The 56,515-nt window shown below is 72.8% G+C and carries 51 protein-coding genes and 1 pseudogene; 19 read left to right on the top strand and 33 right to left on the bottom strand.

Translation table 11 applies throughout. The features are described from left to right. Positions 1-93: 93 nt before the first annotated feature. On the top strand, positions 94-2,196 hold the full coding sequence (locus ACZ597_RS34130) for a serine/threonine-protein kinase (RefSeq protein WP_471339005.1): 2,103 nt from the start codon (positions 94-96) through the stop codon (positions 2,194-2,196). A gap of 34 nt (positions 2,197-2,230) precedes the next feature. Here ACZ597_RS34130 and ilvD read toward each other — a convergent pair whose 3' ends face one another. The 4 genes from ilvD to ACZ597_RS34110 all read right to left on the bottom strand — a co-directional run bounded on the left by ilvD (position 2,231) and on the right by ACZ597_RS34110 (position 6,849). Continuing rightward, positions 2,231-4,081 (bottom strand): dihydroxy-acid dehydratase, encoded by a 1,851-nt coding sequence (gene ilvD, locus ACZ597_RS34125; protein ID WP_471339003.1) that lies wholly within the window; start codon positions 4,079-4,081, stop codon positions 2,231-2,233. 153 nt (positions 4,082-4,234) lie between these two features. Then, positions 4,235-4,852 carry a TetR/AcrR family transcriptional regulator gene (locus ACZ597_RS34120; RefSeq protein ID WP_471339000.1) on the bottom strand — a complete coding sequence of 206 codons (618 nt, stop codon included), beginning with the start codon at positions 4,850-4,852 and terminating at the stop codon, positions 4,235-4,237. Continuing rightward, positions 4,849-5,673 (bottom strand): sugar phosphate isomerase/epimerase family protein, encoded by an 825-nt coding sequence (locus ACZ597_RS34115; RefSeq protein ID WP_471338998.1) that lies wholly within the window; start codon positions 5,671-5,673, stop codon positions 4,849-4,851. Before ACZ597_RS34115 ends, ACZ597_RS34120 begins: the two co-directional genes overlap by 4 nt. Before the next feature lie 249 nt (positions 5,674-5,922). Next, on the bottom strand, positions 5,923-6,849 hold the full coding sequence (locus ACZ597_RS34110) for a Ppx/GppA family phosphatase (RefSeq protein ID WP_471338995.1): 927 nt from the start codon (positions 6,847-6,849) through the stop codon (positions 5,923-5,925). A 157-nt stretch (positions 6,850-7,006) separates the two neighbouring features. Here ACZ597_RS34110 and ACZ597_RS34105 point away from each other — a divergent pair, with 157 nt between their 5' ends. Further along, the gene (locus ACZ597_RS34105) at positions 7,007-7,753 is read left to right on the top strand and encodes a DUF3109 family protein (RefSeq protein ID WP_471339025.1); all 747 of its coding nucleotides are present in this window, start codon (positions 7,007-7,009) and stop codon (positions 7,751-7,753) included. Positions 7,754-7,758: 5 nt separating this feature from the next. Here the strand turns inward: ACZ597_RS34105 and ACZ597_RS34100 are convergent, their stop codons facing one another. After that, positions 7,759-9,474, bottom strand: a complete 1,716-nt coding sequence (locus ACZ597_RS34100) for a BACON domain-containing protein (RefSeq protein ID WP_471338992.1) — start codon at positions 9,472-9,474, stop codon at positions 7,759-7,761. 400 nt (positions 9,475-9,874) lie between these two features. Here ACZ597_RS34100 and radA point away from each other — a divergent pair, with 400 nt between their 5' ends. Both radA and disA read left to right on the top strand, forming a co-directional pair. Further along, the gene (gene radA, locus ACZ597_RS34095) at positions 9,875-11,290 is read left to right on the top strand and encodes a DNA repair protein RadA (protein ID WP_471338989.1); all 1,416 of its coding nucleotides are present in this window, start codon (positions 9,875-9,877) and stop codon (positions 11,288-11,290) included. Positions 11,291-11,562: 272 nt separating this feature from the next. Then, on the top strand, positions 11,563-12,687 hold the full coding sequence (gene disA, locus ACZ597_RS34090) for a DNA integrity scanning diadenylate cyclase DisA (protein ID WP_471338987.1): 1,125 nt from the start codon (positions 11,563-11,565) through the stop codon (positions 12,685-12,687). Between the two features lie 269 nt (positions 12,688-12,956). Here disA and ACZ597_RS34085 read toward each other — a convergent pair whose 3' ends face one another. Next, positions 12,957-13,754 (bottom strand): hypothetical protein, encoded by a 798-nt coding sequence (locus ACZ597_RS34085; RefSeq protein WP_471338983.1) that lies wholly within the window; start codon positions 13,752-13,754, stop codon positions 12,957-12,959. A gap of 160 nt (positions 13,755-13,914) precedes the next feature. On the opposite strand from ACZ597_RS34085, the gene ACZ597_RS34080 reads away from it, so the two are divergent. From ACZ597_RS34080 to ACZ597_RS34050, 7 genes are all read left to right on the top strand, one after another. Beyond that, positions 13,915-14,535 (top strand): phosphatase PAP2 family protein, encoded by a 621-nt coding sequence (locus tag ACZ597_RS34080; protein WP_471338978.1) that lies wholly within the window; start codon positions 13,915-13,917, stop codon positions 14,533-14,535. Positions 14,536-14,558: 23 nt separating this feature from the next. Beyond that, entirely contained in the window at positions 14,559-15,476 is a 918-nt protein-coding gene (locus ACZ597_RS34075) for an HhH-GPD family protein (protein WP_471338976.1), read from the top strand. 223 nt (positions 15,477-15,699) lie between these two features. Then, positions 15,700-16,260, top strand: a complete 561-nt coding sequence (locus ACZ597_RS34070) for a SigE family RNA polymerase sigma factor (protein WP_471338974.1) — start codon at positions 15,700-15,702, stop codon at positions 16,258-16,260. After that, positions 16,248-16,952: a hypothetical protein gene (locus ACZ597_RS34065; RefSeq protein WP_471338972.1), complete on the top strand. Its 705-nt coding sequence runs from the start codon at positions 16,248-16,250 to the stop codon at positions 16,950-16,952. The genes ACZ597_RS34070 and ACZ597_RS34065 overlap by 13 nt, the downstream gene beginning before the upstream one ends. Before the next feature lie 33 nt (positions 16,953-16,985). After that, a complete protein-coding gene (gene cseB, locus ACZ597_RS34060) occupies positions 16,986-17,699 on the top strand; it encodes a two-component system response regulator CseB (RefSeq protein ID WP_405980126.1) in 714 nt (237 codons plus the stop codon). 10 nt (positions 17,700-17,709) lie between these two features. After that, the gene (gene cseC / locus ACZ597_RS34055; protein WP_471338969.1) at positions 17,710-19,023 is read left to right on the top strand and encodes a two-component system sensor histidine kinase CseC; all 1,314 of its coding nucleotides are present in this window, start codon (positions 17,710-17,712) and stop codon (positions 19,021-19,023) included. Positions 19,024-19,057: 34 nt separating this feature from the next. After that, positions 19,058-20,164 carry a LamG domain-containing protein gene (locus tag ACZ597_RS34050; RefSeq protein ID WP_471338967.1) on the top strand — a complete coding sequence of 369 codons (1,107 nt, stop codon included), beginning with the start codon at positions 19,058-19,060 and terminating at the stop codon, positions 20,162-20,164. A gap of 33 nt (positions 20,165-20,197) precedes the next feature. On the opposite strand, the gene ACZ597_RS34045 is transcribed toward ACZ597_RS34050, so the two are convergent. Both ACZ597_RS34045 and ACZ597_RS34040 read right to left on the bottom strand, forming a co-directional pair. Next, positions 20,198-20,815, bottom strand: coding sequence for a M23 family metallopeptidase (locus tag ACZ597_RS34045; RefSeq protein WP_471338965.1), 618 nt, complete (start codon positions 20,813-20,815; stop codon positions 20,198-20,200). A gap of 1,256 nt (positions 20,816-22,071) precedes the next feature. Further along, complete coding sequence (locus ACZ597_RS34040) at positions 22,072-24,597, bottom strand: ATP-dependent Clp protease ATP-binding subunit (RefSeq protein WP_471338963.1); 2,526 nt, start codon at positions 24,595-24,597, stop codon at positions 22,072-22,074. 451 nt (positions 24,598-25,048) lie between these two features. On the opposite strand from ACZ597_RS34040, the gene ACZ597_RS34035 reads away from it, so the two are divergent. After that, positions 25,049-25,645 carry an SCO3374 family protein gene (locus ACZ597_RS34035; RefSeq protein WP_471338961.1) on the top strand — a complete coding sequence of 199 codons (597 nt, stop codon included), beginning with the start codon at positions 25,049-25,051 and terminating at the stop codon, positions 25,643-25,645. On the opposite strand, the gene ACZ597_RS34030 is transcribed toward ACZ597_RS34035, so the two are convergent. The 12 genes from ACZ597_RS34030 to ACZ597_RS33975 form a co-directional block, all read right to left on the bottom strand. Next, a complete protein-coding gene (locus ACZ597_RS34030) occupies positions 25,624-25,962 on the bottom strand; it encodes a histone-like nucleoid-structuring protein Lsr2 (protein WP_007264817.1) in 339 nt (112 codons plus the stop codon). The genes ACZ597_RS34035 and ACZ597_RS34030 overlap by 22 nt on opposite strands. 165 nt (positions 25,963-26,127) lie before the next feature. Then, on the bottom strand, positions 26,128-26,661 hold the full coding sequence (locus tag ACZ597_RS34025) for an amino-acid N-acetyltransferase (RefSeq protein WP_471338958.1): 534 nt from the start codon (positions 26,659-26,661) through the stop codon (positions 26,128-26,130). Between the two features lie 9 nt (positions 26,662-26,670). Beyond that, on the bottom strand, positions 26,671-27,144 hold the full coding sequence (locus ACZ597_RS34020) for a BlaI/MecI/CopY family transcriptional regulator (RefSeq protein WP_471338956.1): 474 nt from the start codon (positions 27,142-27,144) through the stop codon (positions 26,671-26,673). 80 nt (positions 27,145-27,224) lie between these two features. Next, a complete protein-coding gene (locus ACZ597_RS34015; protein ID WP_471338955.1) occupies positions 27,225-27,392 on the bottom strand; it encodes a hypothetical protein in 168 nt (55 codons plus the stop codon). Between the two features lie 14 nt (positions 27,393-27,406). Continuing rightward, on the bottom strand, positions 27,407-28,009 hold the full coding sequence (locus ACZ597_RS34010; RefSeq protein WP_471338953.1) for a hypothetical protein: 603 nt from the start codon (positions 28,007-28,009) through the stop codon (positions 27,407-27,409). 89 nt (positions 28,010-28,098) lie between these two features. Beyond that, the gene (locus ACZ597_RS34005; RefSeq protein WP_471338951.1) at positions 28,099-28,290 is read right to left on the bottom strand and encodes a DUF397 domain-containing protein; all 192 of its coding nucleotides are present in this window, start codon (positions 28,288-28,290) and stop codon (positions 28,099-28,101) included. Between the two features lie 136 nt (positions 28,291-28,426). Next, positions 28,427-29,179, bottom strand: a complete 753-nt coding sequence (locus ACZ597_RS34000) for a GntR family transcriptional regulator (protein ID WP_471338949.1) — start codon at positions 29,177-29,179, stop codon at positions 28,427-28,429. A 145-nt stretch (positions 29,180-29,324) separates the two neighbouring features. After that, positions 29,325-30,134, bottom strand: a complete 810-nt coding sequence (locus ACZ597_RS33995; RefSeq protein WP_471338947.1) for a type III pantothenate kinase — start codon at positions 30,132-30,134, stop codon at positions 29,325-29,327. Between the two features lie 4 nt (positions 30,135-30,138). Continuing rightward, the gene (nadC, locus tag ACZ597_RS33990; RefSeq protein WP_471339023.1) at positions 30,139-31,107 is read right to left on the bottom strand and encodes a carboxylating nicotinate-nucleotide diphosphorylase; all 969 of its coding nucleotides are present in this window, start codon (positions 31,105-31,107) and stop codon (positions 30,139-30,141) included. Positions 31,108-31,109: 2 nt separating this feature from the next. Continuing rightward, positions 31,110-32,840: an L-aspartate oxidase gene (locus ACZ597_RS33985; RefSeq protein WP_471338945.1), complete on the bottom strand. Its 1,731-nt coding sequence runs from the start codon at positions 32,838-32,840 to the stop codon at positions 31,110-31,112. After that, positions 32,837-33,844 (bottom strand): pantoate--beta-alanine ligase, encoded by a 1,008-nt coding sequence (gene panC, locus ACZ597_RS33980; protein ID WP_471338943.1) that lies wholly within the window; start codon positions 33,842-33,844, stop codon positions 32,837-32,839. The genes ACZ597_RS33985 and panC overlap by 4 nt, the downstream gene beginning before the upstream one ends. Continuing rightward, positions 33,841-34,755, bottom strand: a complete 915-nt coding sequence (locus ACZ597_RS33975; protein WP_471338941.1) for a Rossmann-like and DUF2520 domain-containing protein — start codon at positions 34,753-34,755, stop codon at positions 33,841-33,843. Before ACZ597_RS33975 ends, panC begins: the two co-directional genes overlap by 4 nt. A 168-nt stretch (positions 34,756-34,923) precedes the next feature. Between ACZ597_RS33975 and ACZ597_RS33970 the strand changes: the two genes are divergently transcribed. From ACZ597_RS33970 to ACZ597_RS33960, 3 genes are all read left to right on the top strand, one after another. Beyond that, positions 34,924-36,045 carry a threonine aldolase family protein gene (locus ACZ597_RS33970; RefSeq protein WP_471338939.1) on the top strand — a complete coding sequence of 374 codons (1,122 nt, stop codon included), beginning with the start codon at positions 34,924-34,926 and terminating at the stop codon, positions 36,043-36,045. Positions 36,046-36,537: 492 nt separating this feature from the next. Beyond that, the gene (locus tag ACZ597_RS33965) at positions 36,538-36,939 is read left to right on the top strand and encodes a hypothetical protein (RefSeq protein WP_471338937.1); all 402 of its coding nucleotides are present in this window, start codon (positions 36,538-36,540) and stop codon (positions 36,937-36,939) included. A gap of 201 nt (positions 36,940-37,140) precedes the next feature. Beyond that, positions 37,141-37,491 (top strand): hypothetical protein, encoded by a 351-nt coding sequence (locus ACZ597_RS33960; RefSeq protein WP_471338935.1) that lies wholly within the window; start codon positions 37,141-37,143, stop codon positions 37,489-37,491. Positions 37,492-37,781: 290 nt separating this feature from the next. On the opposite strand, the gene ACZ597_RS33955 is transcribed toward ACZ597_RS33960, so the two are convergent. After that, positions 37,782-37,991: a hypothetical protein gene (locus tag ACZ597_RS33955; protein WP_471338933.1), complete on the bottom strand. Its 210-nt coding sequence runs from the start codon at positions 37,989-37,991 to the stop codon at positions 37,782-37,784. A 187-nt stretch (positions 37,992-38,178) separates the two neighbouring features. Between ACZ597_RS33955 and ACZ597_RS33950 the strand changes: the two genes are divergently transcribed. Both ACZ597_RS33950 and ACZ597_RS33945 read left to right on the top strand, forming a co-directional pair. After that, the gene (locus ACZ597_RS33950) at positions 38,179-39,303 is read left to right on the top strand and encodes a DUF5937 family protein (protein WP_471338931.1); all 1,125 of its coding nucleotides are present in this window, start codon (positions 38,179-38,181) and stop codon (positions 39,301-39,303) included. 174 nt (positions 39,304-39,477) lie between these two features. Further along, positions 39,478-41,028 (top strand): M28 family metallopeptidase, encoded by a 1,551-nt coding sequence (locus tag ACZ597_RS33945; protein WP_471338929.1) that lies wholly within the window; start codon positions 39,478-39,480, stop codon positions 41,026-41,028. Between the two features lie 72 nt (positions 41,029-41,100). Here the strand turns inward: ACZ597_RS33945 and ACZ597_RS33940 are convergent, their stop codons facing one another. Then, a complete protein-coding gene (locus tag ACZ597_RS33940; protein ID WP_471338927.1) occupies positions 41,101-42,087 on the bottom strand; it encodes an SAM-dependent methyltransferase in 987 nt (328 codons plus the stop codon). 107 nt (positions 42,088-42,194) lie between these two features. Here ACZ597_RS33940 and ACZ597_RS33935 point away from each other — a divergent pair, with 107 nt between their 5' ends. Next, positions 42,195-43,397: a sensor histidine kinase gene (locus ACZ597_RS33935; RefSeq protein ID WP_471338925.1), complete on the top strand. Its 1,203-nt coding sequence runs from the start codon at positions 42,195-42,197 to the stop codon at positions 43,395-43,397. A gap of 43 nt (positions 43,398-43,440) precedes the next feature. Next, positions 43,441-44,118, top strand: a complete 678-nt coding sequence (locus ACZ597_RS33930) for a response regulator transcription factor (protein ID WP_471338922.1) — start codon at positions 43,441-43,443, stop codon at positions 44,116-44,118. 32 nt (positions 44,119-44,150) lie between these two features. Here ACZ597_RS33930 and ACZ597_RS33925 read toward each other — a convergent pair whose 3' ends face one another. The 11 genes and pseudogenes from ACZ597_RS33925 to ACZ597_RS33875 form a co-directional block, all read right to left on the bottom strand. Beyond that, positions 44,151-44,576, bottom strand: a complete 426-nt coding sequence (locus ACZ597_RS33925; RefSeq protein ID WP_471338920.1) for a hypothetical protein — start codon at positions 44,574-44,576, stop codon at positions 44,151-44,153. A 93-nt stretch (positions 44,577-44,669) separates the two neighbouring features. Continuing rightward, complete coding sequence (locus tag ACZ597_RS33920) at positions 44,670-46,082, bottom strand: DUF6177 family protein (RefSeq protein WP_471338918.1); 1,413 nt, start codon at positions 46,080-46,082, stop codon at positions 44,670-44,672. Positions 46,083-46,086: 4 nt separating this feature from the next. Then, the gene (gene eccCa, locus ACZ597_RS33915; RefSeq protein ID WP_471338916.1) at positions 46,087-50,097 is read right to left on the bottom strand and encodes a type VII secretion protein EccCa; all 4,011 of its coding nucleotides are present in this window, start codon (positions 50,095-50,097) and stop codon (positions 46,087-46,089) included. Beyond that, entirely contained in the window at positions 50,094-51,236 is a 1,143-nt protein-coding gene (locus ACZ597_RS33910; RefSeq protein ID WP_471338914.1) for a MinD/ParA family ATP-binding protein, read from the bottom strand. Before ACZ597_RS33910 ends, eccCa begins: the two co-directional genes overlap by 4 nt. Before the next feature lie 25 nt (positions 51,237-51,261). After that, positions 51,262-52,602, bottom strand: a complete 1,341-nt coding sequence (eccD, locus tag ACZ597_RS33905; RefSeq protein WP_471339021.1) for a type VII secretion integral membrane protein EccD — start codon at positions 52,600-52,602, stop codon at positions 51,262-51,264. 22 nt (positions 52,603-52,624) lie between these two features. Next, positions 52,625-52,807 carry a hypothetical protein gene (locus tag ACZ597_RS33900; protein ID WP_267036736.1) on the bottom strand — a complete coding sequence of 61 codons (183 nt, stop codon included), beginning with the start codon at positions 52,805-52,807 and terminating at the stop codon, positions 52,625-52,627. A 373-nt stretch (positions 52,808-53,180) separates the two neighbouring features. Further along, the gene (locus ACZ597_RS33895; RefSeq protein WP_471338912.1) at positions 53,181-53,927 is read right to left on the bottom strand and encodes a hypothetical protein; all 747 of its coding nucleotides are present in this window, start codon (positions 53,925-53,927) and stop codon (positions 53,181-53,183) included. 16 nt (positions 53,928-53,943) lie between these two features. Beyond that, positions 53,944-54,315, bottom strand: coding sequence for a toxin-antitoxin system YwqK family antitoxin (locus ACZ597_RS33890; protein WP_471338910.1), 372 nt, complete (start codon positions 54,313-54,315; stop codon positions 53,944-53,946). Positions 54,316-54,492: 177 nt separating this feature from the next. Further along, the gene (locus ACZ597_RS33885) at positions 54,493-54,999 is read right to left on the bottom strand and encodes a hypothetical protein (RefSeq protein WP_471338908.1); all 507 of its coding nucleotides are present in this window, start codon (positions 54,997-54,999) and stop codon (positions 54,493-54,495) included. Positions 55,000-55,032: 33 nt separating this feature from the next. Next, positions 55,033-55,590, bottom strand: coding sequence for a hypothetical protein (locus tag ACZ597_RS33880; protein WP_471338906.1), 558 nt, complete (start codon positions 55,588-55,590; stop codon positions 55,033-55,035). Further along, a pseudogene (locus ACZ597_RS33875) lies at positions 55,587-56,515 on the bottom strand (hypothetical protein); the annotation flags it as partial. The pseudogene ACZ597_RS33875 and the gene ACZ597_RS33880, both read right to left, overlap by 4 nt.

Genomic DNA, 56,515 nt, shown 5'->3' with positions numbered 1-56,515 from the left:
CCATGGGTGCTGCACTGCGCAACGCGCGCAGGGTAGCAAGCCCTTGGATGTTCCCACGGGCCATCGACTAGGCTCCGGCGGGGGTGGTGAGCGGTGCAGTCGCAGCGCGCGGACTACGCCGGGTTTCCGGAATACGCCGGCCAGTACCGGCTCGAATCCGTACTCGGCTCCGGCGGCATGGGCGTCGTCCACCTGGCCGCTTCCAGCTCCGGGCTGAAGCTCGCCGTCAAGGTCGTACACGCCCAGCACGCGGTGGATCCCGAGTTCCGCGCGCGGTTCCGGCAGGAGGTCGCGGCAGCGCGGCGGGTGAGCGGCGCCTTCACGGCGCCCGTCGTGGACGCCGACCCTGATGCCGAGCGGCCGTGGATGGCCACCCTCTTCATCGACGCCCCGACACTGTCCGAGCGGGTACGGGAACGCGTGCTGGACCCCGTCGAACTGACGCGGCTCGCCGCCGGACTGGCGGAGGCCCTGCGGGACATCCACCGGGCCGGGGTGGTGCACAGGGACCTGAAGCCGAGCAACGTGCTGATGGCCCCCGACGGGGTGCGCGTCATCGACTTCGGCATCTCGCGCCCCTCCGACAGCGACCTGCGCACCGAGACGGGCAAGCTGATCGGGACCCCGCCCTTCATGGCGCCCGAACAGTTCCAGCGGCCGAGGGACGTGGGGACCGCCGCCGACGTGTTCGCGCTGGGCGCGGTGCTGGTGCACGCGGCGACCGGGCGGGGGCCCTTCGACTCCGACAGCCACTACCTCGTGGCGTACCAGGTCGTCCACGGCGAGCCCGACCTGACGGGGCTCCCGGCCCGGCTCGTGCCGATCGTGCAACGCTGCCTGGCGAAGGACCCGGCGGAGCGGCCGACCGCCGAGGCGCTGATCGCCGAGATGCGCGCCGTCGCGTACCCGACCACCGAGGACACCCAGGCGTTCATACCGCACCCGCGCCGGCCCGTGGCGGAGGAACAGGTCACCCACCAGCGGCAGCAGATCCCGACGGACATGCCGCCTGCCGGGCGCCGACGCCGTCTCCGGCCGGTGCTGCTGGCCGCCGGGCTCGGAGTCCTGCTCATTTCGGGGGCGGTCGGCGGCTACCTGTGGCCCGGGGGAGGCACGGACACGTCGGAGCGCCCCGTCGCGCACGCGTCGACGAAGGGCTTCACACCGTGGTCGGTGTCACCGGGCTCACCACCGGTGTCGTGCTCGGCCGCGTCCGGCGCCCTGTACTGCTCGGGACGGGGCCTGGCAGCCGCCCGGCTCGACCCGGCCGGGGGATCGACGAGCTGGGCCGTACACACGAACACGCCCACGCGGGGCGTCACGACCAGCACGGCCCCGCTGCACTCGGCCGGATCGGTCCTCGTCGTGGCACCCGGCAGCGAACTCCTCCAGGCCCTGGACGCGGGCACGGGCGCGGAACGCTGGCAGCGGAAGCTGCCGGGCGGCACGCGCGTGGTCGTCGCGGGCCCGTACGTGGTCACCGTGGCGGCGGACGGCACGGCAACCGCTGTCGACGGGGCGAGCGGCGCCCAGAAGTGGAGCCGGCGCATCAGTGGCAGCGGGTCGGTGTGGTGGGGTGGAGCGGGGGCGGGGGGAGCGCCCGTGTTCTACACGACAGCGGCGGACGCCAACGGCAGCTCGACCCAGCTGACGGAGGTGGATCCGGCCACCGGTGCCGCACGCTGGCACGTACGGACCGCCGGGAACCTGCGGCCCATCGGCGTGGCACGCGGAGCGGTGCACCTGCTGGACAACGCCTCCGGGGACAAGGCGGCGGGGATCGTCCGGGTGGATACCGCCACTCGCGCCGTGCGCCGGGTCCAGCTGTCGGCTCCGCTGTACGAGGCGGAGGCGACGGTGGGCGCGGACGGCACGGCGTACGCGTTCGGCACTCGCGGCGGTCTCGTGGCGATCGGCGCCGAGAGGGAGCAGTGGCGGCTGGAAACGGGCGCGGCGTTCGCGTCCCGGCCCGTCTCCGCCGACGGCCAGGTCTACCTGACGACAGGGGACGGCCGGCTCCTGGCCGTCGACGCAGCCGCCGGGCGGCTCGTCGGGCAGACCAAGCCGCGCATGGCCTCCCAGGGCACCTTCAGCGCCACCCTCCCCGCCCCCGTCGTGACCGACGGCCACGTCTACGCCTCCGCCCCCGACGGCACGGTCTTCGCCCTGGAAACGCGGAACCCCGCCGGGTGGTAGCCCACACCGGCGGGGTTCACGGGAATCAGCGCGCTCAGCCCAGCTTCGTCACGTCGCGGACCGCGCCCTTGTCGGCGCTGGTGGCCATCGCCGCGTAGGCGCGCAGGGCCGCCGAGACCGTGCGCTCGCGGTCCTTCGGGGCGTACACGCCGCCGAGCTCCGCGTGGCGGGCGGCCAGCTCCTCCTCGGAGACCAGCAGCTCGATCGACCGGTTCGGGATGTCGATGCGGATCCGGTCGCCGTCCCGCACGACCGCGATGTCGCCGCCCGAGGCCGCCTCCGGTGAGGCGTGGCCGATGGACAGGCCCGAGGTGCCGCCGGAGAAGCGGCCGTCCGTCACCAGGGCGCAGACCTTGCCGAGGCCGCGGCCCTTGAGGAAGGACGTCGGGTAGAGCATCTCCTGCATGCCCGGGCCGCCGCGCGGGCCCTCGTAGCGGATGACGACGACGTCGCCCGGCTGGACCTCCTTGCGGAGGATCTTGTCGACGGCCTCGTCCTGCGACTCGCACACGACGGCCGGGCCCTCGAAGGTCCAGATCGACTCGTCGACGCCCGCGGTCTTCACCACGCAGCCGTCGACCGCGAGGTTGCCGCGCAGGACGGCGAGGCCGCCGTCCTTGGAGTACGCGTGCTGCACGGAGCGGATGCAGCCCCCCTCCGCGTCGAGGTCGAGGCTCTCCCAGCGCTCGGACTGGGAGAAGGCGGTCGCGGAACGCTTGCAGCCGGGGGCCGCGTGCCACAGCTCCATGGCCACCTCGGACGCCGTGCCGGAGCGGGCGTCCCACTGCGCCAGCCAGTCCTCCATGCCCTTGGAGTGGACGGTGCTGACGTCCTTGTTGAGGAGCCCGCCGCGGTACAGCTCGCCGAGGATGGCGGGGATGCCGCCGGCGCGGTGGACGTCCTCCATGTAGTACGTGCCGCCGGGGGCGACGTTCGGGGCGACCTTGGCCAGGCAGGGCACGCGGCGCGAGACGGCGTCGATGTCCTTGAGGTCGTAGTCCAGGCCCGCCTCCTGCGCGGCGGCCAGCAGGTGCAGGATCGTGTTGGTCGAGCCGCCCATGGCGATGTCCAGGGCCATGGCGTTCTCGAAGGCCTCGCGGGAGGCGATGTTGCGCGGGAGGACGGACTCGTCGCCGTCCTCGTAGTAGCGCTTGGTGATCTCCACGACCGTGCGGCCGGCGTCCTCGTACAGGGCGCGGCGGGCGGTGTGCGTGGCGAGGACCGAGCCGTTGCCGGGGAGGGCCAGGCCGATGGCCTCGGCGAGGCAGTTCATCGAGTTGGCGGTGAACATGCCGGAACACGAACCGCAGGTCGGACAGGCGTTCTCCTCGATGCGCAGGACGTCCTCGTCCGAGACGTTCTCGTTGGAGGCGTCGACCATGGCGTCGATCAGGTCCAGCTTGCGGACGGTGCCGTCCACCAAGGTCGCCTGGCCGGCCTCCATCGGGCCGCCGGAGACGAAGACGACCGGGATGTTGAGGCGCAGCGCGGCCATCAGCATGCCGGGGGTGATCTTGTCGCAGTTGGAGATGCAGATCAGGGCGTCGGCGCAGTGCGCCTCGACCATGTACTCCACGCTGTCCGCGATCAGGTCGCGGGACGGGAGGGAGTAGAGCATGCCGGCGTGGCCCATGGCGATGCCGTCGTCGACCGCGATCGTGTTGAACTCGCGGGGGATCGCGCCGGCGGCGCGGATGGCGTCCGAGACGATGCGGCCGACCGGCGCCAGGTGGGTGTGGCCGGGGACGAACTCGGTGAAGGAGTTGGCGACCGCGATGATCGGCTTGCCGATGTCCTCGCTCGCTACGCCCGACGCGCGCATCAGCGCACGGGCGCCTGCCATGTTGCGGCCGTGGGTGACGGTGCGGGACCTCAGCTCGGGCATGCGTTCACTCCCCATGAGTGCGGCTGTACGGTCAGCCGCGACTGTGGATATGGCTCGGTTACGAGGCTACGCCCACCGCCCGCGATCCGGACACCTCGTCCGAATGCCGGGACGCGCGGGCCACTCCTCGGTCACGCCTCAGTCACCGCTCGGTCACTCCTCGGTCAGGTAGCGCTGCAGCGTCGGAGCCACCAGGGCGACGATGTCCTCCTGGTCCGCGGACGCGAGCGGCTCGACCTGCACCACGTACCGCAGGATCGCGATGCCGACCATGTGCGAGGCTGCCAGCTCCGCCCGGAACGTCGGATCCGGAACGTCCAGATCGGCGGCGATCCGCTCCAGCAGGCGGCGCAGCACCAGCGTGCGCAGCACCTTCGCGGCGGCTTCGTGCGTCAGCGCCGACCGGATCACGGCGAGCAGCGGCACCCGGGTGGCCGGGTTCTCCCACACCCCCAGGAAGTACCTGACCAGCCGCTCCCCGATGCCCTCCGGGCCCGCCCCGAGAATGGCCGGAACCACCAGGGCCGGTTCCAGGCTCACCTCGACTGCGGCGGCGAACAGGTCGTCCTTGCTGCCGAAGTAGTGGTGCACCAGCGCCGGGTCCACCCCGGCGACCTTCGCGATGCCGCGCACGGACGTCTTGTCGTACCCGCGCTCCGCGAACACCTCACGGGCCGCCAGCCGGATCCGCTCCTGGGTGCCGGGACCGTCGTCGGCCTCGTCCTGGCGCGGCCGGCCGGGACCGCGCCGCCGCTTCGGGGGCTCGGTCACCGGCGCCCGGCCGGCTTGGCGAGGTGCGCCCGCGTGAAGGCCAGCGCCTCGGCGAGGTCGGCCTCACGCTCGGCGGAGGACATGGCGCGCCGCGTGTTGACCTCGATCACCACGTGCCCGTCGAAGGAACTCCGGGCCAGCCCCTCCAGCAGCTCGGCGCAGGGCTGCGTACCGCGTCCGGGGACGAGGTGCTCGTCCTTCGCCGATCCGTTGCCGTCGGCGAGGTGCACGTGCGCCAGCCGGTCGCCCATCCGGTCGATCATCGCGGAGGCGTCGGTCCGGGCGGTGGCGGTGTGGGACAGGTCGACGGTGAAGTGCCGGTAGTCGTCCTTCGTCACGTCCCACTCGGGCGCGTACGCGAGCATCTCGCGGTCCCGGTAGCGCCACGGGTACATGTTCTCGACGGCGAAGCGCACATCCGTCTCGTCGGCCATCCGCCAGATCCCGGAGACGAAGTCCCGCGCGTACTGCCGCTGCCAGCGGAACGGCGGATGCACCACGACGGTCGACGCCCCCAGCCGCTCCGCCGCGGCCTGCGCCCGCTGGAGCTTGGTCCACGGATCGGTGGACCACACGCGCTGGGTGATGAGCAGGCATGGCGCGTGCACGGCCAGGATCGGCACCTGGTGGTGGTCCGACAGGCGGCGCAGCGCCTCCACGTCCTGGCTCACCGGGTCCGTCCAGACCATGACCTCCACCCCGTCGTAGCCGAGACGGGCGGCGATCTCGAAGGCGGTCGCCGTGGACTCCGGGTAGACGGAGGCGGTGGACAGGGCGACCTTCGGGTTTCGGCTGTTCGGGATACGGAGTGGATCTGCCACGGTGACAGATTACGGGGCCCCTCCCCGGCGGACCGTAAGCGGCGGCACTTTCGTCATACTTTTCGAATGGAAACCGTGCCAATGCCCGGAGCCGGGTGCGGGGCGGCGTGCCAGGGGGCGGTTCCTTCTCGGGCGGTCTCAGAGAGGCGTGGGGGTTTCGGGGCAGGAGGAGAGGAGCCCGTACCGCAGGGCGCGTACCGGCCGCGCCGGTAAGCCCGCGCCGCTGGGCGCGTACCGCTCGGCCCGGGCCTACGGCAGGTGGTCCAGCCTGCGCAGGATGACGCCCTCGCGGAGGGCCCAGGGGCAGATCTCCAGTTCGTCCACGCCGAAGAGGTCCATCGCAGCCTCCGCCACCAGCGCGCCTGCCAAGAGCTGGGCGGCGCGGCCCTCCGAGACGCCCGGGAGGGCGGCGCGTTCGGTCGTCGTCATCGCCGTCAGGCGGGGCACCCACTCCTCGATGGACTTGCGGGTCAGGTCGCGCTGCACGTACAGGCCGTCGGCCTCGCGGGCCGCGCCCGCGAGGCGGGCCAGCTGCTTGAAGGTCTTCGACGTCGCCACCACGTGGTCCGGCGCCCCGAAGCGGCTGAACTCGCCGACCGTCCGCGCGATCTGCGCCCGGACGTGCCGCCGCAACGCCTTCACGTCCGCCGGGTCGGCCGGGTCGCCCGGGAGCCAGGCCGAGGTGAGGCGGCCCGCGCCCAGGGGCAGGGACACGGCCGCGTCGGGGTCCTCGTCGATGCCGTACGCGATCTCCAGCGAGCCCCCGCCGATGTCGAGGACCATCAGCTTCCCCGCCGACCAGCCGAACCACCGCCGGACCGCCAGGAAGGTCAGCCGGGCCTCGTCCTCACCGCTGAGCACCGGCAGCTCGATGCCGGTCTCCTCCTTGACCCGGGCGAGGACCTCGTCGGCGTTCGGGGCTTCGCGCACCGCGCTGGTCGCGAAGGGCAGCACGTCCTCGCAGCCCTTGTCCTCGGCCGCCTGCACCGCGCCGGCGATCGCCGAGACGAGGCGTTCGACGCCCTCCGGGCTGACCGCGCCGCGCTCGTCGAGCAGCTCGGCGAGGCGCAGCTGCACCTTGTGCGAGTGCGCGGGCTGCGGGCGCGCGCCGGGGTGCGCGTCCACCACCAGCAGATGGATCGTGTTCGAACCCACGTCAAGGACACCGAGTCTCATGCGGGAAACGCTACTGGGCCGAACGCGGAGCGGTGGAGGAAGGGGCGCTTAGGCTGGGCTTGTGCCAAATACGAAGAAGGCCGGCAAGAGCAACAAGACCAGCAACAAGACCGGCGGCAAGACCAACAGCGGCAAGGCCAAGGGCGACAAGGCCACGGTGTCGGACGAGAAGGGCCTCGACTTCCCCCGGGCCTGGGTGGAGTTCCCCGACCCCGCCGACGACGAGCAGGTCTTCCGCTGCGACCTGACCTGGCTGACCTCCCGCTGGACGTGCATCTTCGGCAGCGGCTGCCAGGGGATCCAGGCGGGCCGGGCGTCCGACGGCTGCTGCACCCTCGGCGCGCACTTCTCCGACGAGGACGACGAGAAGCGGGTCGCCGAGCACGTCGCCCGCCTCACGCCCGAGCTGTGGCAGTTCCACGACGTCGGCAGCGAGTCGGGCTGGACCCAGCTGGACGACGACGGGGACAAGCAGACCCGCCGCTGGGACGGCGCCTGCATCTTCCTGAACCGGCCCGGTTTCCCGGCCGGGGCGGGCTGCTCCCTGCACATCCTGGCCCTGCGGAGCGGCCAGGAGCCGTTGGAGACCAAGCCGGACGTGTGCTGGCAGCTGCCCATCCGGCGGACGTACGACTGGATCGAGCGGCCCGACGACACCCGCGTCCTTCAGGTGTCGATCGGCGAGTACGACCGGCGCGGCTGGGGTCCGGGCGGCCACGACCTGCACTGGTGGTGCACGTCGGCGACGTCCGCGCACGGTGCCGGCCAGCCGGTGTACGTGTCGTACCGGGCGGAGCTGACGGAGCTGATGGGCAAGGAGGGCTACGGGGAGCTGGTGAAGCTGTGCGAGGCGCGGCTGGCCTCGCTGCTGCCGATGGCCCCGCACCCCGCCGACCCGGCTTAGGCCCCTCAGCTGCCCGGACCCCCCGCCCCCGGGTCGGGGGAAACCGTTCCTCCTGAGGACGGCGCCGGGGTCCCCGGGTCCGTCGGGGTCGGCGTGGGCGTCGGGGTCGGCGTGGGATCCGGGGCCGGAGGCGTCGGGGTCGGCGTCGGGTCCGGGGCCGGAGGCGTCGGGGTGGGGTCCGGGACGGGCGGGGTCGGCTCGGTGGTGGGGGCCGGGCGGCCGCGGCCGTGCAGGGAGACCACCGCTCCGCCGGGGTCGACGCCGACGCGGGCCGTCCAGGCGCCGACGGGCTGGGCCGCGGTGTCGACGGTGATGCGCAGGGTGACCGATTCTCCGGGCGCGAGGGTGCCCGCCGTCTGGCTCGCGCGCAGCCAGGGCGCGTCCGACCAGAGGCGCCAGTCGACGGGGCTGCCGCCGGAGGCGGTGAGGGTGAGCAGGGTGGTGGCGCCGCGGGTGGCGGCGGCGACGGTGAGGCGGCCGGGCGCGCCGGGGCCGTCGGCCTCGGGGGTGGCCGGAGCGCCGGCGCTGATGACCTCGACGGAGACGTCGGGGGCTTCGCTGCCGGGGGCGAAGCCGGGCTCGCCGGTGGTGTGGGCGGTGTTCCCGGTGTTCTCGTACGCGGTGAGGGGGCGGCCGGCGGCGTACGGGGGCGGGATCTGCGACTCGCTGGCCGAGATGCGGGTGCCGTCGCCCCCGACGGGTTCGCCGGTGGCGGGTGCGCCACGGTACGCGGCCCACAGCGCGAGCACGGGCGCCGCGACGACGGTGGCCACGACGGTGGTGGTCACGGCCCTGGCCCGGAACCGGTCGCGGCGGGCGGCGCGGTCCTTGGGGTCCATGGGGAAGCCGGTGCGGTCGAAGCGCGGGCCGGGGCGGCCGCCGCGGCGCCGGCCGGAGCGCAGCATGGCGGCGTGGACGGCGGTGCGGGGGGCGGGGACGAGGGGGAGGGCGGCGTTGATTCCGCCGGAGCCGGGCCAGGGCGCGCCGGCGCCGACGCGTTCGGCGACGCGGCGGCAGCGCGGGCAGTCGTCGACGTGGCGGACGAGCTCGGCGCGGAGGGTGGCGGACAGCAGTACCTGGCCGTGGCCGTCGCCGTCGTCGCCGGTGATGCGGGAGACGGCCGGGCAGTTGGCGGTCTCGACGACGGCGAGGGCGGCGCGGGTGCGTTCGACCTCGCAGGCGGCGCCGGAGAGCAGGTCCCGGGCGGTGGTGGGGGCGGTGCCGAGGACGGCGGCGAGTTCGGTGACGCCGAGGCGGTGGCGGACGGCGAGTTCGAGGGCCTCGCGCTGCTCGGGGGTGGTGCCGGCGGCTTCGGGCCAGGCGAGCCGGGCGAGCTCGGTGCGGCGGTAGGCGCTCACGTCGAGCGGGCGGTGCGCCTGGGGCATGCGGTCGGGGTGGGTGTGCTCCGGCGTGCGCTGCCGGGCGGAATGCGCCCCCTGGCGCACCCGCCTGCGCTCGGCCATCCGGCGCAGACAGGCCCAGCGGGCGAGCGCGTACAGCCAGGCCCTCCGGTCGCCCTCGTCGGGACATCGGCCGGGGTGCCGCTCGGCCACGGCGAGGACGTCGCCGAGCACGTCGGCGGCGGCGTCGTGGTCGCACAGGACCGACAGGCAGTACGTGAAGAGCCCGTCCAGGTAGGGCTCGTGCCGGAAGGGCGGGGGCTCGGGGACCTCCAGCCGGAGGGTGTCACCGGCGCCGGCCGCAGCGCCCGTATCACCCACACCACCGGTACCGGGCGCCACTACCGCATCGGACGCGCCACGGGCAACAGGCACATCCTCCGCACCACCCGTCTCACCCGTCGGCCCCGTCCAGTCTGCTCGGGGCGTGCGCCTGTGCGCTGGGTGTGCGCCGGTGCGCGATACGGGGTCTCCCTGGTCGCTGCTGTTCACTCGGCGAACCGTAGGCGGCACGCCGGTAACGCTCCGGAAGCCTTCCGGGCTTTTAGCCCTTAAGGGTGAACAGATCGCCGCTCCGCTGACAGCGGCCCTGACGCCGGACCGGCGCCGGGCTGACGACCGGCTGACGACCGGCTGGCGACGGGCCGGCCGCCGGGTCGGCCGCCGGACCGGCCGCCGGACCGGTCGGGCGTTGTCGGTGGCGACGGCTACCGTGGGCGGCATGGCTGCCCGTACATCTCGCTCATCCGCCAAGGACCGGCCGTCCTACCGCTGCTCCGAGTGCGGCTGGACCACCGCGAAATGGCTCGGCCGGTGCCCCGAGTGCCAGGCGTGGGGGACCGTCGAGGAGATGGGCGCCCCCGCCGTGCGGACCACCGCCGCCGGGCGGGTCTCGACCGCCGCGCTGCCCATCGCCCAGGTCGACGGCAGGACCGCGACCGCCCGCAGCACCGGCGTGGACGAGCTGGACCGCGTCCTGGGCGGCGGCCTCGTCCCCGGCGCGGTGGTGCTGCTGGCCGGCGAGCCCGGCGTCGGCAAGTCGACGCTGCTGCTGGACGTCGCCGCGAAGGCGGCCACCGGCGACCACCGCACCCTCTACGTCACCGGCGAGGAGTCCGCGAGCCAGGTCCGGCTGCGGGCCGACCGGATCAAGGCCCTCAGCGACCACCTCTACCTCGCCGCCGAGACCGACCTGTCCGCCGTACTGGGCCACCTCGACGCGGTGAACCCCTCGCTGCTGGTCCTGGACTCCGTGCAGACCATCGCCTCTCCCGAGATCGACGGCGCGCCCGGCGGCATGGCCCAGGTCCGCGAGGTCGCGGGGGCACTGATCCGCGCCTCGAAGGAGCGGGGCATGGCCACCCTGCTCGTCGGCCACGTCACCAAGGACGGCGCCATCGCCGGCCCCCGCCTGCTGGAGCACCTCGTGGACGTGGTGCTCAGCTTCGAGGGCGACCGGCACGCGCGGCTGCGCCTGGTCCGCGGCGTGAAGAACCGCTACGGGGCCACGGACGAGGTCGGCTGCTTCGAGCTGCACGACGAGGGCATCACCGGACTCGCCGACCCGAGCGGGCTGTTCCTGACCCGGCGCGCCGAGGCGGTGCCGGGCACCTGCCTGACCGTGACGCTGGAGGGCAAGCGCCCGCTGGTCGCCGAGGTGCAGGCGCTCACCGTCGACTCGCAGATCCCGTCCCCGCGCCGCACCACCTCGGGCCTGGAGACCTCCCGCGTCTCGATGATGCTGGCGGTGCTGGAGCAGCGCGGGCGGATCACCGCGCTGGGCAAGCGGGACATCTACAGCGCGACCGTGGGCGGGGTGAAGCTGACGGAGCCGGCCGCCGACCTGGCGATCGCGCTGGCCCTGGCCTCGGCGGCCAGTGACGTGCCGCTGCCGAAGAACCTGGTCGCGATCGGGGAGGTCGGCCTGGCCGGCGAGGTGCGGCGGGTGACCGGTGTGCAGCGGCGCCTGGCCGAGGCGCACCGGCTCGGCTTCACGCACGCGCTGGTGCCGGCGGACCCGGGGAAGGTCCCGGCGGGCATGAAGGTGACCGAGGTGGCGGACATGGGGGACGCGCTACGGGTCCTGCCGCGCGGGCGCTCGCGTACGCCGGCCAGGGAGCGGGCGGCGGCGGAGTAGGCCCGCCCGGCGGGACGGGCCGGACCCGTCCGGCGGAATCCATCCCTCCGCCGACGGGTCCAAACGGCAGGTCAGCGAGCCGACGTGAGCCGGACGCGGACCGGACCCGCCGACCGGCGGGGGTCCCCCGACGGGCGGGGCGCAGGGCCCGTACGGGGCCTCGTGGCGGCGGTACGGGCCAAGCCCCGGCGGGCGCACAGCGTGCGCCGGTAGACTTTGCGCTGGTCCGCCCGGCCGTACGCGGCGGCGCAACCCGCGACCGGAGGAGTGCAGTGGCAGCCAAGGACGGGGCAGCAGCACCCGGGAAGTCCGGCGCGAGCTCCAAGCACGAGGCGCTGATGCGCGCCTCGCTGAGCGCGGTCGCGCCTGGTCAGCCCCTGCGCGACGGGCTGGAGCGGATCGTCCGCGGCAACACGGGCGGCCTGATCGTCCTGGGCATGGACAAGGCCGTCGAGGCGATGTGTACCGGCGGCTTCGTGCTGGACGTGGAGTTCACCGCGACCCGGCTGCGCGAGCTGTGCAAGCTCGACGGGGCGCTCATCCTCGACAAGGACATCACCAAGATCCTGCGGGCCGGCGTGCAGCTGGTGCCGGACGCGTCGATCCCCACGGAGGAGACGGGCACCCGTCACCGCACGGCGGACCGCGTCTCCAAGCAGTGCGGCTTCCCGGTGGTGTCGGTGTCCCAGTCGATGCGGCTGATCGCGCTGTACGTGGACGGCGAGCGGCGCGTCCTGGAGGAGTCCGGGGCGATCCTGTCACGCGCGAACCAGGCACTGGCGACGCTGGAGCGGTACAAGCTCCGCCTGGACGAGGTCGCGGGCACGCTGTCGGCGCTGGAGATCGAGGACCTGGTCACGGTCCGCGACGTGACCGCCGTGGCGCAGCGGCTGGAAATGGTCCGCCGGATCGCGACGGAAATCGCCGAGTACGTGGTCGAACTGGGCACGGACGGGCGACTGCTCTCGCTCCAGCTGGACGAGCTGACGGTCGGCATCGAGCAGGAACGGGAGCTGGTGATCCGGGACTACGTTCCGGAACCGACGGCGAAGCGTTCCCGCACGGTGGACGAGGCGCTGCCGGCGCTGGACGCGCTGACGCATCCGGAACTGCTGGAGCTGGCGATCGTGGCGAAGGCGCTCGGGTACACGGGCTCGCCGGAGACCCTGGACTCGGCGGTGTCGCCCCGCGGGTACCGGCTGCTGGCGAAGGTGCCGAGGCTGCCGGGGGCGATCATCGAGCGGCTGGTGGAGCACTTCGGCGGGCTGCAGAAGCTGCTGGCGGCGTCGGTGGACGACCTCCAGACGGTGGACGGCGTGGGCGAGGCCCGTGCGCGCAGCGTCCGCGAGGGGCTGTCCCGCCTGGCGGAGTCCTCGATCCTCGAACGCTACGTGTAGCCGGGTCGGTTCGCCTCCGGCCGTCGCGGCTGGGGCCGGTACTGCGCGGGCCGGGCACGGTGTGCCGCTGCGCGGGGCCGGTTCCCCCACCCGCCCTTCGCCCGTTCCCCGGGCTACGCCCGGACCCCTCCCGGGGGGCTCCGCACCCCAACCCACCGACCCCGGCCACCCGAACCGCCCCGGGCCCGACGGCCGGAGGCTGTCGCAGCGGCGCGAAGCCGGGGAGGCCCGCCAGGGCCGAGCCGCGCGAGCGGCGCGTCAAGAAGGAATCAGTCCTGCTTCAGGACGAAGGACGTGCGGGCCACCGGGAGGCCCGGGGACTTGACCTCGACCACGTAGGTGTCGGGAGCCGGGGCGCCCTGCGGGGGGTTCTGGCACTGGTCCGCCGCGCTCGGCTTGCGGTCCCATTCCACCGACTGCTTCGTCTCGCCCTGCGCCGGGAGCCGGTAGAACGCGTTGCCCGCGCCCGTCGGGCAGTCGGCGGAGGACCAGACGGCCTTGGCGCCCGTCGTCTGGAAGATGGTCACGACCGCCTGCTTCGGGCCGAGTCCGAACTTGCAGGTGCTGCCCGAGGTGTTGCGGACGAGCAGTTCGAGACGGGGCTTCTCGTTCGTCTCGTACTCGTTCTTCACGCTCTTGACCTCCCACTGCAGCACGCTCGCCGGGCACGTCGGCAGCGGAGAGTCCGCCGGGACCTGCGCCGGGGAGGAGCCGGCGGAGCCGGAGGAGGACGAGGATCCCGCGCCCGCACCGGAGTTGGCGCCGGTGCCGCCCGCGTCGCCGTTCTTGGCGGGTCCCGTCGCGCCGGCGCCGCCGCCCGACTCCGCGCGTCCGCCCGGGGCCTGACTGATCGCCGGGCCGGAACCGGAGGGGCCGGGGGTGATGGTGCGCACGGGTCCGGAGCCGTCGCCGCCGCCCTTGCCGTTGGTACTCGTCTTGCCGGCACCGGAACTGACGAACCATACGGCGAGCAGCGCGACGAGCGCGGCGACGGACGCCAGCACGGCCCTCCGCCGCCAGTAAATGGAGGAGGGGAGCGGCCCGACCGGATTGCGCAGAGATCCCACGCACCGAACCTTACGAGAACTCGCGCCGCGTTCAGCGCCCCACATGCCGCACATCCGGCAGGTTTTGCCGATGATCATCCTGCGGGGCTACACGGGAACGGCCAGATCCGGCCAGGGGTCCGACGCGGCCGCGCCAGGGCGCCGAGTACGGTCAGTGACCATGGACAGCTCCGACCTCTACCGCGACATCACCGACTTCGCCCACACCACGCCCCATTGGGTGCAGATGGTGGTCGAGGTCTGGACCGAATACGGCCTCCTCGTGTTCGGCCTGCTCTACATATCCGTCTGGTGGCGTGCGCGCGGGAAGCAGGGCGGGGAGCCTCGGGCCCTCGCGCTGGCCGTGCTCGCGCCGCTGGTCACCGCGCTCGTGTACGTCGCGTCCGAGCTGGTGAAGTCGACCGTGGACGAGGAGCGGCCCTGCCGGGCGGTGGCCGGGGCGGCCGCCTCCCTGATCCCGTGCCCGCCCTACGGCGACTGGTCCTTCCCCAGCAACCACTCCGCCATCGCCGGCGCCGCCGCCGTCGCGCTGGCGCTGGCCGTCCCCCGCCTCGCCTGGCTGACGGTGCCGATGGGGCTGCTGATGGCCTTCTCCCGCGTCTTCGTCGGGGTTCACTACCCCCACGACGTCGGCATGGGCCTGCTGCTGGGCGCCTCCCTGGCCGTCCTGGCCGTGGCGGCGCTGACCGGTCCGATGATCAGCCTCACCACCGCCGTACAGGGGAGCGGCAACCGCGTCGCCGTCTGGTTCACCGGTCCGGGCCCCGCGCGCCGGCCCTGAAACGTGCCAGGATGCCGTCTGCCATGACTGCATCCCCATCACACACCTCCGCGTCCTCCGCTTCACCCACCTCCGCGCTGCACACCCCCGTCATCGCGTGGTTCGACGAGCACGCCCGCGACCTCCCCTGGCGCCGCCCCGAGGCCGGCCCCTGGGGGGTGATGGTCAGCGAGTTCATGCTCCAGCAGACCCCCGTCAGCCGGGTGCTGCCGGTGTACGAGCAGTGGCTCGCCCGGTGGCCCCGGCCCGCGGACCTGGCCGCCGAGGCGCCGGGCGAGGCCGTACGGGCGTGGGGGCGGCTCGGCTACCCCCGGCGGGCGCTGCGGCTGCACGGCGCGGCCGCGGCGATAACGGAACGGCACGGCGGCGACGTACCCCGGGACCACGCGCAGCTGCTCGCGCTGCCCGGGATCGGCGAGTACACGGCCGCCGCGGTGGCCTCCTTCGCGTACGGGCAGCGGCACGCGGTGCTGGACACCAACGTCCGCCGGGTCTTCGCGCGCGCCGCGACCGGGGTCGAGTACCCGCCGAACGCCACCACCGCCGCCGAACGCCGCCTGGCGCGGGAGCTGCTGCCCGAGGACGAGCCGACGGCGGCCCGCTGGGCGGCGGCCTCCATGGAGCTCGGCGCGTTGGTGTGCACCGCCAGGAGCCCGGACTGCGCCCGCTGCCCCGTGGCGGGGCTGTGCGCGTGGCGGCTGGCGGGGAAGCCCGCGCACGACGGGCCGCCGCGGCGCGGTCAGACGTACGCCGGGACGGACCGGCAGGTGCGCGGCAAGCTGCTGGCGGTGCTGCGGGAGGCGGTGGGCCCCGTTCCGCAGGCGGTGCTGGACACCGTGTGGGACGAGCCGGTGCAGCGGGCCCGGGCGCTGGACGGGCTGGTGTCGGACGGACTGGTGGAGCCGCTCGCGCACGGGATGTACCGGCTGCCGCAGAGCTGACGGGCAGGGGGGGGACCCGGGCTCCGCGTCCCCCGGGATCCACTCGAAGTTGACTCGAAGATTCCGTTTGGGGCCGGGAAACCGCAGCTCACGGGCACTGTTACACAACCTACGGGTGTCCGTGCGCCCACCGAAGGCTGACCCGCACAGTGCCGTGACAACCCCTCCGTAACTTCGGATCCGTAAGGCAGCGGAGACGGGGACGGCAGTGGAGGCGGTCTGCATGGCGCACGGAGAGGTACTCGAGTTCGAGGAGTACGTACGCACGCGGCAGGACGCGCTCCTGCGCAGCGCACGGCGCCTGGTCCCGGACCCCACCGACGCCCAGGACCTCCTCCAGACCGCCCTCGTGCGCACCTACGGCCGCTGGGAGGGCATCGCCGACAAGTCCCTGGCCGACGCCTACCTGCGCCGCGTCATGATCAACACGCGGACCGAGTGGTGGCGGGCCCGCAAGCTCGACGAGGTCCCCACCGAGCAGCTCCCGGACGCCTCCGTCGAGGACGGCTCGGACCAGCGCGCCGACCGCGCCCTGCTCATGGACATCCTCAAGGTGCTCGCGCCCAAGCAGCGCAGTGTCGTGGTGCTGCGACACTGGGAGCAGATGAGCACCGAGGAGACGGCCGCGGCGCTCGGTATGTCGGCGGGAACCGTGAAGAGCACACTGCACCGCGCCCTGGCCAGGCTCCGTCAGGAGCTGGAGAGCCGGGACCTGGACATGCGTGCCCTGGAACGCGGTGACCACACCACGCGCTACGAGGGGCGGGAGCGGTGCGCGGCCTGAACGGCCAAAGTCTGAGCGGCAGAAGCTCGCTGGTACTACTGTCGGCGGGGACCACGGTCCTCGTCGGCACAGTGCTGTTCGCGGCCGGGTGCTCCGCCGGGGGCACCGGACTGCGCGACGGCGGACCCGCGCGCACCGATCCGGTGGCGCGCAGCAACCAGCCCACCGGCGGCCCCTCCAAGCCGCCGGCCCCGGGGCACTCCGCCGCCGCGTCCACCGGCAGCCCGGTCAAGCGCGTCGACCCGGTGGCCCTGCTGAAGGCCGACCCCAAGGTCAGCGCCGAGATCAAGCGGGACCTCAAGCCCTGCACGGGCAAGGAGTACCCGATCGACGTGAGCTACGGGAAGATCACCGGCAGCGATGTCGTCGACGTCGTCATCAACGTCCTGTCCTGCGCCGACGCGCTGGGGCGCGGTTCGTACGTGTACCGCTCGGACGGATCCAAGTACGAGAATGTGTTCGCGGACGAGCAGAAGCCCGTCTACGCGGAGATCGACCGGGGCGACCTGGTCGTCAGCAAGCCCGTGTACGGGCAGGACGCCGCACCCTCCGAACCGTCCGGCGAGGACGTGATCACGTACCGGTGGAACGGCGAGCGCTTCGCCGAGCAGGACCGGGTGCACTCGGAGTACAGCAACGTCTACAACCCCGGGATGCAGCCGGCCCCGGCCGTCTCGCAGAAGAACGACTGACCCACCGACGATGGAACCGGAGTGAGGCTGGGCATGGCCGAGACCCACGTGCTGTTCGTGGAGGACGACGACGTCATCCGCGAGGCCACGACCCTGGCGCTGGAACGCGACGGGTTCGTGGTCACCGCCATGCCCGACGGCCTGTCAGGCCTGGAGTCCTTCCGGGCGAACCGGCCCGACATCGCCCTCCTGGACGTGATGGTGCCCGGCATGGACGGCGTGAGCCTGTGCCGCCGCATCCGCGACGAGTCCACCGTGCCCGTCATCATGCTGTCGGCGCGCGCCGACAGCATCGACGTCGTCCTCGGCCTGGAAGCCGGCGCGGACGACTACGTCACCAAGCCCTTCGACGGCTCCGTCCTCGTCGCCCGCATCCGGGCCGTGCTGCGCCGCTTCGGCCACGCCGGCGGCCCGCAGAACGGCGCCAACGGCTCCTCCGACGCGGACGGCTCCGACGAGCGCGGGGTGCTGTCCTTCGGCGACCTGGAGGTCGACACCGAGGGCATGGAGGTCCGCAAGGCCGGCTCCCCCGTCGCCCTGACCCCCACCGAGATGCGGCTGCTGCTGGAGTTCTCCTCCGCGCCCGGCACCGTCCTGTCCCGCGACCGGCTCCTGGAGCGGGTGTGGGACTACGACTGGGGCGGCGACACCCGCGTCGTGGACGTCCACGTACAGCGGCTGCGCACCAAGATCGGACAGGACCGGATCGAGACGGTCCGCGGCTTCGGATACAAGCTCAAGGCATGAGTAGAACCGCATGAGGCGAATCACCCTCCGTACGGGGATCCGCTGGAAGATCACGCTCGCCATCGCCGCCGTCGGCGCCCTCACCGCGCTCGCCCTGAGCCTGGTGGTGCACAGCGCCGCCCGCGTGTCGATGCTGGAGAGCGCCCGCGACCAGGAACTGGAGCGGGTCCAGTACATCGCCCGCACCCCCGACGCCGGCCGCAAGCCGATCTGGGGCGCCAAGGTCAACGATCCCGACCTCCCAGCCGAGCTCCGCGACAAGGCCCGCTCCGGGCGGCGCGGCACCTACATCCACGAGTCCCCGAAGCGGGTTCCCGAGGTGTGGGCCGCCGTGCCCCTCGGCAACGGCCAGGTGCTGTCCATGCACCACCCGTTCCGCGAGAGCGCCAACATGGTGCGCGACCTCGACCGGGCCCTCGTCGTCGGCTCCCTGGCCGTGGTGATCGGCGGCTCGGCGATGGGCGTCCTCATCGGCGGCCAGATCTCGCGCCGGCTGCGCGAGGCCGCGGCCGCCGCACAGCGGGTCGCGCACGGGGACCCCGAGGTACGCGTACGGGACGCCGTGGGCGGCGTCGTACGGGACGAGACCGACGACCTGGCACGGGCCGTGGACGCCATGGCCGATGCCCTCCAGCAGCGGCTGGAGGCCGAGCGCCGGGTGACGGCGGACATCGCGCACGAGCTGCGGACCCCGGTGACGGGCCTGCTCACGGCGGCGGAACTGCTGCCCCCGGGCCGGCCGACCGAGCTGGTGCGCGACCGCGCGCAGGCGATGCGGGCGCTGGTCGAGGACGTACTGGAGGTGGCCCGGCTGGACGGCGCGTCCGAACGCGCCGAGCTCCAGGAGGTGGCGCTGGGCGAGTTCGTGTCCCGGAGGGTGGCCTCGCTGATGCCGGACGCCTCGGTACGGGTCGTCGCGGACGAGATCGTCAGCACGGACCCGCGCCGGCTGGAGCGGATCCTGGGGAACCTGCTGGCCAACGCCATGCGGTACGGCCGGGCCCCGATCCAGGTCGACGTGGAGGGCCGGGTCGTACGCGTCCGGGACCACGGACCGGGCTTCCCCGAGGCACTCCTGCGCGAGGGCCCGAGCCGCTTCCGGACCGGGTCCACGGACCGGGCGGGCGTCGGCCACGGGCTCGGCCTGACCATCGCGGAAGGACAGGCCCGGGTCCTGGGGGCCCGGCTGACCTTCCGCAACGTCGCGGCGCGCGGCGGCGCGGAGAACGAGGGCGCCGCCGCGGGCGCCGTGGCGGTGCTGTGGCTGCCGGAACACGCCCCGACGGCGACGGGAAGCTTCCCGATCATCCAGCTCCCGGGCTGACCGCCGCTCCCGGCGATGTTCTAGCATCCGTGCCATGACTGACGGTACGGATCGCCCGAACAGCCCCCAGCCCGACCCCGCCCCGGGGAGCGGCGGCTACGGATTCCCGCCGCAGACGCCGAATCCCTACCAGCCGGGACCCGCACAGGGCCAGCCGGCCGGCGGGGGCTTCGGCCCGCCGCCGGCCCAGCCCGACGAACCGTTTCCCCCCGCCGCCCCCCTCCCCTCCCCGTCCACACCGGACTGGCAGGCGATGGCCGACGCCAGCGAGGCCCAGCAGCGCAAGCGGAAGCGGCTGACCATCGGGATCGGGGCGCTCGCGGTCGTCCTGGTGGCGGGCGGCGCGGGCTTCTTCGTGCTCAACGGCTCCGACGACGACCCGAAGAACCCGCCGGCGGTCGCCTCCTCGGGCTCGCCCAGCGCCTCCGGCGGCCCCTCCTCCCAGTCCCCGGACGGCAAGACCCCCGAGGACGACTCCCCCACCGTGCCGGGCGAGCCGAACCTGCTGCGCGACCGCAGCGGGAAGATGGGCATAGCCCTGGGACCGGGCGCCTCACTGGGCGAGCTGGCCAAGCGGACCGAGGTCCGCTTCAAGGGCACCGCGGACTCCTACGCCCAGGGCGCCGAAGCGGCCGTGGACGTCACGAAGAGCTTCACCGTCTCCACCCGCGCCTACAACGTGGCCGAGTCCGGCTCGCGCATGGCGGTGAGCCAGGGCGACGGTGACTCGTACTCCTTCGAGCTGGGCTTCGAGGTCGTGAACGGCAAGAAGGCCTGGGTGTTCCGGGTGCAGACCGGCGACAAGGGCCAGGCGGCCACGGCGCAGCAGGTCGTCGTGGACAACGTGGACACCACGCGGCAGTGGGCGCTGCTGACGGGGACCTACGACGCGGAGAAGAAGACGATCGCCCTCTGGGTGGACGACAAGCAGGCCGGTCAGGCGCAGGTCTCCGGCATCTGGGCCGGACCCGGCCCCCTCCAGCTGGGCCGGGCCCGCCACCACGGGATCTGGAGCGCCGCGTGGGACGGGCCGCTGGACCACATCCGGATCTTCGACCAGGCGCTCGGCCAGGAGCAGATCACGGGCCTGAAGAACAACAAGATCGGGAAGGCCAAGCCCACCCACTCCTGGCTGATCTGACCGGGGTCGGACGGATCCGACGGATCAGATGGATCAGATGGTGACGCCGGCGTTGCGCAGGAAGACCACCGGGTTGACGGCCGAGCCGTAGTTCGGGGTGGTGCGGATCTCGAAGTGCAGGTGGGGGCCGCTGCTGTTGCCGGTGTTGCCGGACAGCGCGATCCGCTGGGCGGCGGAGACCTTCTGGCCGATCTTGACCTGGATCTTCGAGAGGTGCGCGTACTGGGAGTACGTGTTGTCCGCGTGCTTGATCACGATGGCGTTGCCGTACGCGGGGCCGTCGCCGCCACCGTTCGGACCGGCCTTCACGACGGTGCCGGCGCCGGCGGCCTTGACCGGGGTGCCGGTGGGGACGGCGAAGTCCTGGCCGGAGTGCTTGTGCGCCCACATGCTGCCGCCCTTGCCGAAGGTCGCGGACAGCGTGTAGCTGTCGACGGGCTTGGCCCACGGGACGGTCTTCGCAGCCGCGGCCTTGGCCTGAGCCTCGGCCTGGGCCTGGACGGCGGCGACCTCGGCGGAGGCGGACAGGGTGCTGGGGGCCTCGTCGGCGAAGGCGGCGGTCGTCCCGGCCCCGAGAGCCAGCAGCGCACCGAGACCGGTGGCGGCGAGGGCGATACGGGGGCGGCGGGTGATGACGCGCTTCGCGGACATGTGGAGACCTCCGGGGCCGGGGACAAGGGCGTTCGGGCAAGAAAGATCCCGGCGCTGCGGACCGAACCGCCACTGCCGGGCTTGCCCCACCTTGGTAACCCGTGCCCCCGGGCTTCCCCAAACGTCCCTTTTACTACCCCGTCTCGTAGCCGCGCGATGGATCTCCACGCTCTTGACGGTCCCCGTAGTGCACCTACGCAGGTACAAACCGGGACAGCAAAACCTACGAGAGCTCCTAGTAGGTCCGTTTTGCCCTGTGCGGCTTGTCACCGCCCCCGGGACGTTTGCCCCACCCCATCCGGGACCAACGCCTGCAACCGGGGGGTGGGCGGGGGCGTCGCGGGTGGGGGCCGGGGGACCCGGGGGAAGGCGGGATCCCCTTGGACGGCCTCACAGTCGGCTTGGGGGCTTCCCGTCAGTCCCGACGCCCTTCAGGAGGCGTTCGCAGGCTTGGCGGAACCTGAGGCTGTCTTCATCAACCGCAGACTCCGTCAGGAGCTCGTGGGACCCCACCACACCCGCCAGAAACGGACATAGGGGGCACCTGTGCCCCCCTGGGCCGCTCCGATCGCCCTCTGGTGCGGGTACCGGCCACAGGCGGTCGCCAGACGCCAAGACGGGCGAAGCGCGTAGCGATCCGATGCGCCCAACGGCTCCCCAGGCTGCCCTGATCGTCCTCTGGTGCGGGTATCAGCCCCAGGCGGTCGGCGGACGCCAAGCCGGGCGAAGCGCGTAGCGATCTGACGCGCCCGGGTGCTCCCTGGGCTGCTCTGGTGGGCATTTGGTGCGGGTAGCCGCGCCCCTGGCCCGGGATCTCGACTCTTGAGGGCCCGGATGCCCGGCAGGGCAAGCCCCGGCCCCTCGCCTCGTCGCTGACGCGGCCGCTCCTCCCCTCCTGCCCCGTGACCGTTCCTTTGGGGGCTTCCCGGCAGTCTTTCGGCTTTCCGGGGCGGGTCGGTCGGTCAAGGGTGGCCGAAGGCCATCGCGAAGCGACGCGACGAAGGAGCGCCCTTGAGGGACCGGCACGACACGGAAGGACGATGGGACTGACGGGAAACCCCCAAACCCTCCCTGACACCGCCCCGCCAGGACCCCGCCCACCGGCACCCCGCCCGGCATCCTGCCCCCGCCCCACCCCACCCCACCCCGCCCCGCCCCCGCCCCCACCCCCGCCGCGAGCCCGAAAAAGGGGCGGCCCCGGGACCTTGTGGGTCCCGGGGCCGCCCCTTGGTACAGCTGGCGCCGACGGCTTGCGCTTACGCGCCCTTCGACAGGTCCGGGCCGGAGCCCGTGGCCTCGATCGGGGGGAGGTCGGGCAGGGCCGACTTCTCCTCGCCGCGGAAGGTGAACTTGGCGTCCTCGCCCTCACCCTCCACGCCGACGACCACGATGTGACCGGGGCGCAGCTCGCCGAAGAGGATCTTCTCCGACAGCAGGTCCTCGATCTCGCGCTGGATGGTCCGGCGCAGCGGGCGCGCACCCATGATCGGGTCGTAGCCGCGCTTGGCCAGGAGCTGCTTCGCGTCACCGCTGAGCTCGATGCCCATGTCGCGGTCCTTGAGGCGCTCGTCCACCTTGGCGATCATCAGGTCGACGATCTGGATGATGTCTTCCTGGCTGAGCTGGTGGAAGACGACCGTGTCGTCGACACGGTTCAGGAACTCGGGCCGGAAGTGCTGCTTGAGCTCTTCGTTGACCTTCGCCTTCATCCGGTCGTAACCGGTCTTGACGTCGCCCTGGGCGGCGAAGCCCAGGTTGAAGCCCTTGGAGATGTCCCGCGTACCCAGGTTGGTCGTCATGATGATGACCGTGTTCTTGAAGTCCACGACCCGGCCCTGGGAGTCGGTCAGGCGACCGTCCTCCAGGATCTGGAGAAGGGAATTGAAGATATCCGGGTGCGCCTTCTCGACCTCGTCGAAGAGGACGACGGAGAACGGCTTCCGGCGGACCTTCTCGGTCAGCTGGCCGCCCTCTTCGTAGCCCACGTAGCCGGGGGGCGAACCGAAGAGGCGGGAAACCGTGTGCTTCTCGCTGAACTCCGACATGTCGAGGGAGATCAGCGCGTCCTCGTCGCCGAAGAGGAATTCGGCGAGCGTCTTGGAGAGCTCGGTCTTACCGACACCGGACGGACCGGCGAAGATGAACGAGCCACCGGGGCGCTTCGGGTCCTTCAGGCCGGCCCGCGTACGGCGGATCGCCTGCGAAAGGGCCTTGATGGCGTCCTTCTGACCGATGACGCGCTTGTGGAGCTCGTCCTCCATGCGCAGCAGACGCGAGGACTCCTCCTCGGTCAGCTTGAAGACGGGAATGCCGGTCGCGGTCGCGAGGACCTCGGCGATGAGCTCGCCGTCGACCTCGGCGACGACGTCCATGTCGCCGGCCTTCCATTCCTTCTCGCGCTTGGACTTCGCGGCGAGCAGCTGCTTCTCCGAATCACGGAGCGAAGCCGCCTTCTCGAAGTCCTGGGAGTCGATGGCCGACTCCTTGTCGCGGCGGACGGCCGCGATCTTCTCGTCGAACTCGCGGAGGTCCGGCGGCGCGGTCATCCGGCGGATGCGCATCCGGGAGCCGGCCTCGTCGATCAGGTCGATCGCCTTGTCCGGGAGGAAGCGGTCCGAGATGTACCGGTCGGCCAGGGTCGCGGCCTGGACGAGGGCCTCGTCCGTGATCGAGACGCGGTGGTGGGCCTCGTACCGGTCACGGAGACCCTTGAGGATCTCGATGGTGTGCGGCAGCGACGGCTCCGCGACCTGGATCGGCTGGAAGCGGCGCTCGAGGGCCGCGTCCTTCTCCAGGTGCTTGCGGTACTCGTCCAGCGTCGTGGCGCCGATGGTCTGGAGCTCACCACGGGCCAGCATGGGCTTGAGGATGCTCGCGGCGTCGATCGCGCCCTCGGCGGCACCCGCACCCACGAGGGTGTGGAGCTCGTCGATGAACAGGATGATGTCGCCGCGGGTGCGGATCTCCTTGAGGACCTTCTTCAGGCGCTCCTCGAAGTCACCGCGGTAGCGGGAACCGGCGACCAGGGCACCCAGGTCGAGCGTGTAGAGGTGCTTGTCCTTGAGGGTCTCGGGGACCTCGCCCTTGACGATCGCCTGCGCCAGGCCCTCGACGACGGCGGTCTTGCCGACGCCGGGCTCGCCGATGAGGACCGGGTTGTTCTTGGTCCGGCGGGACAGGACCTGCATGACCCTCTCGATCTCCTTCTCGCGCCCGATGACCGGGTCGAGCTTGGATTCGCGGGCAGCCTGGGTGAGGTTGCGGCCGAACTGGTCGAGGACCAGCGAGGTCGAGGGGGTGCCCTCGGCCGGGCCGCCTGCGGTGGCCGACTCCTTGCCGCCCCCGGTGTAGCCGGAGAGCAGCTGGATGACCTGCTGCCGGACCCTGTTCAGATCGGCGCCCAGCTTCACGAGGACCTGGGCGGCGACGCCCTCGCCCTCGCGGATCAGGCCGAGCAGGATGTGCTCGGTGCCGATGTAGTTGTGGCCGAGCTGGAGGGCCTCTCGGAGCGACAGCTCCAGGACCTTCTTCGCCCGCGGGGTGAAGGGGATGTGGCCGGACGGGGCCTGCTGGCCCTGACCGATGATCTCCTCAACCTGCTGGCGAACAGCCTCGAGCGAAATCCCGAGGCTCTCCAGGGCCTTAGCGGCGACACCCTCACCCTCGTGGATCAAGCCCAGGAGGATGTGCTCGGTGCCGATGTAGTTGTGGTTGAGCATCCGGGCTTCTTCCTGAGCCAGGACGACAACCCGCCGCGCGCGGTCGGTGAACCTCTCGAACATCGTTTATCGCTCCTCAGAGCGGTCGGGCAGTTCGGGGTCGGTCCCCGCCCTGTCCTTCCGCATGCTAGTCCCGCGGGACGGGACAGCTCATTCCAACTGCCGACATCCGTCCACGGCTCACCCCCACGTCGGTGAGGAAAACCGGCTGTAAGAGCCGACTACTGCTCCAACTCGATGGTGCGAGACGATGTTCCCGCAGGCCAGGCAGATACCCGTCACACGTGTACGCCGATGGCGAACGGAACACGCTCGAATCAGCGTGTCGCCCCGATCCACTAGGAATGTCTTACCCGTAAGGACTGACACTCCATGCCGGTACGCACGGTTCCCTCCGCTACGGGCGAACACGCTTGTGTCCCGAATGTGGGACTCCGGCCGACCGATGTTTACGCTCCGCATTGGTGCGGGCGCGTCGCGTAACCCGCCGGTCGCCGCCGGAGTTGCTCCGGTCATGTCCCTCAGCACCGTGAGCGTCCCCTCACCCCGCGTCCCGTCCGAGGACGACACCCGTACCTGGTACGAGCGGGTGCTCGGCTGGAGCTGCGCCGGGGGGCCGCCCCCGCAGTTGGTCACCGGGATCCGGTTCGACGTGCTGGAGCTCCCCTCGGACGCCGGGGCCGCGCTGTTGCGCCGGCCCGGCTTCGCCGCCACCGGTCCGGTGGCCGTGGCGGGGCGCCGGATGCGCTTCCTGATCGCCCCCGGCGGTGCCGAGGAGCTGGAGGGGCTGCTCGACTGGCTGGAGTGGGGCGGGGTGGCGCTGGACCTGACCGCCCTGGGAGCGGGGGGCAGGATCACCGCCCCCGTGCCGCCCGGACGGGCACCGGGAGAAAGCCCTCGGGGGGCCGCCGTGTGGCTGCGGCCCCCCGAGCTGGGATGCGAGGCATCGCTGCCCGCCCTGCCCGGTGCGGGGCAGGGCGCCGGGGCCGGGCCCGGGCTCTGTGCGGAGCCGACCGGGCCCGATCTCGTACGCCTGGTGGCCGCGGCGGCGACGGAATGCCACCGCGCCCGCCTGGGGCGGCGTACGCCTCAGCCCTTGGCGTTCTCGTAGGCCTCGCGGATCTCGGCGGGCACCCGGCCGCGGTCGTTGACGCTGAGGCCCTGGGCCTTGGCCCATGCGCGGATCTCGGCGGTGTCCGGGCTGCCCGGGGCAGCGGCGGCGCGGCCCTTGGCGCGGCCGGTGGAAGCACGCCCGCCGGTGCGGCGGCCCGCCTTCACGAAGTCCTCCAGCGCACCGCGGAGCTTTTCAGCGTTGGCGGTGGTGAGGTCGATCTCGTAGGTCTTGCCATCCAGAGCGAACGTCACGGTCTCGTCCGCCGTGCCACCGTCGAGGTCGTCGACAAGAAGGACCTGAACCTTCTGTGCCACCGGATTTCCTTTCATCGAAAATGCAGTACGCGGAAAGGAAACCGCTTTTGCCTGGAAAACACAAACCCCCGTCGAGAGGTTCAGGGCCTCAACAAGGCGGGAAACGTGCGCGATTCGGACATAGGCCTCAGGCGGACGGGGGCCCGTAATAGCCGCCGCGATCGATCAGAGGTGCAGCAGCATCCGACTGTTGCCCAAGGTGTTCGGCTTCACTCGTTCGAGACCGAGGAACTCGGCGACACCCTCGTCATAGGAACGCAGGAGCTCCATGTAGACATCGGTCTCCACCGGGGTCTCGCCGATCTCGACGAAGCCGTGCTTCGCGAAGAAGTCCACTTCGAAGGTCAGGCAGAATACCCGGCTCACCCCGACCCGGCGGGCGGTCTCCAACAACTTGGCGAGCACCAGGTGCCCGACACCGGCGCCCTTCAAGTCGCGGTCGACGGCGAGCGTGCGCACTTCGGCGAGGTCTTCCCACATGACGTGGAGGGCGCCGCAGCCGACCACCTGCCCGTCGGAGTCGCGTTCCGCGACCCAGAACTCCTGGATGTCCTCGTAAAGGACCACGGGGGCTTTGTCGAGGAGGATCCGCTGCTGCACGTACTGGTCGAGCAGGCGGCGCAGCGCCGGAACGTCACTCGTGCGCGCGCGGCGGATCGTCACTGTTTTGGCGTCGGCTGGGGTGGAAAGCTCTTCCATACCCGGACGCTATCGCCCCGGGTCGCCCCCGTGTGCGCCGGAGTCCTCTTGCGGCGCGGCCCCGGACGGGTCTTCGCCGGCCGGTCCGCTCTCGGGTCCGGGTCCGGGTCCGGGTTCGGGTTCGTCGTGCTGGACGATGCGTACGGCGTCGCGGAGGGCCTCGCGCTGTTCCGGGGACATCATGCCGAAGAAGGCGACGAGGGCGGCCGCCGGGTTGTCGCTGGTCGACCAGGCCTCGTTCATCAGCGCGGCCGAGTAGGCGGCCCGGGTGGAGACCGCCGTATACCGATAGGCGCGGCCTTCGGCTTCCCGGCGGACCCAGCCCTTCTGATGGAGATTGTCCATAACGGTCATGACCGTGGTGTACGCGATGGACCGTTCCTGCTGGAGGTCTTCCAGGACTTCCCGAACGGTGACCGGGCGGTTCCACTGCCACACCCGCGTCATCACTGCGTCTTCGAGTTCTCCCAAGGGGCGAGGCACAGCAGCACAATAGTGCCGATTACGGCGAATTGCCCGACTATTCGCCGCAACGCGCGGTGGAAAACCCGGCGGGGGTTACTTCACTTCTGCGACTGCTGGCCGGCCTCGGCGCGGGCGATCGCGGCGTCGACCACCGCGTCTTCCTTGGCCTTGTTGGCCCCGCCCTGGGTCTTCACGATCGTCACTACGAGTGCGATGAAGAACGCGGCCATGACGAAGGGGGGCACGAGCGCGGAGACGTAGTCCATGCCCCCCAGCGTAGCTATACCGCCGCGCACCCGGCCGCCGGGGGCGGGCTGGGCTTGCGGCGCGGCGGGAAGACCTCGCCCGGGGTGGGCACCGGCCGGGCCGGCGGCTCCTTCGCCGGGACGGGCTTCGGCGGCGGGGGCGGCTGCTCCTTGCCGCCGGCCAGGGCCAGCAGCCGGGTGCGCGGCGCCGGGGCGGCCGCGGGCGCGGTCCCGGTGGCGAGCCTACGGCGTACGGAGCGCTCGGCGACGGCCTGGGCCCGTTCCAGCACGGCGCCCGCGACCGGGTTGGCCCGCAGGGCGCGCAGGGCGGCCAGGTCGTCGGGCCGGGGCTCGTACCCGGCGGCCAGGGCGTCCTGGAGGAGCTCCAGGTAGCCGGACAGGCTCCCGGGGAGGGCGCCTCTGTAGCGGGCGAGGTCGTCGAGCAGGAAGGCTCTGAGCCGGCCCGCCTCCAGGACGGCGTCGTCCACCGACGCCGCGAGGTGCAGGCAGTCCTGGACCTCGGAAGCGGTCAGGGGAGCCGTGGAGGACTGGAGGGCGTGGGCGAGGGAACGCCTGAGCACGTGCAGCTCGGCGGCGCTGAACGCCATGCCGCCGCGGGATCCGTAGGGCGTGGGCATGGGGCGAAGATACGCGCTAATCGGACAAAATCCCCTGAGGGTGCGGGATTGCGGCGCGGCGGAAATCCACGCCGCCCCCTCCGGGCGGTTCAGCCGGTCTCTTTGACGGCCTTCACGAATTCCGCCCAGGCGGCGTGGGTGGTCGCCATCACCAGGTGCGCCGGGTCGGCCCGGTCGGCCACGCGCACCAGGGTGCCGGGCGCGGCCGCGACGTACACGCAGGCGTCGCCGGCGCCGCAGTAGGACGATTTGCGCCAGTCGGGTCGAGCGTTCGCGGTCATGGTGTCTCCTCCGCAGTGGACGAGGTCGCGGTGCTTCTCGAGCGTGACGCTATCTCCACGAGAGGCACACTCCGGCCAGTTCCGGTGAAAAACCCGGTCGTCGGAAAGTACGGCCGTTCACAATACGCGGCCATGGTCACTCCACCGGGAAGGCGTACGCGATCTCGTAGCGGGAGTCGGGGATGACCAGGTCGGCGGTCTCCACGGGGCGTCCGTCGGAGTCGAGGTACGTGCGCTCGACCTCGGTGATCATGGCGCCGAGGCTGATCCCCAGGAGGTTGGCCTGGTTCTGGTTGGCCCGGGCCGGGCGCGGCACCTCCACCACCGAGGTGACGGTGATGCCGATGGAGCGCATGCGCGCCACGACCCCTGCGCCGCGCAGCTCGCCGACTTCCGGGAGCACGATCGGGGTCCCGGAGGTGATGGCCAGGGGCTCCCAGGACTCGGAGAGTTCGGCGGGGCTGCCGTCGGCCATGAACTCGTAGCGGGTCATCACGCAGGGGGCGCCGGGCTCGACGGCCAGCCGGGCGGCGATCCGTTCGGGGGCCGGCACCTGCGGGAGGGTCTTGGAGTCCCAGGACGCGGCGATGCCGAGCGCGGCGGCCTCGGAGCGGAAGGTGTTGCCGGAGCCCGGGAGGCGGCGGCGGGTGCGGAGCATCCGCATGCGCCGGCGCGGGGTGCGCACGTAGGTGCCGGAGCCGGCGCGGCCTTCGAGGAAGCCCTCGATGATCAGCTGCTCCATGGCCCGCTGGGTGACGCCCTGCCCGACGGAGTACTCCTCCGCGAACCGGGCGCGCGAGGGGAGTCTGTCGCCGATCGCCCATTCACCCGCCTCGATGCGGGCCCGGAGCGATGCGACCACCTGCAAGTACGGTGATTTACGGGGCATTTGGGCCATCCTGTGCCGTCTCGGCTGTGCCGTGCGCGTCCGACGCCGACAAGCTAACGGATCAGGTTCAAGCTGAGGACTCCGCATGACGGTCCGCTACCGCCGGTGGGGCCCCGCTGCGCGCGGGACCCCACCGGCGGTCCGGTCACTCGAAGTTGGGCGCGTTGCGCTCGTACACGAGCCGCAGACCGATCAGCGTCAGCCACGGCTCGTGCTCGTCGATCACCGTGGTCTCCCCGAGGATGATCGGGGCCAGCCCGCCCGTGGCGATGACGCGGACGTCGTCCGGGTCGCCCTCCGGACCCACCAGGTCCCGGGCCATGCGGTGCACGATCCCGTCGACCTGGCCCGCGAACCCGTAGACCACGCCCGACTGCATCGCCTCGACCGTGGACTTGCCGATCACGTTGCGCGGCCGGGCCAGCTCGATCTTGCGCAGCAGGGCGCCGCGCATCCCGAGCGCCTCCATCGAGATCTCGATGCCCGGGGAGATCACCCCGCCCACGTACTCGCCCCGCGTGGAGACCGCGTCGAAGGTGGTCGCCGTACCGAGGTCGACGACGATCGCCGGGCCCCCGTACAGCTCGACGGCGGCGGCCGCGTTGACGATGCGGTCCGCGCCGACCTCCTTCGGGTTGTCCATCAGGATCGGCACGCCCGTCTTCACGCCCGGCTCCACCACGATCGCCGGCACGTCGCCGTAGTAGCGGCGGGTGACCTCGCGCAGCTCGTGCAGCACCGACGGCACCGTCGAGCAGATCGCGATGCCGTGGATCCCGTCACCCAGCTCGCTGCCGAGCATCGGGTGCATCCCCATCAGGCCCTGCATCAGGACGGCCAGCTCGTCCGCCGTGCGGCGCGGGTCGGTCGAGACCCGCCAGTGCTCGACGATCTCCTCGCCGTCGAACAGGCCCAGGACCATGTGGGTGTTGCCCACGTCGATGGTGAGCAGCATCGGCTTACACCGCCTCGCGCAGGTCGAGGCCGATGTCCAGGATCGGCGACGAGTGCGTCAGCGCGCCGACCGCCAGGTAGTCCACGCCGGTCTCCGCGTAGGCGCGGGCCGTCTCCAGGGACAGCCGGCCCGAGGACTCCAGGACCGCGCGGCCCGCGACGATGGTCACGGCCTCCTCCGTCTCCGGGACGGTGAAGTTGTCCAGCAGGATCAGGTCGGCGCCCGCGTCCACGACCTCGCGGACCTGGTGCATCGTGTCGACCTCGACCTCCACCGGCACGTCCGGGAAGGCCTCGCGGACGGCCTTGAAGGCCTGCGCGACGCCGCCCGCGGCGACCACGTGGTTGTCCTTGACCAGCGCCGCGTCCGACAGGGACATGCGGTGGTTGACGCCGCCGCCGCAGCGGACCGCGTACTTCTCCAGCGAACGCAGGCCCGGGGTGGTCTTGCGGGTGTCGCGGACCCGGGCCTGGGTGCCCTCCAGGACGTCCGCCCAGCGGCGGGTGGCCGTCGCGATGCCGGACAGGCGGCACAGGATGTTCAGGGCGCTGCGCTCGGCGGTCAGCAGGTCGCGGGTGCGGGAGCGCACCGACAGCAGCAGCTGGCCGGCCTCGACCTTGTCGCCGTCCTCGGCGTGCCGCTCGACCTCGAAGGCCTCCGTGCAGACCACGGAGAAGACGGCCTCGGCGATCCGCAGGCCCGCCACGACGCCGGCCTCGCGGGCCACGAAGTCGGCGATGGCCTCGGCCTCTTCGGAGACGGTCGCGACGGTGGTGACGTCGACCCCGCCGTCCAGGTCCTCGGACAGCGCCATGTGCGCGATGTCCTCGACCTCGATCGGGTCCAGGCCCGCGTCGACCAGCAGCTGGGCGAGCGCCGGGTCGAGGCCGCTCTCCTCGCCGTCGCCGCAGCCGCAGTCGTCGCCGCAGCCGCCTTCGTTCTGCTCGATCAGGGGGAGTTCGGGGGTGCTCACGGTCACTTCTCCAGGCTGAGGGGGTGGTGTACGGACGGGAAGTCCGCGGAGTCGGTGGGGGTGACGACCAGCGCCCGCCGCTCGGTGCGCGAGAGCCGCACCACGAGGTGGCGGCGCCAGTCGGCGTCGTCCCGGTCGGGGTGGTCCTCGCGCCAGTGGCAGCCGCGGGTCTCGGCGCGCCGCTGGGCGGCGGCCACCAGGACGCGGGCCACGCACAGCAGGTTGGTCGCCTCCCAGGTCTCGACGCCCGGCACGGCGGTCTTGCCCCGGCTCTCCAGCTCGCCCAGGGCGGTCGTGTACAGGGTCTCCAGCGCCTCGGCGGCCGCCGCGAGGGATCCGGCGGAGCGGAGCACGCCCGCGCCGTCCGTCATGATGCGCTGGACCTCGTACCGGGCCTCGGCCGGCTGGAGCGGGCCGGTAGCGGGCACCGGTATGCCCGGGCCGCTGCCGACGGGCGGGTTGGCGGCGATGTCGTCGGCGATCCGCTCGGCGAAGACCAGGCCTTCCAGCAGTGAGTTGGAGGCCAGCCGGTTCGCGCCGTGCACGCCCGTGCAGGCCACCTCGCCGCACGCGTACAGGCCGGGCACGGTCGTACGGCCGTGCAGGTCGGTGCGTACGCCGCCGGAGGCGTAGTGCGCGGCCGGGGCGACCGGGATCGGCTCGTTCACCGGGTCGATGCCGTGGGCCCGGCAGGCCGCCAGGATCGTGGGGAACCGGTTCTCCCACATCTCGGCGCCGAAGTGCCGCGCGTCCAGGTACATGTGCTGCGCGCCCTGCTCCTGCATGCGGCGCATGATGCCCTTGGCGACGATGTCGCGGGGCGCCAGCTCGGCGAGCTCGTGCTGCCCCACCATGAAGCGGGCCCCGTCCGCGTCGACCAGGAACGCGCCCTCGCCGCGGACCGCCTCCGACACCAGCGGCTGCTGGCCCTCGGCGTCCGGGCCGAGGAACAGGACGGTCGGGTGGAACTGGACGAACTCCAGGTCCGAGACCTCGGCGCCGGCGCGCAGCGCGAGCGCCACCCCGTCGCCCGTGGAGACGGCCGGGTTGGTCGTCGCGGAGAACACCTGGCCCATGCCGCCGGTCGCCAGGATCACGGCGGGCGCGTGGACGGCGCCGACGCCGTCGTGCTGCCCCTCGCCCATCACGTGCAGGGTGACACCGGCCGTACGGCCCTCCGCGTCCTGGAGCAGGTCCAGGACCAGCGCGTTCTCCACCGTGCGGATGCCCGCCGCGTGCACGGCCTCGACCAGGGCGCGGGAGATCTCCGCGCCGGTCGCGTCGCCGCCCGCGTGCGCGATGCGGCGGCGGTGGTGGCCGCCCTCGCGGGTCAGCTCTATCTCGCCGGTCTCCGCGGAGGTGTCGAAGACGGCGCCCGCGGCGATGAGCCGGCGCACCGCGTCGGGACCCTCGGTGACCAGCAGCCGCACGGCCGCCTCGTCGCACAGGCCCGCGCCCGCGACCAGGGTGTCGTCCAGGTGCTGCTCGGGGGTGTCGCCCTCGCCGAGGGCGGCCGCGATGCCGCCCTGCGCCCAGCGGGTGGAGCCGTCGTCGAGCCGCGCCTTGGTGACCACGACCGTACGGCGGCCCGCGGCGGCGCAGCGCAGCGCCGCCGTCAGGCCCGCGACGCCGGAACCGACGACCACGACGTCCGCGTCGAGGGCCCAGCCGGGGGCGGGGGCGTGCAGCCGTATGCCGGTACCGGCGGTGCCTGGGTTGCCTGTGGTGCTCACGCGTGTGCTCCGAACTCCAATGGGATGTTGTCGATCAGCCGGGTCGTGCCGACCTTCGCCGCGACGGCCAGCACGGCGCGTCCGGTGAAGTCGGGGCCGACGTCGGTGAAGTCCTGCGGGTCCACCAGGGCCAGGTAGTCCAGGAGCAGCGGCGGCTCGTGCCGGCCCGCCTCCTCCAGCACGTGCCGCGCGGCGGCCCGTACGGCGTCCGGCAGGCCGGTGCCGCCACCGCCCGCCGCCGAGACGGCGTGCGCGTCGGCGGAGGCGCGGATCTCGCCGAGCCTGGCCAGGGCGGTGGCCCGCTCGTCGCTCGCCGGGGCCGCCTCCGCGCGGGCGCACAGCGCGGCCTGCGCGGCGAGCCGGTCGCGGCCGGCGAACAGGGCGCGGGACAGGGCCAGGGCGGTGCGGCGCTCGACCGGGCCGAGGTAGCGGTTGCGGGAGGACAGGGCGAGCCCGTCGTCCTCGCGGACCGTGGGTACGCCGACCACCTCGACGGGGAAGTTCAGGTCGGTCACCATGCGCCGGATCAGCGCCAGTTGCTGGGCGTCCTTCTGCCCGAAGAGGGCCAGGTCGGGACGGGTGAGGTGGAGCAGCTTGGCGACGACGGTGAGCATGCCGTCGAAGTGGCCGGGGCGGGTGGCGCCTTCGAGCCGCTCGCCCATCGGCCCGGCGGTGATCCGCACCTGCGGGTCGCCGCCCGGGTAGACCTCGTCCACGGCGGGCGCGAACACCGCGTCGGCGCCCGCCCCTTCGCAGACCAGCAGGTCGGCGTCGAGGGTGCGCGGATAGCGGTCGAGGTCCTCGTTCACCCCGAACTGGAGGGGGTTGACGAACACGGTGACCACCACCTGGCCCTCCGGTCCCACCTCCTCGCGCGCCGTGCGGACCAGCGTGGCGTGGCCCTCGTGCAGGGCGCCCATCGTCATCACGACGGCCCGGCGGCCGGTGCGCGGGAGCTTGTGGAGCTCTTCGGCGGTGTTCAGCAGCTGGAGCGGGCCGGTCATCGCTCGGCATCCTTCGGGTCGGCGTCGTCGGCGAGCACGCCGAGGAGGTCCTCGGCCAGTTCGGGCTTGAGCAGGCCGTGCGCGAGGGCGCGGTCCGCGGTCGTACGGGCCATCGCCAGGTACCCGGCGACGGTGGCCGGGGCGTGCTTGCGCAGCTCCGACACGTGCGCGGCGACGGTGCCGGCGTCACCGCGGGCGACGGGCCCGGTCAGCGCGGCGTCGCCGGAGCGCAGGGCGTTGTCCAGGGCGGCGCCGAGCAGCGGGCCGAGCATCCGGTCGGGGTGCTCGACGCCCGCGGTGCGCAGCAGCTCCATGGCCTGGGCGACCAGGGTGACCAGGTGGTTCGCGCCCAGGGCGAGGGCGGCGTGGTAGAGCGGACGGCTCTCCTCCGCGATCCACTCGGGCTCCCCGCCCATCTCGATGACCAGCGCCTCCGCCGCCAGCCGCAGCTCCTCCGGCGCGGTCACGCCGAAGGAGCACCCGGCCAGGCGCTGCACGTCCACCTCGGTACCGGTGAAGGTCATCGCCGGGTGCAGCGCCAGCGGGAGCGCGCCCGCGCGCCGCGCGGGGTCCAGCACGGCGGTCCCGTACCGCCCCGAGGTGTGCACGAGGAGCTGCCCGGGACGCACGGCGCCGGTCTCGGCGAGGCCCTCGACCAGGCCCGGCAGGGCGTCGTCGGGGACGGTGAGCAGCACCAGCTCCGCCCGCTCCAGCACCTGCGCCGCGGACACCAGCGGCACGTCCGGCAGCATCCGCTCGGCCCGGCGCCGGGAGGCGTCGGAGACCCCGGACACGGCGACGGGGTGGTGGCCGGCCTGCTGGAGCGCACGGGCCAGCGCGGGGCCGACACGGCCCGCGCCGACGACTCCGATGGTGAGCCGGGCGGGACGCGGTTCCTGGGATGAGTTCACGCGGTGAGGCCCTTCCGTTCCAGTCCGCGGGGGGTACCGGACGATACGTCGCCATGCTAGGCCCTTTCGGCGGCCCGGTGCCGGTCAGGCCCGCCGGGAGCGGGAGGGGGCCGCCGGAGGCCGATTCCCCCGGGGCGGCGCCGCGGGGCCGTCGGCGATGATCTCGGCATGAGCGATGACGCGGAGCAGACGAAGCGGCTCGTGGCGGCCTGGAAGGGAGCCCCCCGGGCCCTCACGCACGGCGGGCGGGAGGAGACGGTCCGGGAGCTGCTCGCCGGGCTCACCGACGCCCCGTACGACATGGACGCCCCGGCGGACATCTACGGCGACGGGGTCGTCGCCGACCTGGAGCGGCGGGTGGCGGAGCTGCTCGGCACCGAGGACGCGGCGTTCTTCCCCTCGGGGACGATGGCCCAGCAGATCGCGCTGCGCTGCTGGGCGGGGCGCACCGGCAACCCCGTCGTGGCCCTGCACCCGATGAGCCACCCGGAGCGGTGGGAGGGCGGAGCCCTGACGGCGCTCGCCGGGCTGCGGACCACCCACCCGGTCACGGAGCCGCGCCAGCCGACCCCGCAGGAGGTCCGGGAGCACCCCGAGCCCTTCGGCACGCTGATGCTGGAGCTGCCGCTGCGTGACGCCGGGTTCCTGCTGCCTCCGTGGGAGGAGCTGGAGGGGCTGGTGGACGCCGCCCGGGAGCGGGACGCGGTCGTCCACTTCGACGGGGCCCGGCTGTGGGAGTCCACCGTCCACTTCGGCAGGCCGCTGCCGGAGATCGCGCAGCTCGCGGACTCGGTGTACGTCTCCTTCTACAAGTCGCTGCGCGGGCTGAGCGGGGCCTGCCTGGCCGGACCCCGGGACTTCGTGGAGGAGACCCGGGTGTGGCGCCACCGGTACGGGGGCCAGGTCTTCCGCCAGTTCCCCCAGGCCCTGGCGGCCCTGGCCGGGCTGGAACGGGAGCTGCCGCTGCTGCCGGCGTACGTGGAACAGGCCCGGGTCGTCGCCGCGGCACTGCGGGACGCCTTCGCGGAGGCGGGCCTCCCGTGGTCCCGGATCCACCCGGAGGTGCCGCACACGCACCAGTTCCAGGTGTGGCTCCCGTACGAGCCGGACCGCCTCACGGAGGCGGGCGCCCGCCTGGCGGAGGAAACCGGCACGGTCCTGTTCCGGCGGTGGACGGCGGACGGCCCGCCGGGCCTGTCGGTGACGGAGCTGGAGATCACCCGGCCGGGCCTGACGTGGACGCCGGAGGACGTCCGAGAGGCGGCGGCGGGGTTCCTGGCGCGGGTTTAGGTGGGCGGGGGGCGGGGTGTCTCCCGCTTGGGGCGGGGGGCGGGGGGCGGGGGGCGGCCGCGTCAGCGATGAGACGACGGGGCCGGGCGTCGGCCCGCCGGGCATCCGGGCCCTCAACAGTCGTCATTCCGGACCAGGGCGCGACTACCCGCACGAGAGGATCATCAGAGCGACCCACGGGCCCCCCAGCCGCACCAGATCGCTACGCGCTCCTGTCGTCTCAGCGTCCGACGACCGTCCGATGCTGATACCCGCACCAGAGGACGAACAGGCCAGCCCAGGGAGCGGACGGGCGCGTCAGATCGCTACACGCTCCTCCCGGCTTGGCGTCAGACGGCGGTCGATGGTGCCATCCAGCCGGACTTGAACGTGTTCAAAGTCTGTGTCAGGCTGCGGACACGTCTTGATCTCCCTGGTCGCGCACGCGACCTGCAGAAACGCTGGGGGTGGAGTGTGTTGCGCTCCTGCCGGACCGTGCTTGTCGTCCTTGCCATGGCTCTCGCGCTCACGGCCTGCGGCAGGATCTGGAACCGGCCGCCGCCCGAGGGTGAATCCGTCGCGTTGCAGCCGGCCCAGCTCGCGACCACGTGGACCGACGCCTACGGCGGCACCCTGACGCTGAAGTCGGACGGAACGTTCATCGCCAACCAGGTGTGCGGCGACTGGATGGGCGCCTCGGACTGGAACTGGGACGGACCCCGGTCGGGATCGGGCACCTGGACCAGCAGGACAGGGACCGCCGTCTCGCGGAGGTTCGACGACAAGGGCCCCCAGGGGGATGACGTCGGAGACAGCCTTTCCGCTTGGCGGCACGGACAGACGTTGATGCTCTGGACCCGAGTGGGCGACGAAGACAACGACGATCCCCACTGCATCCTGACCAGACGTCTTTAGTCGCCTGGTGGCACTCCCTCCTGTAACCGGGGTGCGCGAGAACAGGTGGGACTGGCACGATGGCTGCCGTGATCATTCTTCGAAAGGCCGATGCCGCGTAGACGGCCCGGCGCACTGCGCGCCGATGGACCGCCTCCCCGCCTCTGGGGACCGGCACCCCCACCCCGTATCCACGGGCTCTCCGCCAGGACGAGCCTGGCCGTGCACCGTGTCGAGCACCTGAGCGACAACTCCTACCTCTACCCGGGTGGCACCGTCCGGGCGTTGCGGCGCTACCGCGAGTTCCTCGGCCCCCCGGGCAGACGTCCCCTGTACCCGCAGGAGGCGGAGTGCTCCTGCTTCGGGTGCTCCTTCGACGACGTCAGGCACGCCCGCGACGTCCTGGAAGAAGTCTTGGCGGAGCTGCCGCCACGAGCCCGTGCCGAACTCCTCCGGCTCCTGCGTCCCCTGGACGCGACGTTCTTGCGCCGCACCCTGCCCGATCCGTTCACCCCCTGGCGTACGTGGCGCGTCGACCTGTGGTGGTACGGCCGGCTGGCCGACAGGTGGTAGCCAAGACTGCCGTCAGTCGCCGAGATCAGAGGAGCGCGTAGCGATCGGTCGCGCCCGACGGCTCCCTCGGCTGCTCTGTTCGTCCTCTGGTGCGGGTATCGGCATCGGACGGTCGTCGGACGCCGAGACGACAGGAGCGCGTAGCGATCTGGTGCGGCTGGGGGCTCCGGAGGTTGCTCTGATCGACCCTGGTGCGGGTAGTCGCGCCCTGGTCCGGAATGGCGACTGTTGAGGGCTCGAATGCCCGGCAGGGCGAGCCCTGTCCCCTCGTCTCATCGCTGACGCGTCGCTCAGCAGGGCCGGGTCCGGTGGAGGCGGCGGGTCAGGGCGCGGAGCCAGGGGTGGGTGGCCGGGCTGCCGTCCAGGACGGCGGCGAACTGGGCCTCGGTGCGGAGGGCGCGGTAGGTGGCCAGGTCGTCGCGGCCCGGGGGCGGGGGCATGGGGGTGCCGTGCTGGGCCGCGCGGTAGGTGTCTATGAGGTACTGCTCGACGGCTGTCATGCATCCACCCTCACCCCGTTGGGCGCGGCGCGCTCGCCGATTGACGTTCCCCGTCAATCGACGCCCTCCACCTGCGGCGATGCCCCGCCGGATCTCTCACAGCCCCTCGTACGGGCGCACGGCCGCCCGCGCTCGTCCGTACCGCCCCGGCCCGCTCGCGGCCCGGGCGGGAGGCCACAATGGGGCGATGAGCGTCACCATCGACATCGCCGGGCTCCCCGCGGAGCGGATCGGCTTCGCGCCGTCACCACTCGCCGAGCTCTGCATGACCCTGCACGCGCTCTCGCAGCCGGCCCATCACCCGGGGCTCCAGTCCTGGACGAGGGCCACCACAGCCTCGCTCGACCCCTGCCTCGCCGACCGGCTCCTAGAGGCCGAATTCATGTGGCGGAGTTCGTTCTCGGACATCTTCATGCCGTTCGCCGCCATCCCCGGCGGTTCCGGCCGCCCGGGGGCGACGCTGGCCGAGGAGCTGGACGTGCTCGACCGGATGGACGACGAGCGGTTCGTGATGGCCGCGCTGGAGCACTGCTGGCTGGCGCTCTACAACGAGGGCGGCGGGCCGCACCCGCTGAAGGACCCGGCGGCGCGGGCGAAGGCGCTGGAGACGGCGGCCGCGCGCGGGCCGCGGCAGTTGGAGTTCTCGATCCGGCTGCTGGACGACCCGGCGGGGGTCCGGGTGTGGATGCGGCGGCTGCTGGAGGACTGCGACGAGGCCTTCTTCGCGGAGACCTGGCGGCGGATAGAGCCCCGGCAGACGGCGGACGCCCGGCACAAGGCGGAGGTGCTGCGCCACAAGGGGCTGCCGGCGGTGCTGCGGGAGGTGTCCGCGGCGCTGAGCGTGGACGAGGCGCTGACCGTGATCACCGCCGACAAGATGGTCAACGGCCAGGCCACCGCGACCGATCCGCGGGTCGGGCCGGGGCTGGTCTTCGTACCGACGAACTTCGGCTGGCCGCACCTGCTGGTGCTGCACGCGCCGGGCTGGCGGCCGGTGGTGCACTACCCGCTGGACTCGCCCGAACTGGCCTCGGAGCGGGGCTCGGTGGAGCTGCTCCAGCGCCGGATGGAGGCACTGGCGCACCCCATGCGGATGATGCTGTGCCGCAGCCTGGCCCGCGCCCCGTACACGACCAGCGAGCTGGCCCGCGTGTACGGGATATCCGCGCCGGAGGTGTCCCGACACCTGGCCGTGCTGAAGAGGGCCGGCCTGATGCACACCTGGCGTCAGGGGCGCTATGTACAGCATCAGTTGGATCTGTCCGTGGTCGCACGGATAGGTTCCGATTTCATCGAGGGAATCCTGCGCTGAGCGGATCTGCCCGACGATCGGACGGTGGCCGGATTTCGCCCTCCCCCGGAGGTACCGATATCCGGATTTCACAAACCGGAAGCAGTGAAAAGTCTGGCGATGGCCGCCCCTTGATGTCTAACGTGCGTCCACCACTCCTCCCCCACAGGCGCTTCCTGCTGTGAAAGGACCTTCATGCCCTCTCGCCGTATAGCCACTGCGACCGCCGCCCTCGCGGCCATGGCCCTCGCCTCCCCGCTGCTCCTCGCCGGCCCGGCCGGTGCGACGAGCCCGCAGAGCGACGCCGCCCGGGGTGACGCGCTGGCCAGGAAACTGGTCAAGGACTCGACGGGCAAGGGCGCCAACAACCACCTGAAGGTCTTCCAGTCGATCGCCGACTACAACAACGGCAACCGCGTCGCCGGCTCCAAGGGCCACGCCCAGTCGGCGCAGTACGTCGAGGCCGTGCTGAAGGGCGCCGGCTACCAGGTCTCTCGCCACGAGTTCGACTTCGTGTACGTCGAGACGATCTCCGAGACGCTGAAGGTCAACGGCGCGACCGGCCGCGACGTGCCCCTCAAGCTGATGACGTACACGGCCAGCGGCCCGGAGGGCGGCGTCACCGCGCCCGTCGCCGTGGCCCCCGTCGACGCCGACGGCACCAACGGCTGCGAGGCCACGGACTTCGCGGCCGGCGCCTTCACCGGCAAGATCGCGCTCGTCAAGCGCGGCGGCTGCACCTTCGCGGCGAAGCAGGCGAACGCGGCGGCGGCCGGCGCGGTCGGCGCGGTCATCTACAACAACACCGCGGGCGCCCTCAACGGCACCCTCGGCGACGCGAACGCCGGCAAGGTCCCCACCGGCGGCATCTCCCAGGAGGACGGCGAGAAGCTCGCCGCCGAAGCGGCCGCCGGTCCCGTCTCGCTCACCCTGGACATCCGCGAGCTGCGCGAGAACCGCAAGACGTACAACGTCGTCGCGGAGACCAAGGGCGGCGACGCGAACAACACCGTCTTCCTCGGCGCGCACCTGGACTCGGTCGCGGCCGGTCCGGGCATCAACGACAACGGCTCCGGCTCGGCGGGCATCCTCCAGGTCGCGCAGCGCCTCGCGAGCAGCCAGTCGAAGATCAAGAACAAGGTCAAGTTCGCCTGGTGGTCGGCGGAGGAGTTCGGCCTGCTCGGCTCGGAGGCGTACGTGGCCTCGCTGACGCCCGAGCAGAAGAAGCAGATCAAGCTCTACCTCAACTTCGACATGATCGCCTCGCCGAACGCCGCGTACTTCGTCTACGACGGCGACGACTCGGACAAGGTCGGCTCGGGCCCCGGCCCGGAGGGTTCGGCGCAGCTGGAGAAGGGGATCACCGACTTCCTCGACTCGCAGAACATCCCGCACGAGGGCAGTGACTTCACCGGCCGCTCGGACTACGGCCCGTTCATCGAGGCCGGCATCCCGTCGGGCGGTACGGACACGGGCGCCGAGGGCATCAAGACCGCCGCGCAGGCCGCGAAGTTCGGCGGTCAGGCGGGTGTCGCCTACGACGTGAACTACCACGGCAAGGGCGACAACATCGACAACATCGACCAGAAGGCGCTCGACATCAACGTCGACGTCATCGCGAACGCGGTCGGCCACTACGCCTTCGACCTGGCCCCGCTGTCGCAGCCGGTCGCCACGCAGCCGTCCACCGGCTCCGGCAACGGCGGCGGTCTCCGTCCGGGCCACGACCACGACGTCACGGAATAGGAACCGGCAGGATCGGCAGGACGGCCGAGGGGCCGGCATCCCGCACGGGACGCCGGCCCCTCGGCCGTGCCCCTAGCCCGGCCAGCCGCCGATGCCGACCGGCTGGACCAGCCAGCCGAAGTCGCCCAGGCCCCCGCGCGCGGTGAGCTCCGCCGCCTCGCCGGCCGCCGACAGGGCGCGGACGTAGCCCGCCGGGTCGGTGGAGGCCAGGGCCAGCGGCGGCCGGCCGCCCGAGACGCCGAGGGCGGTCAGGGCCGCGCGCTGGGTGAGCAGGCCGGCGCCCGGTCCCGCGCAGGCGTCGAGCGCGACGTGCGCGGTGACGTCGCAGCCGCCGTCGGGGACGGGTGCGGTCTCGCGGCCCTCGCGGAAGCCGGTGAGGGTGCCGTACGGGGGGCGGGCGTCGCGGGTGTGCGCGTAGTCGACGGCCACCGCGAGGCCCCGGTCCAGGGTGGCGACGGCCGCCGCCCAGGCCTCGTCGCGCGCCCGGCCGATCTCCGCCCGGCCGCCGCCGGGTCCCGCCGAGCCGGGCCACCAGCGCTCCAGCCAGTCCCGGTCCGCGTCCTCCAGGGGGCCGCCGGGGGTCTCCGTACCGTCCGGGGCGACCAGGACGTACCGGCCGTCCTCGGCGATCTCCAGCGGTACGTTGTCCAGCCATTCGTTCGCGAACAGCAGCCCCGTCGCCCCCTCGGGCGGCTCGGCCACCCAGCGGATGCGGGGGTCCAGCCCCTCGGGCTCCGCCGCGCGCTCCACCGCGTACGGGCGCACCCGCGCCGCCGTCTCCGCGGGCAGCGCGGCGAGGACGCCGGCCAGCAGTTCGCCCCGTCCGGCCCCCATGTCGACCAGGTCGAGCCGCCCGGGCCGGCCCAGGGCCCCGTCCACCCACTCCAGGAGCCGGGCCACGGCCCCCGCGTACAGGGCGGAGGCGTGCACGGAGGTGCGGAAGTGCCCGGCGGGCCCGGGCCCGCCCGGGCGCACGTAGAAACCGCCGGGCCCGTACAGCGCGGCCTCCATCGCGGCCCGCCACCGGACCGGCCCCCTGACCTCACCCTCAGCGCTCATCCCCCACAGGTTAAGGCGACCCTCCACCTTGGGGAGTACTCCCCCGTCGCAGGGATCGCACCTGTGGTTGACTCCAGCACCTATCTCCTTTCCCTACTCTGGGTTACGTGCAGCGCCTCTACGACTTCATCCGCAGACACCCGACGGGCGTCGACAGCTTCTGGGCTGTCCTCTTCTTCGGGATCTCGATGATGAACGTGGCCGGGGCCGAGGGGCAGAGCACCGCCCTGCGGCTGGCCACCGTGCCCGTCGTCGGCGCGCTCACCGCCGCCCTGGCCCTGCGCCGCAGGTGGACCGTGCCGATGTTCTGGCTGACGGCCGGTGCCGGCGTCTACCAGCTGGCCATCGGGCAGGAGATGCAGTTCTGCGACGTCGCGATGCTGGTCGTCCTGTACACGGTGGCCGCCGCCGACGTCCCGCGCTGGGTCTCGCGCGCCGCGCTGGCCTCCGGGCTGCTGGCCTCGCCGCTGTACTTCCTGCGCTTCGGCGTCGACAAGAACGCCGGCGGCGTGCAGGAGGTCCTCTTCGTCCTGTTCATGATGGTGCCCTTCGCCCTCGCCTGGGTGATGGGCGACTCGCTGCGCACCCGCCGCGCCTATTACGCCCAGCTCGTGGAGCGCAACCAGCGGCTGGAGAAGGAGCGCGAGGCGCAGGGCAAGGTGGCGGTGGCCGCCGAGCGCGCCCGGATCGCCCGCGAGCTGCACGACGTCGTCGCGCACAACGTCTCGGTGATGGTGGTCCAGGCCGACGGGGCCGCGTACGTCATGGACGTGGCGCCCGAGCAGGCCAAGGAGGCCCTCCAGACCATCTCCGGCACCGGCCGCCAGGCGCTGGCCGAGATGCGCCGGCTGCTGGGCGTACTGCGCACGGGCGAGCCCCAGGAGTCCGAGGACTACGTGCCGCAGCCCGACGTGGAGCAGATCGAGGTGCTGGTCGAGCAGGTGCGGGCGGCCGGGCTGACGGTCGACTTCGAGGTGGAGGGCGCGCCGCGCAAGCTGCCCAGCGGGGTGGAGCTGACGGCGTACCGGATCGTGCAGGAGGCGCTGACGAACACGCGCAAGCACGGCGGCCCCGAGGCCAGCGCGAGCGTCCGGCTGGTGTACTTCGACGACGGGCTCGGCCTGCTGGTCGAGGACGACGGGCGGGGCGCGGCGCACGAACTGTACGAGGACGGTGGCGCGGACGGCGCCGGACACGGCCTGATCGGCATGCGGGAGCGCATCGGTATGGTCGGGGGAACCCTGGACGCGGGCCCGCGCCCCGGCGGGGGTTTCCGGATCAGTGCCCTGCTCCCGCTCAAGAAGAGTTAGCCCCGCTCAGTCCCCGCTCAAGAAGAGTTAGAGGTAGTCACGGATGTCCATCCGAGTGATGCTGGTCGACGACCAGGTGTTGCTGCGCACCGGCTTCCGCATGGTGCTGGCCGCCCAGCCGGACATGGAGGTCGTCGCCGAGGCGGGCAACGGCCTGGAGGCCCTGGAGGTGCTGCGGGCCACGGCGGTCGACGTCGTCCTGATGGACGTGCGCATGCCCAAGCTCGACGGGGTGGAGGCGACGCGGCGCATCTGTGAGCCGGAGGAGCACCCGAAGGTGATCATCCTGACCACTTTCGACCTGGACGAGTACGCGTTCTCGGGCCTGAAGGCGGGCGCGAGCGGCTTCATGCTGAAGGACGTCCCGCCGGCGGAGCTGCTGGCCGCGATCCGGTCGGTGCACAGCGGCGACGCGGTGGTGGCCCCGTCGACCACGCGGCGGCTGCTGGACCGGTTCGCGCCGATGCTGCCGACGACGACGGCGGAGCCGGAGAACAAGGAGATCGAGCGGCTGACGGACCGCGAGCGCGAGGTCATGCTGCTGGTGGCACAGGGGCTGTCGAACGGGGAGATCGCGGCCCGGCTGGTGCTGTCGGAGGCGACGGTGAAGACGCACGTGGGCCGCATCCTGACGAAGCTGGACCTGCGCGACCGGGTGCAGGTGGTGGTGCTGGCGTACGAGACGGGTCTGGTGCGCGCCGGGGGCGGCGGGGCGGGCTGACCCGCGCCCGCCCCGCCCCGGCGGCAGAGCGGTTACGAGCGCTGGACGAACTCACAGGTGTTCGGGACGACGTTGTCCAGGGCGGCCGAGTCGGCCAGCAGGAGGTCGAAGTCGCCCGGGTTCTCACCGCAGTCGATCCGGTCGTAGCCGCCGTTGCGGCTGATGATCGTGTCGTTGCCCTCGCGCCCGACGAAGCTGGTCGTGATCAGGAGCGGACCGTTCCAGCCGTCCGAGTCGATGAGGCGGTCGGGGCCATGGCCGCCTACGAGTTGGTCTTCGCCTTCCCCGCCGACGAGGTCGCTCGGCACGGAGGTGTCGTTGGTGGCGATGTCGTTCCGGTCTCCCAGCGTGGCCAGGATGCGGGTCACGGTGGCCGCCGAGCCGCAGCGGACCGTGTTCGGGTTTCCGAATCGGGTGCAGCCGGGGCCCGGGATCAGGATGCTCGTCGAGTCGTTCACCTCGAGGAAGCCGCCGCTGACGCGGAAGGTGACGGTGTTCGTCTCCCCCGGCTGCCGTGCACAAGCCCACGTCCGGCCCCGCCGCCACCCCGGCTACGGCAGCGGCGGCACCGCCGTGCGCAGGTGGGTCAGCAGTGTCGACAGGGACTCCCACGCCGCCGGGTCGCTCCCGTCGCCCAGCGGGTAGTACAGCCCGGGCCTGCGCTGCGGGCCCACCTGGACGGGCTTGACCTCCAGCGGGGGCCGCCGCGCCTGGGTCAGCGTCGCCTCGGCGACGCCGGCGCCGCCGAGGGTGAAGGACACCGGCACCGCCGGCACGGACATCCGCGGGGTCAGGCTCAGGTCCCGCCGTCCGGGCCCGAGGGAGGCCAGCATGCTGACCAGGCCGTGCCCGGCCACGAGCTCCTCCGCCAGCCCCGCGAGCGCGTCGAGCGGAACCTCCTCCGCGGGCCCGTACCCCAGGGACAGGGTGATGTCCTCCCCGACCCCGGCGGCCGTGCGGGTCACGCGTACGGTGGCCAGCGCGGGCCGCTCCGGCGATCCGACGGCGGTGACCAGCGTCGGCTCGGGCGCCCGGCCCCGGGCCAGGTCCGTGAGCTGGCGCGGCGACCACGGCAGGTTCACCGGCTCGGCGGTGCCCCAGCCCCCGGGCGGCCCCCCGGTCAGGGTGCGCCAGGCGGCCTCCAGCGAGCGGCCGACCAGCAGCCCTTCCTCGGCGGGGTGCTCGGTGCGGAACTGGACGGTCAGCCGGCGCTCCCCCGAGGCCTCGGCCCGCCGGAACGCGGCGGCGAGCCGCGGCCGGCCCGCCTCGTCGCGGGCCGGGGCGAAGGTGCCGTCCTGCCAGGCCAGTACCGCGCCGGACAGGCCGTCGTAGTACCCGGACCCGGGGTCCTGGACCACCCACCGGTTGGGCGCGCCGGCCAGCGCGGTGCGCAGCGGCAGGCTGAGCCGGCAGTGGTCGGGGGTGACGATGTGCAGGGCCGCGCCGAAGCCGGCCGTGGTGCGCAGGACGTCCGACAGCCAGGCCGTCAGCCCGATGACGGGCCGGTCCGCGAGGACGACGGCGGTGGATTCGGTGACCACGTCCACGGTCGGGAGGGCTCCGACGGGCGCGGGCGCCGCCGAGGCCTCGGAGGTGACCGGGACCACCGCGACGTGCCCCGCGCCCTCGGGCCAGACCGCGCCGCCGAGGACCTCGGCGAGGCGTCCGGCGACGGCTCCGGCGAGGGGGGCCGCCTCGGGCACGGCGGTGGAGGCACGGGTCTCCGTCCACCAGACGGGGGTGGCCGAGGGCGTCCCGAGGAGGCGTTCCACCTCGCCGGGGACCTGTACGAGCACGGGTGCCTCCACCGAGACCAGCGGCCGGCCTCCGGCGCCCAGCAGCTGGATGACGGCGCCGTCCCCGACGGCCTGGGCGTCGAGGTCCGCGCCGCCCGCCGTCAGGGCCACCATCAGCGCGGTGGTGTCGGGCATCTTGGCGGTGAGGGCGATGACGTCCTTGGTCACGGTGTCAGGGCGCTTCCTGGGTCGGGGAGTCGGCGAGGGCGGTCTGCACGATCTGGTGCGGGCGGCCGCGCCGGACCAGCGTGCCGCGGCCGGGCGGCTGGGCGCTCGCGTACAGCTGCGGGAACAGCTGGCCTTCGGAGCGTTCGCCGTTCATCACGAGGGCCGTGGTGCCGGACTCGCGCAGGGTGGTCAGCAGCGGTTCGTACAGGGCCCGGGAGGAGCCGGCGACGCGCCGCGCGATCACGAAGTGCAGGCCGATGTCCTGGGCGGAGGGCAGGTAGGGGACGAAGGCCTGGAGGGGCTGCTGTCCGGCGGTGGTGAGGATGTCGTAGTCGTCGACGAGGACCACGATGCGCGGTCCGGCGAAGCCCGGGCCCTCGCCCGGTTCGGCGTCCGGGTCGATGCCGTCCTCGGGGAGCCGCTTGTCGAGTTCCTTGGCGATGCCCGCCGAAAGGGCGCCGGCGATCTTCGCGTTGTGCGCGTAGCCGCCCCGGTAGGGCTCGGGGACCACGCCGCGCAGCCCGCGCCTGGGGTCGTAGACGGCGAAGACCAGTTCCTCCTCGCCGTAGCGGGCGATGAGCTGGCGGGCGACGAGGGCGAGCAGGTTGGTCTTGCCGCACTCGTTGTCGCCGAGGATCAGCAGGTGCTGGTCCTGGCCGAACAGGTCGAGGAGCACCGGTGCGAGGACGTCCTGGTCCACGCCGAAGGGGACCCGGTACGGCTCCTCGTCGACGCCCGGCAGCCGGTCGGCGGCCAGCCGTGCGGGCAGGACCCGTACGGGGGAGGCGAGTTCGCCGTGCCAGGTGGCGCGGACGGTGCCGGCGGCCTCCTCCAGGGCGGCGGCCAGGTCGGTGTTCCCGGTCCGGGAGTCGATGCGGGGCAGGGCCGTCTGTGCGAAGAGCTTGCCGTCGGTGAGGACGCGGCCCGGGGTGTCCGGGGAGATCGTCTCGGACAGCTTGCGGTCGATGGCGGAGTCGGAGGGGTCGCCGAGGCGCAGTTCGACGCGGCCGCCGAAGAGGGACTGGTTGGCGATGCGGACGTCGTTCCAGCGGAGCATGCCGGCGACGACGTGGATGCCGTAGCCGCCGCCGCGCTTGAGCAGGTCGGTGACGGCGTCGTCGAGCTCGGAGAACTCCTCGCGCAGGGCGCCGTAGCCGTCGACGAGCAGGACGATGTCGGTGGACGCGAGCTCGGGGAGCCGGCCCTGGGAGCGCAGTCGGCGGAGCTGGTCGACGGAGTCGATGGAGTGCCGGCGGAACAGCTCCTCGCGGGTGGCGAGCATGGCCCGTACCTCGGCGACCGTACGGGCGGCCCGTTCCCGGTCGGCGCGGCCGGCGATCCCGCCGACGTGCGGGAGCCCGGCGAGCGCGGCGAGGCCGCCCCCGGCGAGGTCGAGGCCGTAGACGGCGACTTCCTGCGGGGTGTGGGTCAGGGCCAGCGAGAGGGCCAGGGTGCGCAGCAGGGTGGTCTTGCCCGACTGGGGGCCGCCGGTGACGGCGGTGTGCCCGCCGGCGACGGTGAGGTCCAGCTCCCAGGGGCCGCGCCACTGGCGGGCGGGGTCGTCGAGGACGCCGAGCGGCACCTTGAGCGGGCTGCGCCGGGCGGTGCCGAGCCGGAGTCCGCGTTCGGTGACGGACAGCGGCCCGGCGGCGGCGTCCAGGGGCGTCGCGTCGGGCAGCGGCGGCAGCCAGATGCGGCGTACGGGCGGGGCGGCGTCGGCGAGCTGGTCGACGATGACGGAGAGCACGCTGGGCCCGGTCTCGCGGGCGGTGGCGGTGGGCTTCTCCTCGGCGGGCTCGGCCGGGCCGGTGCTGTCCTGGAGGGTGTTGAAGGCGGGGTAGGCCAGGGCGAGCGGGCCGCGGTCGGCGTCGTCGAGGGCGGCGGCCGGGCCCCGGTAGCGGCCGGAGACGTACCCGGCCTTGAAGCGGGTGTAGGTGGAGGTGTCCACCTTGAGGTAGCCGAAGCCGGGCAGCGGCGGCAGCTGGAAGGCGTCGGTGGTGTCGAGGACGGTCCGCGACTCGTCGGCGGAGAAGGTGCGCAGGCCCAGCCGGTACGACAGGTAGGTGTCCAGGCCCTTGAGCTTGCCGCCCTCGATGCGCTGGCTGGAGAGCAGCAGGTGCACGCCGATGGAGCGGCCGATGCGGCCGATGGACAGGAACAGGTCGATGAAGTCGGGCTTGGCGGTGAGGAGTTCGCCGAACTCGTCGATGACGACGAACAGGTGCGGCAGCGGCTCCAGTTCGGGCTTCTCGGCGCGCAGGACCGCGTAGTGGCCGATGTCGGCGACGTTCCCGGCGTCCTTGAGGACCTGCTGGCGGCGCTTGACCTCGCCGGCGAGGCTGGTGTGGACGCGTTCGACGAGCCCTGCCTGGTTCTCCAGGTTGGTGATGACGCCGGCGACGTGCGGGAGCTTCTCGAAGGGGGCGAAGGTGGCGCCGCCCTTGTAGTCGACGAGGACCATCGCGAGGTCCTCGGGCGAGTGGGTGGCGACGAGCGCGAGGACGAGGGTACGGAGGAGCTCGCTCTTGCCGGAGCCGGTCGCGCCGACGCACAGGCCGTGCGGGCCCATGCCGAGCTGCGATGACTCCTTGAGGTCGAGCAGCACCGGGCCGTGCCGGTCGTCGATGCCGATCGGGACGCGCAGGAAGTCCCGTTCCCCGCGCGGCGCCCACATCCGGGGCACGTCGAGGGCGGCGGGGTCGCCGATGCCGAGCAGGCCCATGAAGTCGACCGGTCCGGAGACGGGGGTGCCCTCGGCGACGGACTCGGCGGACAGCCGGAGCGGGGCCAGCATGCGGGCCAGGCCCTCGGCGGTGGCCGGGCCGAGGGCGTCGCTGATGCCCTCGGCGGCGGGGGCCTGCGGGGTGCGCAGGTCCCGGACGGTGACGTGGCTGCCGTCCACGGTGATCCGTATGGTCACCTCGTCGGGCTCGTGGACCTGCTCGGCGAGCAGGTGCAGCACGGTGGTGTTCATGTCGGCCAGGCCCACCGCGGTGTCGGGGCGGGGCAGTTCGACGGCGTTCTCGCCGTACTCGTCGCTGACGACGAGGAGCCGGCCGGCGAGGCGCAGGGCGCGCTTGTCGGACAGGCCGCGGCGCACCTCGGCCGCGTACGAGGCCCTGCGGCGCAGGTCGGGTGCGAGGACCCCGGAGGCGAGCTGGGGCAGGCTGGGCGCGATCCGGCGGGCGGCGACGGGCCCGTCCTGTTCCTGCTGGTCGAGGACGTGGGGCAGCCACTTGGCCCACTCCCAGTCCGCGAGCCGGTCCCCGGGGACGCCGAGGGCGACGGCCACGTCGTCGGGGGCGTGCAGGACGGCGGTGTGCGTGAGCAGGGCGCGGGCGACGCGCAGCACGCCCTCGCGGTCGCCGACGATGCTGACGTTGCCGGCCCGGTCGAGGGGGACGGTCAGCGGGAAGTCGCTGGCGCGGCCGGAGCGGGCCATGAGGGCGCCCGCTTCGTTGAGCATGAACCGGTCGGGCGGGGTGAGGACGCCCCCGGCGCCCGCCGCGAGGGAGAGCTCCTGGACGGCGACGGCGCCGGTGCCCAGGCGTGGGCGCAGGAAGTCGGGGTCGGTGCGGCGGCGCTCCCACAGCCGCGCGGGGTCGCGTACGAGGTCGTACAGGGCCTCCGGCGGCGGGTTGAGGCGGCGGGCTTCGTCGCGCAGCGCCTTCTCGCGGGAGCCGAGTTCCTCGCGCTGCTCCTCCAGGTACTCCAGGTAGCGCTCGCGCTGGGCGCGGCGGGTGCGCTGGGCCTTGCCGCGCTGGGACCAGAACAGGGCGATGGCGCCGATCAGCGCGAAGACGAGCACGATCGCGCCCACGGCGGCGAACTGGCTGTTGCGGATGACGGTCATCATCACGACCGAGCCCATCACGCCGGCCATCGGCAGCAGTGCCGTGGCCGGGCTGCCGATCTTGCCCTCGGGCAGGTTGGGCGGGGCCTCGACGGCGTGGGGCTGTGCGGGGGCGGGGGGCAGGGTGCCCCGGGCCGGGCGGTGGATCAGCTGCTGGGTCACCGGGCGGCACCGGAAGCGGGGAGGGCCACGGCACGCTGGAGGACGTCGGCGGCGAGCCGCATGGCCGCCTCCCGGGTCTGGGCGCCGAGGAGTTCGGACTTGACGGCGCCGCCGGAGGCGAGGTGGCGGTCGTAGGGCAGTACGACGACCCCGGCGCCGGTGGCGCGCAGCTTCTCGACGGCCTTGCCGAGGTCGACGGCGGGGTGCGGGGACTGGACGGTGAGCACGACTACGGTCCGCGGCAGCACGGGCACCGGCAGGGAGCCGAGCCAGTCGAGGACGGCGTGGGTGGAGACGAGCCCCTCGGTGGTGGCGGGCGCGGTGAGCACGCGGGCGTGTGCGGTGTCGAGGGCGGTACGGGCCACGTCGCCGGGGAGGGTCTCGCAGTCGACGACGGTGACCCCGAAGTAGCGGCGCAGCGCGACCATCACGGTCCGGTAGGTGGCGACGTCGACCTGGGCGCCGATGCGGCCCTGGCTGCCGGGCAGCAGCCAGCCGCCGTCGGCGAGCGGGACGAGGTAGCCGGTGATGTCGGTGAGCTGCATGGAGGGGCGGACGATCTGCGCGAGGTCCGCGCAGGTCCAGCGCAGGGACTGCACACCGAGCCGGACCGGGAGGGTGCCGAGGGCGGCGTCCGCCTCCAGGGTGAGCACCGGGTCGTGGCGGAAGTGGTTGTAGGTACGGCTGAGGAGGGCGGTGACGGTGGTCTTGCCGGAGCCGCCGCGGATGCTGGTGACGACGATCTGGCGGCCGGTGGTGACGGGCTGCTGGACCTGCGTGGCGAGTTCCGTCTCGGCGGCGACCGCCTTGGCGACGGAGGAGCCGAGCGCTCCGCGCAGGGTGCGCAGGGTGCGGCGCATCAGCGGGTCGCCGTGGCGGGGGCGGCCGGCGGGGGCGTCGGCGCCGGGGACCGGGACGGTCTCGGGCGCCCGGGCCTGCGGCGCCTGCGGGGTGTACTGCTGCCGGGCGTACGCCTGCTGCGGGACGGGGGCGTGCGGCTGCACCGGCAGGGGGCCCTGGGCGGTTTGCGGGGCCTGGGGGGCTTGGGGGGCGTGGGAGGCTTGGGGGGCTTGAGGGACGCCGGTCAGGTCGCCGAGTACCCCCGCCTGCCAGTCGTCACGCCGCTGGTTCATGCTCATGTCTGACATGTCTGAGTAGCAACCCTTACGCGAAGGTGCCGAGCAGCCGCCCGTACACGCCGAACACCCCGATGAGCAGCGGGAACAGCACGATGACGCCGATCGACTCGACGGTGTCCCCGACCCGCCGCAGCCGGACCCGCACGTGCTCGGGCGGCTGGACGGCGAGGACGCCGAGCGCCCCCAGGGCCAGCACCAGCAGTACGGCCAGCGGCCCGGCCGCGCCGGCCCGGCCGGCCCACACCAGCAGCGCGGCCACGGTGACGGCGGCCCCGGCCAGCAGCAGCGCGACCACCTCCGCGACGAGCGGGAACGCCCGCGCGCGCAGCCACAGCACGACGGCGACGGCCGAGGCGAGGGACACGGTCCAGACGTCGGGTTCCCGCAGCGCGACCACCCCGGCCGCGCCCGCCGAGACGGCGGTCGCGAGGGTGGCCAGCGCCATGCCCCGGTGGGTGGCGCCGAGGGCGGTGGCGACCTTGTACCGGCTGACCGAAGTCCCGCGGGCCCGCTGGTCGTCCAGGCCGGTCAGCCCGGCCGCCGCCAGCGCGAGACGCGGCAGCAGCCCGAGCAGGACCACCGAGAACACGGCGAGCACGGCCCCGGTACGGGCGCCCGCCTGGCCCTGCGCCAGCGCGGTCGCCTCCCACACCGCCGTCAGGGCCAGCACGGCGGCGGCGCCCACGAGCCCGCCCCGCCCGAGCGGCGTGAACCACCCCAGCAGCGCGAGCCCGACGGCCAGCGCACCGGCGACGGCGGCGAGCCGGCCCATGCCGCCCCAGTGCTGCGCGTCGCCCAGGGTCCACGCCCCGAGCACCCCGATCGCGGCGGCGCACGCCAGCAGCGCAGCCGACAGCCCGGGCCGCTTCAGCCGCCCGGCCAGCGCCCCGACGACCCCGGCGACGGCGGCCGCACCGAGCAGCACGCCCGCCACCGCGCCCGGAGCGAACTCCCGCCGCGCGAACCAGCCGGCGACCAGCGCCCACAGGACCATCCCCGCCCCGGCGGTGACCCGCCGCGCGGAGGGCCGCCAGCGCCAGGCGCGCACGTCCAGGTCCTCGGCGGCCTCGTCGGTGACGTCGTGCACCACGGGCGCGGACGGCACGTCCTGCACCCGCACGAGCCGCAGCACCGCCCCGTCGGCGACGCCCGCGTCCTCCAGCGAGAGCCCGTGCTCGATCACGGACCCGTCGGCCGTGACCAGATGACGCAGCATCGGCTGCGCGGCCACCCGGTCGTCCAACATCCGTATGACGTCGGGCAGAAGTCGACCGACAGGCTCCTGGGAGGGCAGTACGAGATCCATCCGCCGCCGCTCACCGACCAGGGTGACCCGGCTCAATGCCGTACCGCTCACTGCGCCCATGCTCACCACGCGTTCGAACCTATCACCGAGTGCTGACCTGACCGGGCGTCCCCGTCTTGCCGATGAGGCGGTGGGAGATGAAGGACCAGCCGACGCATCCGGCGCACAGCACCGCCGCGATCACCAGCCCGGCGACGGCCTTCCCGATCCGCTCGTCGGCAACCCGCCGCCCGCGCTGCGCGCCGAACAGCACGGCGTCGCGCATCCTGCGCCGCCGCACCGCGACGGACTCCAGCAACTGGCTGTCGTAATCCTCAGCCGCCACCCCGGCCTCCCTTCTCCCTGTCGCCCCAGACGCTAGTACGCCCCCTCACGACACCGAAACCGGTGGGGTTGGTTCTGCCATGCTCCTGCCACGTCCCGAGCCGTACCCGGCACTCGACGAAGTCCACGAACCCGTTCTCGATCCAGAAGCCGCCGCCGCCCCGCTCCAACACCCCGGCCAGCGGCTCGAAGGGCTCCGGCAGTGCGGCGAACGGCGCGAGCACCTCACCGGACAGCGAGGCCCAGTTCAGTCCCGTGCTCCTTGGCCCGCCAGTCGACGGCGGTAACCCGCTCTACGAGGTCCTCCGGGCGCATCACCCGGTGGTGGCGGCGGACACGATCCGCCCGAGCCGCCGGGCGGCCTCCAGGTAGTCGACCACGACCAGCCCCGCCCGCTCGGCCGGCAGGTCCGTCGGGCGCCACCGCAGGTCCCACCCGAACACCTCGTCCGCGGGTACGTCCACGCCCCCGGCCTCCCGCCGCCGCTGAACCGTCTCCCGGCCGCCCTCCGCGCCGTAGTACGTGACGCGCCCCTCGCCCTCCAGCGCGTCGAGCACGGCGTCGTCGAGCACGGCGACGGGCCGGCTGCCGAGGTAGCCCGCGAGCTTGCCCGGCCGGCACATCACGCCGACGAGGTCGATGAACACCCCGGAGCAGTCACGGCTGAAGGACCCGCCGCGCTCGTAGAACAGCACGAGCGGCTCGTACAGCTCCGGCAGCCCGTCCACCGCGGCCGGGTTCCGCTCCTTCAGACCCGCCAGCCGCACGGCCCCGGCACAGGTCTTGCGGAGCTCCTCCCAGAAGACCGTGCGCTGGAGCTCCTCCAGCTCGGCCGCCTGCGCGGGCGGCAGCTCGAACCCGGGGTCCGCGTAAGCCGTGACGTCGTAGAACGGCCACGCTTCCTCGGCCCCGCAGGCCTTCGCCCACACGGCGGCCCGACGCAGGTACTCCCACATCAGCACCTGCCGGGACCCGCTGCGCTCGAACGCGAGGTCCCACCGCATGTCCCAGTCCACGGCCCGCAGCCGCCCGAGCATGGTGGCCGCGCCGGATCCCGGCATCCTCAGCACCTCCCCGTCAGCTCTTCGAGCGCGTCCAGCCGCGGACAATGCGCCCCTGCTCGTCCCAGACGGTCTCTTCTCTGAGGGAGTAGATGTCGTCATCGAAATACCTTCGGGACTTGAGAACGCCATTGGGATGCCATTCCCGGAACTCACCCGATGCGACCCCGTCGAGGACGGTTCCCTCCAGCTTCAGAGTGCCGTCCGGATACCACATCCGGGTCAAGCCGTTCCTGATTCCGTCGAGGTACACGTCAAGGCAGACGATTTGCTCACCCTGATACTCGGCCACCTCTCCCGTGAACAGCTCATCCCGGTAAAGGATTCGATGTCCCGTATCAATATCGACATCGGGATCGTCGGCGTCGACGCGTCGCACCGAGCTCATCACGGAATCCATTTCTCGCCCTGCCGCCCGCAGCCACTCCGGCATCAGAGCGGCTGCGGGCGGTGGCGTCCTCAGAGCCTGCCCGACAGTTCTTCCAGAGCGTCGAGCGAGGTCATCTCGTGGAGCGTCGCCTCGACGACCGAGCCGTTGGGGTCCTCGGCCCCCGCGCCGACCAGATCACCCAGCGCTTCGAGCGCCCCGGGGCGCGTTCTGCGCGGCCACCTCCGGCTGCGGGCGTTCCCTGAGGTCCTGGGTCAGCCAGGCATCGGCATAGGCGGACAGGACGAGGAGTACCGCGCCCTCACCCCATACGTCGATCCGTACGGTGAACAGCTTCTCGGCCCGCCGCCGAACCCCGGCCTCGGCCCACTCCCCGGGCAGCGCGAGGCTCAGCGTCAAGTGCCGGCCGGGCAGCAGCCCGACGCCCGCGGCCCACCGCACCGCATCGGCGAACTCCGGCCCGCCCAGTGCCACGTCGCGGCACTCGAACAGCGGGTCGGCCATGGCCCCCAGGTCACAGAGCACGACCGACCCCGCGCCCTCGCCGGTGACCAGTCCGGGGGACGCCAGGACACCCCGGACGTCCTCCAGCAGGGCGAGGGCCATCGAAGCCCCGCTCGCGGCGGGGTCCGAGAACGGTGCGGGCTCCCAGAACCACTCGCCCACGGGCTCGGACGTGATCACTGGCACCTCCGTCAGTCCTGCGGGACCGGCTCCCTACTCTTCGTCCAGAGCATCGAGCGCTGCAACGTCGAGAGAAGGCATGGGCTCCGCAGCGAGGTGCTCCTCCCACGTGGTCAGCCGGACACGACTGGCAACGAAGTCGATGAAGCCGTTCTCGATCCAGAACGCACCACCGCGCTCGAACACGAGCATGAGCGGCTCGAAGGGATCGGGCAGGTCAGCGAACCCGGACAGCGACACGTCGGTGAGAGATGCCCAGTTCAGCGCGGCCCGGCAGATCCTGCCGGTGAGCAGGCTGCTCGAGTGCTCGGACAGGAACGCGTCCAGCTCTTCCGCCAGTTCGCCGTCCGCCCGGACCGAGGGGTCGACGTACTGGGCGATGTCGAAGAACGGCCAGCGGTCCGGCTGGCCCGCCGCGAAGAACGGGGCCGGCTGCGACTTCTGCAGCTCCTGGACCCAGAGGGCCGTGCGGCGAAGATACTCCCGCATGAGCCGAGCGCACGAAGTCCCGTGCTCGAAGCTGTCCTCCAGGGCCCGCCAGTCGATGGCGGAGACCCTTTCCACCACAGCTTTCGCGCGTTCGTTCCTCACGGCAGCTTGAATCCCTTCTTGGCCGCTTCAACCAGGACATCGAGGTTGGAAAGGTCATCGGCGAGTGTAAACTCAGGAATTTTCAGACCCATTTTGGGCCACAGCACCAGGGTACCCTTGGCGGTCGGCGGCGCTCCACGCATCGAAATCGGCGCGACGTCGTGGGCTCCGAGGTGCCCGTTGCCCCAATCGCGGACGTCGTCCCACGCGGAGGGATGACCGGAGGTGAACGGCGCACCCGCCTCCAGGAGCTTGCCTTCCACGTACTCGTGGATGATCAGACCCCTGAACGACCCTTCCATGTCCTTCAGCGTTCCCCGCTCCGCCTTCTGCCAGAGCATGGCAATCTCGTCGTATGCGGTGAAATACACTCCGGACTTGAAGTTTTCGGGTCCCGGACCGTTGTAGACGTCGTGCTTTTCCATGAACAGGTTGCTCTTGGCCCGTTCCAGAATTGCCGGGTCAATTCCGTAGTTTTCGGCGATCCGACCGACGTCCTCGGTCGACTCCCTGATGGCCTGGTACTTCGCGACAGCGCCCTCATCGGGCTTGAGCGCGTAGTTGACCGGCTCCCCGTTGTGCATGCCCCAGTTCTCGGACTCGTCGGCGCCGTGGGGGCCCGATTCCGTGTGCGGGGGCTTGGCGTCTCCCGGGTCGAGCGGCCCGTCACCACCGTGCGGCACTCCGGGGCCGTCCTGGTGCGGGATGCCCGGGCCATCGCCGTGACCACCCGTGGAGGGGCCGTCGCCGTGGCCGCCCGTGGAAGGGCCGTCCCCGTGACCGCCGCCGGTGGGGGTGGTGTCGGTGTTGCCGTGGCCGGGGGTGTTGTTGCCGCCGGGTTCGGTGTGGCTGTTGTGCGGCATGTTGTCGGCGGTGCCGCCCGGGGTGTGGTGGGTCGCGGTGCCGCCGGGGGTGTGGGTGGCCG

This window comes from Streptomyces sp. NPDC040718, from assembly GCF_055593565.1.
This window is presented reverse-complemented; position numbering and strand designations above follow the sequence as displayed.

Excerpts from the sequence above, each read along its gene's own strand:
- ACZ597_RS33950 (WP_471338931.1), top strand. The coding sequence starts at position 38,179 with ATGAGCGTCACCATCGACATCGCCGGGCTCCCCGCGGAGCGGATCGGC.
- ACZ597_RS34005 (WP_471338951.1), bottom strand. The coding sequence starts at position 28,290 with ATGACCGCGAACGCTCGACCCGACTGGCGCAAATCGTCCTACTGCGGC.
- ACZ597_RS34025 (WP_471338958.1), bottom strand. The coding sequence starts at position 26,661 with ATGGAAGAGCTTTCCACCCCAGCCGACGCCAAAACAGTGACGATCCGC.
- ACZ597_RS34110 (WP_471338995.1), bottom strand. The coding sequence starts at position 6,849 with ATGAGACTCGGTGTCCTTGACGTGGGTTCGAACACGATCCATCTGCTG.
- ACZ597_RS34040 (WP_471338963.1), bottom strand. The coding sequence starts at position 24,597 with ATGTTCGAGAGGTTCACCGACCGCGCGCGGCGGGTTGTCGTCCTGGCT.
- ACZ597_RS33910 (WP_471338914.1), bottom strand. The coding sequence starts at position 51,236 with ATGAGCATGAACCAGCGGCGTGACGACTGGCAGGCGGGGGTACTCGGC.
- ACZ597_RS34045 (WP_471338965.1), bottom strand. The coding sequence starts at position 20,815 with ATGTCCGCGAAGCGCGTCATCACCCGCCGCCCCCGTATCGCCCTCGCC.
- ACZ597_RS34010 (WP_471338953.1), bottom strand. The coding sequence starts at position 28,009 with ATGCCCACGCCCTACGGATCCCGCGGCGGCATGGCGTTCAGCGCCGCC.
- eccD (WP_471339021.1), bottom strand. The coding sequence starts at position 52,602 with ATGGGCGCAGTGAGCGGTACGGCATTGAGCCGGGTCACCCTGGTCGGT.
- ACZ597_RS34070 (WP_471338974.1), top strand. The coding sequence starts at position 15,700 with ATGGCGCACGGAGAGGTACTCGAGTTCGAGGAGTACGTACGCACGCGG.
- ACZ597_RS33945 (WP_471338929.1), top strand. The coding sequence starts at position 39,478 with ATGCCCTCTCGCCGTATAGCCACTGCGACCGCCGCCCTCGCGGCCATG.
- ACZ597_RS34015 (WP_471338955.1), bottom strand. The coding sequence starts at position 27,392 with ATGGACTACGTCTCCGCGCTCGTGCCCCCCTTCGTCATGGCCGCGTTC.
- ACZ597_RS33900 (WP_267036736.1), bottom strand. The coding sequence starts at position 52,807 with ATGCGCGACGCCGTGCTGTTCGGCGCGCAGCGCGGGCGGCGGGTTGCC.
- ACZ597_RS34035 (WP_471338961.1), top strand. The coding sequence starts at position 25,049 with ATGTCCCTCAGCACCGTGAGCGTCCCCTCACCCCGCGTCCCGTCCGAG.
- ilvD (WP_471339003.1), bottom strand. The coding sequence starts at position 4,081 with ATGCCCGAGCTGAGGTCCCGCACCGTCACCCACGGCCGCAACATGGCA.
- ACZ597_RS33965 (WP_471338937.1), top strand. The coding sequence starts at position 36,538 with ATGGCTCTCGCGCTCACGGCCTGCGGCAGGATCTGGAACCGGCCGCCG.
- ACZ597_RS33895 (WP_471338912.1), bottom strand. The coding sequence starts at position 53,927 with ATGCCGGGATCCGGCGCGGCCACCATGCTCGGGCGGCTGCGGGCCGTG.
- ACZ597_RS33930 (WP_471338922.1), top strand. The coding sequence starts at position 43,441 with ATGTCCATCCGAGTGATGCTGGTCGACGACCAGGTGTTGCTGCGCACC.
- ACZ597_RS34075 (WP_471338976.1), top strand. The coding sequence starts at position 14,559 with ATGACTGCATCCCCATCACACACCTCCGCGTCCTCCGCTTCACCCACC.
- ACZ597_RS33995 (WP_471338947.1), bottom strand. The coding sequence starts at position 30,134 with ATGCTGCTCACCATCGACGTGGGCAACACCCACATGGTCCTGGGCCTG.
- ACZ597_RS34050 (WP_471338967.1), top strand. The coding sequence starts at position 19,058 with ATGACTGACGGTACGGATCGCCCGAACAGCCCCCAGCCCGACCCCGCC.
- ACZ597_RS34000 (WP_471338949.1), bottom strand. The coding sequence starts at position 29,179 with ATGCCCCGTAAATCACCGTACTTGCAGGTGGTCGCATCGCTCCGGGCC.
- radA (WP_471338989.1), top strand. The coding sequence starts at position 9,875 with ATGGCTGCCCGTACATCTCGCTCATCCGCCAAGGACCGGCCGTCCTAC.
- ACZ597_RS34080 (WP_471338978.1), top strand. The coding sequence starts at position 13,915 with ATGGACAGCTCCGACCTCTACCGCGACATCACCGACTTCGCCCACACC.
- ACZ597_RS33955 (WP_471338933.1), bottom strand. The coding sequence starts at position 37,991 with ATGACAGCCGTCGAGCAGTACCTCATAGACACCTACCGCGCGGCCCAG.
- cseB (WP_405980126.1), top strand. The coding sequence starts at position 16,986 with ATGGCCGAGACCCACGTGCTGTTCGTGGAGGACGACGACGTCATCCGC.
- ACZ597_RS33890 (WP_471338910.1), bottom strand. The coding sequence starts at position 54,315 with ATGAGCTCGGTGCGACGCGTCGACGCCGACGATCCCGATGTCGATATT.
- cseC (WP_471338969.1), top strand. The coding sequence starts at position 17,710 with ATGAGGCGAATCACCCTCCGTACGGGGATCCGCTGGAAGATCACGCTC.
- panC (WP_471338943.1), bottom strand. The coding sequence starts at position 33,844 with ATGACCGGCCCGCTCCAGCTGCTGAACACCGCCGAAGAGCTCCACAAG.
- ACZ597_RS33940 (WP_471338927.1), bottom strand. The coding sequence starts at position 42,087 with ATGAGCGCTGAGGGTGAGGTCAGGGGGCCGGTCCGGTGGCGGGCCGCG.
- ACZ597_RS33970 (WP_471338939.1), top strand. The coding sequence starts at position 34,924 with ATGAGCGATGACGCGGAGCAGACGAAGCGGCTCGTGGCGGCCTGGAAG.